Origin of the sequence: Lachnospira sp. CLA-JM-H23 (genome assembly GCF_040096425.1) — a bacterium.
Classification (GTDB): domain Bacteria; phylum Bacillota; class Clostridia; order Lachnospirales; family Lachnospiraceae; genus Lachnospira; species Lachnospira rogosae.
The window spans coordinates 346,029-403,699 of record NZ_JBBMET010000001.1 but is presented as its reverse complement, the minus strand read 5'-3'; the positions used below and the strand labels follow the sequence as shown (position 1 = coordinate 403,699).

Sequence of the window (57,671 nt, the reverse complement as noted above, 5' to 3'; positions counted from 1 at the left end):
TTGTACATCACCTGATTCCTTTTTATTTCATACTTATACAATACAAAGTCAATCTCAATTTAACCTCAACAAAATTTATTTTTCATAAAAAAATATGACAGGCTTCTTTTTAAAGAAACAGTCATATTTTTGTTCTAATATATGAAGGAGCTTTTCTTACTCCGTTTTATTAATCACTATTTTATTTCTTCCATAAGCTGTCGGATTTTTCTCAATGTACACCGTGTAACTGCCAGGTCATCTTCTTGTATATTCGATATGATTTTTTCATAAGCTTCTATCATTTTTTCTTTCTGACAATTACTTAATTCAATTGCCTTGTTCGTCAAAACAAGGTACGTTCTTTCTTTTTTTTCATCTAATTTCCAGATAATATATCCTTTATTTTCAAGACTTTTTACCATCTTAGATGTTTCTGGAATCGATAATTTCATGTATTCTGCCACTTCTGAAAGATATACTCCTTCATGACAGTCTGATTTTTCAACACATTCCTTTATACTATAAAGGAACAAATAATCTGTTCTTTCGACAAATTCAAATATGCTTTCAACATTGATGCTCTTTAAAAAAACTCCTCTGCACTGGTTCCTGCTCCCATATTATCGTTCCTCTCTTTCTATATATTCTTTTTTGCTGACTAGACTCTTATATGCCGGGCGAATGATCTTATCTGTAGTTATCAATTCTTCCAGGCGATGTGCACTCCAACCAGCAATTCTTGCTATCGCAAATAATGGCGTGTACAATTCTCTTGGAATATTCAACATGTCATACACAAAACCACTATAGAAATCTATATTAGGACTTACTCCTTTGAATATCTGACGCTGCTTTGCAATCAACTTAGGTGCAATCTTCTCAATATTGTTATAAAGGGTCATATCTTTCTCACGTCCTTTATCCCTTGCGAGTTGTTCTACAAAGCCTTTGAACACCATTTCTCTCGGATCGGAAATAGAATATACAGCATGTCCCATTCCATAAATAAGTCCTTTCTGATCAAACGCCTCTTTCTTCAAAATCTTACTCAGATATGATGCAATTTCCTCTTCGTCTTCATAATCTTTCACATGACTTTTAATATCATCCATCATATTCATTACCATCAGATTTGCACCGCCATGTTTTTTTCCTTTTAAGGATGACATTGCTGCTGAAATAACAGAATAAGTATCTGAACCTGAAGATGTTACTACCCGTGTAGTGAATGTAGAATTGTTACCACCACCATGTTCCATATATAACAATAATGCTATATCCAGTACTCTTGCTTCCAGTTCTGTGAATTTTGTATCTGGTCTTAATAGGCGCAGGAAATTTTCAGCAATAGATAAATCTTTTTCAGGTCTATGAATATACATACTTTCGTTTTTTTCATAATAACAATAAGCATGGTATGCATATACTGCTAACATAGGAAATACTGCGATCAACTGCATACTCTGCCTTAGCACATTCGGAATTTCAAGACTTTCTTTCTCCTTATCGTAAGAGCCCAATGTAAGAATACTTCGAGTCATAGAACCCATAATATCTGATGTAGGTGCTTTCATAATGACATCTCTGGTAAAGTTAGTCGGTAGTTCCATACAATCAGATAGTCTTCCCTGAAATTCCATTAACTGTGTATCAGTTGGCAATTCTCCGAATAAAAGAAGATATGCTCCTTCTTCAAAGACAAACCTTTTTCCTTTACTTCCTGTTACTAAATCTTTTATATTATAACCACGATAAGATAACTCGCCATCACATGGACTCTTTACTCCATCATGATATTCAAAAGCTTTTATATCAGAAATATTTGTAAGCCCCGTCAACACACCTTGGCCTTTTTCATCTCGTAAGCCTCTTTTTACACCATACTCTGAATACAGATTCTTACTAATGCTATCATTTTGTTCACAAAAAATTGCTTGCCGTTTCATATAATTTTCCAAATTGCTCATTTGAATCGCTCCTTTCATTCTGTTACGAACTTACATACTATACTCAGATATTCTTGTTTCCAGAGCATTCAGCATTGTCTGTTCTTATTCTTATTCATTAGCAATACAATACAATGGAAAACTCAATTTAACCTCAACAAGGTTTGTTTTTTCATCCATGCAAAATCTTCTTTGTACAACAGACTGTTAGATATAGCAAAAACGGCCTTTCAAAAACAGTTAACTTCTAAATCAACTGTTTTTTGAAAGGTCGTTTCATCAGATTCTTATAGCAATCCAGCAAATAATCTCATAAATAATTGTCCCAGTCGCAAATATGCACTTCGTCCGGTTTGATATTGGTCTGTCACATCACGACATTCTCCCATCGTTCTTATCAGATCATTTTTTATATCCACAACTGCCTGACAATCTGCCATAAAACAGCCGTTTTCAAAATGGTGATATAAACTTCGATAATCCAGATTAATTGTTCCACAAGTTGCCATACAGTCATCTGCCACACTCATTTTTGCATGACAGAAACCAGGAGTCCACTCATAAACACGAACACCATGTTTAACTAATCCATGATAAAAAGAACGAGTTATATTATAAATGAATTTTTTATCAGGGATACCAGGTGTGATAATTCTTACGTCTACCCCTCGCTTAGCAGCCAGACATAACGCATGCGTCATTTCATCTGTTATGATTAGATACGGAGTCATAAACCAACAATATTTTTCAGCTTTATTTATCATACTGATATAAACTTCTTCTCCTACTTGTTCATTATCCACAGGGCTGTCTGCATAAGGTTGAACAAACCCAGTTTGCTGTGCCGCATAATCATAGTGGAAAAGGTATTTACTAAAATCAGGATCATTAGCATCCTTAGCACTTACTGCATTCCACATTTCCAAAAATGTCACCGTAAGCGACTGAACAGCATCTCCTTCTAAACGAATACCTGTATCTTTCCACTGTCCATACGGGTGTGTGTAATTAAAATATTCGTTTGCTAGATTATATCCACCTGTAAATCCGACTTTTCCATCAATAACTGTTATTTTTCTATGATCACGATTGTTCAAAAACAGATTTAAACCTGGCATAAACGGATTGAATACACGGCAATGAATTCCTATTGCCTCCATCTTTTTCACAAAATCTGTGTTAATAAAGCCTATAGAACCCATATCATCGTAGAGTACTCTAACTTCCACACCTGCTTTTACTCGCTCTTCCAGAACATCTTGAATCTTATGCCATGCTTCAGCGTCTTCTATCGCATGATATTCCATAAAGATAAACTTCTGTGCTTTCTCCAAATCCTTAAGCTGTGCCTCTAATCCTTTCACTGCTTCATCAAAATACACAATATCCGTATTCTGATAGATTGGATACTGCGAATTTCTTTGTATGTAACTTGCTATATTTCCTGCTTTCGGAATTGTTTCTTTTATTCTGCTCAAACACTCCTGACTGTCCGGAAGCATTGGTAACAATTTGCTATCAATTTCTGCATATCGCTCACGCATTTTATGTGTGCCACCATTCAAACCAATCAGCAAATACAGGCCTACACCCATAATTGGGAAAATTAGAATTAAGATGACCCAAGGCATTTTCATAGAGGATGTCTTATTTGATGCGTACAATCCCAAAACCAAGATCCCACTCAAAATCCTTGTAAATAAATTTATGATTTCTGCATATTCATTCAAGCGTGTTACGATAGTAATAATAAAAATCACTTCCAGAAGAATGCAGATTATGGAAAAACACAGCCGTTTTACCCCATTTTTTGTTTTTGCTTTGCCCTCTAAAGTATCTTGTTTCATATATATTCCACCTTCCTACTTGCTCAGTTTTCTCCCTAAATTTCGTAGAACATACCAATTTTGTCTTTTATTCTCTGCATTTCATTATCTGCTTCAATGATAGCTCTTGCAGAATGAAGTAATTCTTCACTTATCTCATCATAGCCAGGCATTTCTTCAATTCCTTTTTTATAGCGAAGTTGATGTTCCAATGTTGCCCAGAAATCCATACCATTGGTTCGAATCTGTAATTCTACACGCATAGGTGTTTTACCCTTAGCAAAAAATACTGGTATTTCAACAATCATATGATAGCTTCGATAACCATTCGATTTTGGATTTTTTATATAATCTTTTATTTCAATAACTTTAATATCATCCTGTTGGGTAATCAAATCTGATATCATATAAATATCGTCAATAAACGCACAAACTATTCTAACGCCTGCTACATCATTGAGATATGTCTGTATATTTTCTGTTGTAAACTCATATCCCATCTTCTGCAGTTTATCGTAAATACTATTGGGCTGCTTAATTCTTGTTTTTATAAAAGAAATAGGATTTCGATTGTTCTCAACTGAAAATTCATCATCCAAAACCTCAAGTTTAGTTTGTATCTCCCGAATAGCACAACGATACATCATCATTAAATTATAAAATTTTGTAGCATTATTTAAAAACTGTAGTGATTCCGGACTGTTCATCCTGAGTTTTTTTACTTCATCTTTTGTCATGGAACTTTCCTTTCTACCTCATCCCTGATTTCAAAACATTATTTATTTTGATAGTTGATTCGTTCTCCTTGAATTACTGGATAACAAATCATTTTATCACTATCCAGATTTTCTATATGCATATCTACTGCACTGATCTGATGTTTTTCATAAGTATTGTAATAATACCATCCTTATGGCAGACAGTGGTTACGAAAGTTTTAATACCTTTGCACACCTGATCCGGAAGGGAATGTATTTCGTTATCCGCATGAAGGATATCAACAGTAATGGTATCCTTTCCTCTTATGATTTGCCTGACAGCGAATTTGATACTCATATAAGGACAACACTTACCAGACGCCATACGAAAGAAACACTGGGGAATCCTAACACCTATACCATACTTCAGCCTTCTACCGATTTTGATTTTCTTGATGAAAACTGCATGTATTACGATATTGAATTCCGTATTGTACGTGTTCGCCTTGATAATGGAACCTATATCTGTATTGCCACCAATCTTTCAGAAGAACTTCCTCTGGAAGAAATCAATAAACTTTACCGGATGCGCTGGAGCGAGGAAACAAGCTTCCGTGAACTCAAATACACCATCGGTCTGATCAACTGGCACAGCAGCAAATATGATGGAATCCTTCAGGAAATCAATGCCCATATGATTCTGTATAATTTCTGTGAATTAGTGACTTCTCACGCTATGGTAAAAAAATCTAAAAATACCAAACACATCTATAAAATTAATTTCGCCATCGCAGTAAACATATGCAGGGCGTATCTCAAACACGGTGGTAACGAAACAGAGACCATGCTTCTCATACAAAAGTATCTGACACCTGTCAGGTACAATCGAAAATATCCTATCCCCCTCCGTCCAAAGAGAAATAGGGATTTCATGTATCGGGTTGCATAAATCTCGTTACCATTATACTGCATTATGAGGCAGATATGCAATCTGTCTTTTTGTCATACACAAAAAAATGATTTGAACTCATCATACACCTGCTTTCTACGCATTAGTGCACCAAAAAAATACAGCATTTCTTAACTGAACAGTATTTTCAATGCATGAACGCATATGATATACTGTTTTCATCATAAAAAACCTTATCTAAATACAGTTCATCACTCTCTGCCTTAACTTTCATAAGACAGTAGAGAACCACTGTACTAATAATGATTACGAACCAAATTAACACTTTGCCCATTCGACCACTCCTCTCAAATAAATAGAGGACCAAACCAGCTGATGGAATATTCCATCTCAAGTGCTAATTTAGTCCTCACTAAATGTTTTAATATAAAATTGTACCTAATCTAAGCACACAGATTCACTCTCAGACTGATTGCGGACATCTGTGATACTGACTTGGATTTTCGGTTTTGATATAACAGCGCTGCCTTATCTACCGCTAAATTGGTATAAAAATAAGGACTAAATTAGGCATAACCCCTTGATTTTACTGGGTTTCATCTAACTTGGTCCTATTATAACTCAAACACCTGTTTCCCATCTAGAAACCGTTCGGCCTGAAACTTTTATCTTTTCGGCAAGCTGTTCCTGTGTAATAACCTTTTCTTTCCTAAGTTCTTTTAAGAAACGTCCAATCTTTTTCTGATCCATACTGTTTCCTCCTTTCATTGACAGAGTAATATTATTCTACTAAACATAACACGACACAAAGCGAGAAAATGCCGTATTTACGCTATTGGACAAACCTGTCTAGTATTATTTATATTGGCTTTAGCCCTAAAAACTTCGATTGATCTAAGTATTCTCAGTTACACCTTCTTGCCCTTCGGACAAGAAGTATCCCTCGCTCAAAGAGCTCGGTCAATACCGATTTTCCCATACATATACTGCCTTTATAGTATAAGAACTGTTATCATGTCTTTTTAAGCACTAAATTTTTAATCCTTCTCTTAAAGTAACCCCATACTTATCCAAAAGAAGTGCTTCAAGCTCTGCCCTTCCTTTTTTACCTAAATTTCTTACCCTCAATAAATCACATCTGGAACAGAGAACCAATTATTTTAACGAATTTATTCCGGAACGCCTGAGTGCATTCTCGACTCTGACACTAAATCCTATCTCATGTAAGGGTACATCTTTCACCTTGAATAATTCATCGGATATCCCGCTAGTTAAAAATGCTTCCTGAATTTTAATAATTATATTCTTCTTTGCATTAATTATTTCCTCATTAACAATATCCTCTATCAGTGTATTAATATCCCGCTGCATTCATCTCTCCTTTTCTACTCTGCATATCTGTCTATCCAGTTTTCACCATCATAGGTTTCAATCTGATTCTCAAGCCTGTCAAGAAAATCAGATAAATACTTATTATCATCTTCTCCTCTTGCAAACCATACATTTGACTGTCCAAATCCGAATGCCACACCCTTTTTCTTTCTTGGCACTCTCCAGAATGTCTTTCGCCTTTGCGACCTTGGAAGCAAAACACAATCTTCCTTTAATGCAATTGCATTGTATAACTGGATATATTTTTCATCTGCTGCTGACTCATTATCTGACCTTTCATTATCTGAAGCTTCAGTATCAAACTCCAGCTTTTCGTATCGTCTGTAAACTGTCGCATGTTTATACCAGCCTACAACATATGTTTCCTTATCAAAAGAGTCCGGATATAATGCACAGTACACAACCAGCACATCATCAACTTCTGTATCATTTTTAAGATCACTGCAGCCCTCTATCTTTTCAATATTTAGCTGGTTCCTTTTCCCGGCGCTGGTACTTTTCGTCTCCACAAATCCAAGACAATACTCACCTTCCGGGAATCCCTTTAGTTTTAAGAGTTCCGGCTTAAAATTATACTTTTCATGTGCATCTTTCGTATCCTTTACATATGAACCTCCGTTTTTTGGCTCATCTTTTCCCGGAACAATTCCCTTATAATAATCCATCCATGCAATGTTACAAAACAGTATTCTCAAAAAATAGCCCCCGTTTCCTATCCGTTTAGTTTATACATTATTGCTTCTGAAATATTATACCACATAAACAAATATTTTTTTCTTTTTTGTCGTAATTTGTCAATTAATGTCATTTCAAGTTCTGCTCTTCCTATTTTCATATTAACATAAAAAATAATAACAGTAATTCAAATAGAAACCTCCTGACATAAAAAATCAGCCATTTGATCCTTTTCAAATCCAAACGGCTGACACTCATTTTCTTTTTTATTTCATATATTTTTTAAATACACTTATAAACTTAACCGCCTTGTCTATCATCTCATTCATTAATTCACCATAATTTGAATGATCATCAAAATTAAGTCCATAAATCTTATGCATTATTCTTGAAGCCTTCTTATCATCCAGTCTGCGCCACTCCAATGGAAGATTAAGCTTTGCTTCTATTTCTTCCTTTTGCGATTCCAGAGAATCATATAATTCCTTATCATCATTTATGTACAATTCAACAACAACACAGCCTTCTTTATTTACCAGATTAAGAGCAACATGTCCAACACTAGTTCCAATGGCAATATCATACCAGTGATCCGTAGAAGCCTTTCTAATCTTAAATGGCTTTCCCCGCTCCACTATAACATCATTAAACTGCGTCCAGAATTCAAGTCTTTCAGACTGCGATTTATTAAGATCCGAAGAACCCGACTGATTTTTGGCATTTTTAATAAAGCCGTTAGGCTTTTCGACTACCTCAAACATAGGAGCCGGATTAGAATCGCCAATTTTGTATGCATGAACCTCAATAAGAAAGAAGTTAATATTTGTAGATGTATTATTATTAAGCCATTCTACAGCACTTCTGTGTTCTTCTCTCGCTTCCTTTACAATCCATACAATTACATTGGCATCAAGTCCTGACGCATATGTAATAATTTTCCCCAAATGGTCATGGTTTGAAGCTTCCAGCTGGTTTTCAATAATAACCTTTTCACCAGTAACCTCATCTTTTCCCACCAAGTCACATCTGTAAGCACCGACATATACTTCTGTCTCAACCTCTGTTAATGAAAGCCCAATGGCATCATTAAGTAGTTCCAGATTTTCTTTATCTGAAAGCCATTTAGAAAAATCATACTGCTCATGCTCCCAGAGCTTTCTTATATCAACTTCAACAAGTTTTCCCATTTTAGCAATTGCCATGGTTTTTATGCCTGTATCTCACCATCAAATATCATATTCCAGCTCATACGGATATCATACATCAGCCTTGTAAGTGCAATACTATCTTCCGGTGTATAAATAGCACTGGCACTATTTCCTGATGCTATGCATCTGCCTGCTTCACGAATCTCATATTCAAATCCATTTATATCAACCGGGCACTCGATTGTTTCCGGTTCTTTACCCTCCACCTCAAGTATCAAGGTCTTTGCATGTTGGAAATCCGGCAAATATATACTTCCCTTTGTTCCCTCAATTCTGGCATTACGTTTCAATTCCTGTCCTATTGTCTGGACTGATTCTGCAATACATCCATCATTATATGTCAGTTTGAGACAACTGTAATCATCTGTTCCATTCTCATTAATATGTACTTTTGTGGTTTCTACATTCTGCGGATCACACCCTGTAACAATACGCAAAAATCCCAGATTGTAAATTCCTATATCCAACAGAGCACCTCCACCAAGTGCAGAGTTAAATTTACGCTCTTTTCTGGCACCCGTTGCAACAAATCCATACTGACAGGAAATATGTTTAATTTCTCCTATTGTTCCCTGAAGCAGGATATTACGCAGACGATTATACAATGGCAGAAACCATATCCATAATCCCTCCATAATAAAAAGATGCTTATCCTTTGCCAACCTGTACAGCTCCTGTGCCTGTTTCTCATTTATTGTAAATGGCTTTTCACAAAGTACATGCTTACCATGCTCAAGACAAAGTCTGCAATTCTCATAATGCAAGCTATTCGGTGTTGCTACATAAACAGCCTCAACATCCGGATCATTTACTAATGCTTCATAAGAATCATAATATCGTGGAATATCATACTCCCTGGCAAAAGCTTTTGCACTATCCATGTTCCGTGAGCCTACTGCTGCAAGCTGTTCATTTTCATTACTCATCTGATTTATAGTTGATGCAAATTTTTTTGCAATATTACCTGTAGCCAGAATTCCCCACTTCATATCATTTTCCTCCTAATAACATAATTGCATTTCACATTCATATCTTGTTAATAATTATACACTATTTTACTACATACACCAACACAAAATAGCAAGTCAAATTCCCAATACTTGATAAAATAAATATGACATAAAATGTCGCTTATCCATTGTCAGACGGATAGGCGACATTTTTGTGTTTATATGAAACTTTTTATTATTTTTATAAGGAGGGCTTACTATGCCAAAAACAAAATTTCAGGAATTCATTTTTACCCTTATCACATCCGGCTGTTAAAACTACATAACCTCCAGACTATTATCACCATTTTCCAAACCTAGTATTCCCTTAATTGAATTCTCAACCATATCGGACACCGCCTGCTCTGTATAGAATGCCATATGAGGTGAGAGTATTACATTAGGAAAGCTCTTTAAAACTGCCATATTGTCATTATCAAGCTTTTCAGTTTCCTTATTAAGATAGTACAAGCCTGCCTCTCCCTCGAAAGTATCAAGTGCGGCAAATCCTACCTTTCCACTCTTTAATGCAGCTATAAGTGTTTGTGTATCCACTATAAGTCCTCTGGCTGTATTAACTATTATTACTCCATCCTTCATTTTCTTAAATGCTGCCTCATCAATAAGATGTGTATTTTCAGCATTTCCAGGAACGTGTAAGGTTATAATATCTGAATTCGTAAGAAGCTCATCAAAGCTTACATACTCTGCATACTTTTTCACTTCTTCATCCTCATAACATGAATATGCTAATATACGGCATCTAAAGCCAGATAAATGCTTAACCACCGTCTTACCTATATTACCCGTTCCTATTACTCCGACTGTTGATGTTGATAATTCTTTTCCGACTTTTCCTTTTAATGAGTAGTCCTGACAATCCGCTTTTTTCATTATCCAAGGCATATTGCGGCAGGCCATAAGCATAAGCATAATCGCATAATTCGCAACACTATTTGGTGAATACACTACGTGGGCTGCTCTCATACCTATTGAATGTGCATACTTAATATCAATATGCTCATAACCTATGCTTCTTGTTGATATGTACTTAATGCCCTTCTTATGAAATGCATCAAGTATTTCCGGGTACATGGGATTGTTTATTATTGATATTGCATCATAACCTTCAGCCAGGTCTACATTATACATTGAAGGATAATCTGATGTAAAACCATACTCAAATGAATACTGCTCTGCGAATTTCTCAACATATTTCTTCTCATCATATTCCCTAAGGGCATAAAAAAATATTTTCATAATAGTTTCCATTCTTGCGCTGCTTCTCAGCGCATCTCAAGTTTGTGCAAAGCACAAATCTTGCGTGTGAAAAATCTTATTTTTCACACTAGTCTCCATTTCTGTGTGTATTTTACGCATATCGAGTCTGTGTCAGGTGTGCGCATATTTTTGTTGTAAGTAAGTATAGCACCCGTCATTACGAAATGCACTATATTGAAGATAAAAAACATAAAAAAGCTAATAAATAAAGCAAAACTGTACAAATCTAAAACTGCATTTACGCTCTTTACTTATCAATATAAACGTGTTATAATACTTCAAATTTGAACTATTCATTTTTGTAATTTATATTTAACTACAAGGAGGCTGGCTCTCTTATGAACTCAGGAATTGAATTCGCACAAAAAATCAATCTTGCATATAACTCAGTATGCAAACCTCTTTTACATAAGTTTAATCTTCCACAGACAGCTTTCGATATTCTTATGTTTCTTGCAAATAATCCAGAATATACAACTGCAAGAGATATTGTGGAGGTAAGAAAAATCAAAGCTAATCTTGTTTCTGTCAATGTTGACAGGCTTGTGTGTGATGGTTATATCATACGAAAAGAAACCAAAGGTGACAGAAGGAAAACACAGCTCATATGCACACCTGCGGCAGAGGAAATAATTAAAGAAGGTCAGGTTTTACAGAAAGATTTTCTTGAACATCTTTTTGATAATATGGACACTGCCACTAAAGAGGCTTTTTTTTCGGGTATGAAACAGATAGAAGCTAATCTTGATAAGATACTTGAAGACAACTAGGGTCGGTGTGCACCTGACACGAAACTATTTTTATTAGAATTGTGCACAGAAAAGAGGTAAATACCTCTGCTCCTGTGTGGGCAGTCGCATTTTACTTCGCAAAACAAGGAGGTAAATACCTCTGCTCCTGCATGGGCAGTCGCATTTTGCTTCGCAAAACAAGGAGGTATATAAATTATGTCATCATTATTTTTAACTATTATTGTAACTTTTTTTGCAGGTATGGGTGCCGGTCTTGGAACTGGATTTGCCGGCATGAGTGCCGCTGCCGTAATCAGCCCTATGCTTATCACATTTTTAGGAATGGACCCATATATGGCTGTCGGCATCGCACTCTCTTCTGATGTGCTTGCCAGTGCCATATCAGCATATACATATGGAAAAAACAAGAATCTAGATATTAAAAATGGACTTATTATGATGGTCAGTGTTCTTATATTCACTGTTGTAGGAAGTTATGTATCAAGCCTTGTTCCATCAGCTACAATGGGAAACTTCTCTGTATTTATGACTTTCCTTCTTGGAATCAAATTCATCATAAGACCTGTTATGACTACAAAGGAAGCCATGGAGGGTGTATCTGCTAAGAAACGTGCCATTCAGTCAGTTGTGTGCGGCATATTAATTGGCTTTATATGTGGCTTCATCGGTGCCGGCGGCGGTATGATGATGCTGCTTATCCTTACCTCCGTACTTGGATATGAACTTAAAACTGCTGTCGGAACTAGTGTATTTATTATGACATTTACTGCCCTTACTGGTGCTGTATCACACTTCGCGATTGGTGGAATACCTGATATAACTGTGTGGATATTATGTATCGTATTTACACTTATATGGGCAAGAATAGCAGCTATCTTTGCAAACAAAGCTACTCCTGAAACACTTAACCGTGCAACAGGAGTCATACTTGTTATACTAGGCATAGTGGTTATGCTTTTCTCATACCTTGGATAATATCACAAGATTAAATATCACAATAAATGCTGTACTAACGCAGCAGGAATTATGCTTCTATGGCTTCTTTCTGCCTGCTGTCTTTTCTTTCAAATATTGCTCTGAAGATAAGACGTACAAATGGTCCACAGTAAAACATCTGATAAAGTATTGCCATAGGGAAATTCATAGCCCATGTCTTAACCCACATACCAAAAGATGGTTCCTTAAAAAGTATTGTTGCAACAAGACTCATAACAGGACACATGATACAGCATATACATATAGATATTGCATATGTGATAAACTGTGGTCTGTCTGTTGGCTTCATAACAGTAAATGCCAGCAGCCTTGCCAGCCTTCCAACTATAAAGAACTCAAGAATGAAAGCAACTGGCACCATTATTGGTAACTCGTGTAATGCTGCAATAAAAGTTGTTCCATCAACTATTCCTGTGTTAAGAGCTATATTATAAACAACCATCCCGTACACCATAATAGCTGCCATAATAATTGTGAATACTACGTCCTGAAATTTGTTTTTGGGCATAAAAAAAATCCTCCTTAATGATAACTTAACTCAATGTGTTGTTCGTTATCATCCAGGAGGATGTTTCGTTTCCAATAAAACCATTTAAAGCCTGCATATTCTATCATATAAAAAGCTGTACAGTCAAGTGTTTTTACTCTATTGTAATAATGTCGTAATAATGTACTATTGTAATAATGCGTAATAATGTATTTTTACTCTATCGTAATAATGTCCTTTAATATATAGTTAAACGATGGTGCTGAGCTGTCTTTATTTTCCACAAAGCCTTCACTAAGGTCTATGATATCATTTGGATTGTCAGTATTTACGCCTATGTAGTCACCTTTAAACACAGTAAGCCTATCCTTCTTAAACTGCTCGATAACATCTGCTACCATTTCCTTAGTGCCATCTGCCACAACAATATCATTAAACTCAAGCATTGAAACCCAGCCTTCATCAAAGCCGGCTCCCACATCATTACCATGTATATTACCTCTGATGTTCTTTTCTACCACCTTTCCATTAAGAACTGCATCAACGGCAGCCTTCATATATGGCTTCCAGTTAATCTTACACCCCGTAAGATATGTAGTTGGTGCTACATCAAACATACTCTGGTTATAGCTCACATTAAAAACAGGTACATCTGAGGATGTTTCCTCACAGGCAGTCGCTGGTCCTGCTGTATCTGAATGCTGTGATATAATAACACACTTCTCATTTATGAGTTCTCTTGCATACTTCTTTTCAGTACGATAATCATTCCACTTATATGTGTACTTTACCGTCATGGTAGTATTCCCCACAACTGATCTTGCTCCAAGCAAAAAAGCTGTATATCCTGATATAACCTCCGCATTAGGATACGCTGCAACATATCCTATCTTAGCCTCATTTTCTGTTATTATCCCTTCTGATATAAGCTCCTTCAGTTTTATGCCTGCCGCGACTCCTGCTGCATATCTTCCTTCATATATGGCACCCATAAATGTATGATAATTAGCATAGTATGGCTCCTCATTAGCATTAGAGCAGGTTGCCATGCAAAACTGCACATCTGGATACCTGCCAGCCAGCTCCTTAGTTGTTTCACCATAGTTATAGCTTGTAGAAAATATCAGATTACAGCCTGCATTTACAAGTCTTTCAAGATATTCTCTTTCTGTTCCCTCGGCAACATTATACATATGCATAACTTCTACCTTATCGCCATACTCTTCCTTAATGTCAGCAAGTGCCTCTATGAAATTGTCTGTATATGCAGTACTTGCATCACCTACATATATTATCCCTACCTTGATGCTCTTATCTTCATCTTTTCTTGAATAAACCATACAGGCACCTATGATGATGCTTACTGCAACACATGTTATAAGAGTTATGATACTCTCCCTGCTTACTATATAAGACAATACCCTGCCGGATATTTTCTTAATATTACTTATCTTCATCTGCTTCACCATCCTTATACAGATTATCAATGTCTATCCTGCCACTATCAATAAGTCTAAGCATAATATCCACAAGCTTTGGGTCAAACTGTGTGCCGCTGCCTCTTCGTATTTCCCCTAAAACATAGTCCTTATTAAGCTTCTTTCTATACACTCTGTTAGCTGTCATGGCATCAAATGTATCTGCTATTCCGATAATTCTTGCATTAAGCGGTATCTCTTCCCCCTTAAGACCATGCATATATCCTTTTCCATCATATCTCTCATGATGATAAAGTGCTCCTTCCTCAACATGGTTAACAAGGGTAAAGCTTTTAAGTATTTCCGCTCCTTTTTCAACATGTGATTTCATAATGGCATATTCTTCATCTGTAAGTCTTTCAGGTTTGTTAAGTATTCTGTCTGGAATACCTATCTTTCCTATATCGTGAAGCAGTGCCGCTTTTCTAAGGTTTTCACATTCTTCATCACTATATCCAAGCTCCTTTGCTATCATAACTGAATACTCAGATACTCTTAGTGAATGTTGGCTTGTATTAACATCCTTTGCATCAACAGTCCTTGCAATAGTAAGAACTGTTTCATTTCCCATCTCAAGCTGTTTCTTTACGAATTCGAGCTCTTTCTTCTGAAAATCAAGGGTTCTTTTAATCTGTGTATGGAATATTATCCACGTAAGATATGCAACTGTAAGTGCAAATATTCCGACCATATACACCTTAAACCACCAATAGTCATATATCTTTGCTTCCTTAATAATTGTATATGTGTTTTCAGATATTGGCACCCTGCCATTTTCATCAAGAACTGACAAATGAAATGTATATGTGCCTACAGGTATGTTCATATATATTATATTAGTTAGATCACTTTGCAATATTATCCTCGGTTCGGCATCATACCCTTCCAGATATATGCTTACATAAGGTGTATTAACAGAATAGTTTATAATCTCTGGGAACATCTCTATCATCTGTGCTTTGCTGTCAATATAAAGCTCTTCCCCTCTTTTTACCCTGAGACTTTCTCCATCTACCTTTACGGACTTCATCTGTATACGATATGATCTTATTCTGGCACTATAATCATTGAGATTGACTATCATTACACCATCATCTGTTGACATGTACAGATTATTATTCACATCAATATAATCCCATGCATTTGGTGTTAATGCATTTTCAAGTCCGCAATCCCCATTAAGCAGCTTATAATCAAGTTCTTTTCCAGAAAGTAAGGCACTCTTATCAACAACATATATTCCGGCTGAGCCCAGCACAAAAAGATTATCATTGTTCCCATTAACTACATTGTAATTATTATAGTAAGGAAAATTATCCAATATTCTTATAATGCCTGTCTTATCCATATAACACAGACTGTTACTTGTTACTATGAATACACCCTCGCCAGAAGCATCCTTTACCATTCTTAATATAACCGCTGAGCTAAGACCATCATCCTTATCATAATTATCTATTACTCTTCCATCACTAATAACTTCTATTCCATTGCCATCTGTTCCTGCAAGTATAACTCTTCCATAATCTTGTATATCTGTTTCAAGTGTACATAAAACCTTACTGTTTTTCATAGAATAACCTATATTGCCAATGACAGCTTCATCTACAATATAACTAAGTCCTGTATCACCTGCTGCAAGCATTGTATTATCACTTAACTCTGTTATAGTCCTGTATCTGTTTCCACTTAGTCCGTTATTCTCATCATATCTTATAATTTCACCACTATATGTAACCTCATATATTCCTTTGCCTGTTGTGCATATCCACATATTATTTTTACTGTCCGTTGTTATGCACCTTATTCTTACGTTATCAAGCTCTTTTACAAGTTTATTCACAAGCTCCTTTAAATCGCTGTCCAGCTTTTGAATATAATCACTATCAGCTGTAATACTGCCTGCAGCTGCATATGAAACGGCAATTCCACTATCTGTACCTATATAATAATTTCCATTCCACATTGTAACTGTATTTACAACCAGCTTTTCATCACTATGTTCATAATTAAGCTGTGTAAACGCTGATCTGCTTAATCTTAACAGCCCAAGTCTTGATGATGTAAACCAGAGATTTCCCTGATAATCTGCTGTCATATGATCTATTGAATTATTAAAGCTGCCTGTATCAATGTTTATAAATTGATTCTGACTGTCATAATATCCTGTACCATTATCTGCACATACAAAAAGTGTGCCATTTTCTGTTAATGTGTTATCTACAAAATATATTTCTTTAATATTATTAAGCTCATTACAGCTTACACTTTCCTTAAGTACATAAGCGTTATTATATAAATCATATTCATATTTATCTATATTTCCTTTTGATGTTCCCACATAAAGCATACCCGCATCATCAAATGAACACGTTGTATATCTTCCACCATCTGATGCACTATATTCTGAAATAACTGCTGCATTTTTTACAATACTTAGCTGTCCATTATCGCTGACAACTGCTATGTTACCATTCTTATCAGAGTCTGCACTTACAGCATATTTTATATCATCTATATAGCTTTTAACTGTTAATCCATCTGCAAGAGAAACTATTGACATAGCACCTGTCGTACCAATATAGTAATCACCATCAGAACCCTGTGTTATACACTTTACGGAATCAGCTGATAATCCCTCCTTTTCTGATACAACATTTATGATTGTTTCATCAATCATTATCGATACGCCGCCATCATTGGTTCCTATCCATAATCTGCCCTCTTCATCTTTATACAGACAGTTTACAGTCTTAACAGAGGCATATTCATCCACCCATTTAAACTCTGTACCATTATACCTGTATAAACCACCATAGGTTCCTATCCATAGTATTCCATCATTAGTCTGTGCTATATCATTGGCACAGCCGCCTGGTATTCCGTTTTCTCTTCCGTAAACTGTCTGCAGATAAGTATTATAATCCGGTGTTTCTTCTATATTATTCTGGTTATTCCTACTGTTATCAAAAGCTGCATACACGCACTTAGGTGTATTAACTTCTATAAGCTGTACTGCTGCCATAGCAGCTATCCCGATATATATACAGGCTGTCATTATCCTTTTATCAAATCTGTTCTTTCCCTTGTCATACCTTACAAATATATAGAGTGCAAGCACAGTTATGATCTTATCAGGAAAATCAATATAAAATTGTCCTGCAACGTGACTTAATAAATCATTAAATCCTATTCCTAAAAGCGACTCAATAACTCCATCACCCCATATATTATTGGTATAACCATTAAAAAACATATAATTAAAAATCACGGAAATAGAACACGAAACAAGTGCAATATAAAAGCTTGATGTCAGTGCACCAAGCAGTGTTTTCATATAATCCTTACTTATGCAAATTCCAGCAACAACTGCTATAGAAACACTTACTATGGCATAACAGGCATATGTCCACGAATATATTATAGAATAAAGAATATTGAGAGTAACTCCAACGATAACACCGCATACCGGTCCGCATACATAAGTGGCCGCAACTGTACCTAGTGAATCAAGCCATAATGGAAGCCTGAAATACCCAGCAATACACTTTCCTGCCAGATTCAGCAATACACATATTATTATAAACACGCTTATTGTATACCACTTATTTTTCTTCATAGGCTTTTCTCCGTTCAGTATGCTGTATTATCCGTTGGCTGTTATGTTTAATCCATCCTGACTGCTATGCATATTTTCAATACATAATCTAAGCATATCAGTAATGATTTAACTTTTACACTCTACCATAATAAAATTATAATTATTATATCAAAAAAATATATAACTGACAATGTATAAACGATTATTCTTTTGTATTGTAAGTTGCTATAATTTCATCCAGAATAATGTGGAAAAAGAATATTATTAAGGTTGTTGATAAAGAAGAAAATGCCGATTAATATATATATAAATATATAAATGGAGGCTGCTATGTGGGCTTACGAAAGTGTTTTTTATCAAATATATCCTCTTGGGTTTTCAGGAGCACCCTTTGAGAATGATGGTGTGCTTAACCACCGCATTTTAAAGATTAATGACTGGATACCACATATTAAAAGATTAGGTGCTGATGCTATATATTTTTCTCCTGTGTTTGAATCTGACACTCACGGATATAATACAAGAGATTATACAAAGATAGACACAAGGCTTGGTACTAATAAAGATTTTGCCAACGTGTGCTATAATCTTCATAATGAAGGAATAAAGGTTGTTCTTGACGGCGTATTTAATCATGTTGGCAGAGGTTTCTGGGCTTTTCAGGATGTGTTAAAGAACAGGGAAAGTTCCCCTTATATCAACTGGTTTGCAAGAATAGATTTTAATGGTAATTCTAATTATAATGACGGGCTCTGGTATGAGGGCTGGGAAGGCTGTTATGACCTTGTAAAGCTTAACCTGTATAATGAAGATGTTATACAGCATATTTTTAATGCTATCAAAGGCTGGGTTACGGAATTTGATATTGACGGCTTAAGACTTGATGTTGCTTACTGCCTCAATCACGATTTTCTTAAAAGATTAAGAAGCTTCTGTGACAGCTTAAAACCAGACTTTTTCCTGTTAGGAGAAACACTGCACGGCGATTATAACCAGATTATGAACGACGAAATGCTTCATTCAGTTACTAATTATGAGTGCTACAAGGGTCTTTATTCAAGCTTTAATTCAATGAATATGTTTGAAATTAACCATTCACTTTTAAGGCAGTTCGGACCTGAGAACTGGACACTATACAAAGGTAAGCATTTACTATCTTTTGTTGACAATCACGATGTCACAAGAGTTGCAAGCATACTGAATAACATCCGTCACCTTCCTTTAATATATGCTCTTGCTTTTGGTATGCCAGGAATACCTTGTGTATATTATGGAAGTGAATGGGGTGCAACTGGGCGTAAAGAAGATGGTGACCCTGCCTTAAGAGCCTGCTTTGACACACCTGTCTTTAATGAATTATCTGACTGGATTGCAAAGCTTGCCAATGCTAAAAAGATGTCACCAGCATTACAATATGGTAACTTCTCATCTATAATCCTCACTAATGAACAATGCGTATTCTTAAGAGAGTGGCAGGGTGAGCGTGTACTTGTTGCAATAAATGCCGCTGACTACAATTATTCTGCCTCATTTAATATGGGCTGTGACAAAGCATATGACCTTATAACCGATAGAGAAATACAGTTAAATAATGGATTGGAATTACCGGGATATAGTGCATTTTTCTTAAAATTATAACTACCCTGTCACACCACGCAATATCTTTTAATATGTTGCGTAATAATAAAATCAAAACAGAGAATAGAAAGTATAATCGGAGCTTCTCCTCCAATATACAACTTTCTATTCTCTGTTTTTATAATAATATTCTCTATAAGAATATCCTATACATCTATATTTTCTTATGTCTTATGACATCCGCAATTCTTAGTACTATAACAGCTACGATAGCAACGGCTGCGGCAATCCATACCCAGACTGGTACATTATGAATATTAAAACATCTTACATTTATCCACATCTGATTAATTCTCGCTGTTTCGTCATTATCAAAATACTGCATAATAGCACTTCTATGCATTACTTCTTCCGTTGGATACTGTGCTGACAACATTCCTTCTGTCTGCGCCTTAGATGTTCTTAATATATATCTTGAATCATTAGATACTCCTGAGAAGAAATATCCTAAAGAATAATCTATTGCATCAGCCTCACTTATTGTATCATCCTCTTCCATAAGTGACTCAAGACCATAATTCCATTTTAAATAATCATATATAACAGGACTCTGACCACCTGATATAACTGATGTATAGCCAATATAGTACATATTTCTTACTGCATTTTCTGGCATAGATACGAAATTAACAAATGCTTCTGCTACCTTCTTCTTTTCTGAATTGCCATTAATTCCTGATTTTAACATTGCCCAGCCATCAAAATACATATTAGTACATTCTTCTGGAATAGCAAAATTAAGATCGACATCATTAGCTTCTGCCTGCTGCATTATGTATACAGCATCACCTGACCACTGATAGCCAGCACTGATCTTACCTGTAATAGCATCAATCTTACCACTGTCAGTTTCAAATGAATATACATTATCTTTAACCTGCTGAAGATATTCTAATACTTCATCAACTGTATCCTTTGATGTGTCATTCATCTCCTCTGCCAGCTTATCAGTATAATCTGCCTGCCTGATAAAATCCTGTGACCTTAACTTATCAGACTTGATTGCACCAATTGCCGCAAACATAGTATCTCTTACATTATCCTTAACAGTAATCATACGTCTGAACTTATCATTATTAATAATCTTCCATGTCGATGCCTCTTGTTTTGTAACATCTTCTGGATTATATATAATACCTGTAACACCCCACATATATCCAGCAGCATATTTACTCCAAGGTTCACCATTGATTGTATTATTATCAAAAGTCTGCTTTATAAATGGTGAAACACCTTTTGCATAATAATTCTCTTTGATTCCTGTGTCGTAGAATTCATCAGAAAATGGTTCAAGCCAGCCCTCAGTCATAAGCTTCATAAACATATATTCTGAAGGACATATTAAATCGTACTCATCACCTAATGTAAGCATATTGTAAAGTTCTTCATTAGTTCCAAGACAGCTATATTCGACATTAACCTTCTTGCCATATGTCTTATAATACCATTGAACAAAATCATCAACCATAGAATTATCGCCCCTGATATCTGTGCTCTCAAGATCTATTGTTTCATCAGCGTTCCAGCCGCCTTCATCTATATACTCTTCCCAGTTACATATTCTAAGTGTAATTGTATCGTTATCTGCCGCCTCTGTTTTAGTAGAATTAAATCCTTTCCACACTCCTGTTATACTTCCAGACAGCATTTCAACAACCAAAATCATAGCAAGCGAAACTTTTATAACCTTTTTAGTCAAATGTCTGATATAAGATGTAATATCTATAATCACATTTTTATTCATTAATGTTTCTCCTTCTGGGCTTCATTCTTTATAGGTGCAAAATTCATAACAACTTCAACTATAACTACAATCAGGAATATAATTGTCGATAATGCCCATAATGCAGTCTTAATATTAGTCTGCGAACCCTTTGTTGCATTAACAACATATGTACTTATTGTATCAAATGTTGCCGGTTTCGTATAAGTTGCCACAAAATAATCATCAAGTGATAAAGTAACTGCCATAACGAATCCTGAAACAATACCTGATGCAATCTGAGGTATAATAATATGAATTAACGTATATCCCGGTGTTGCTCCAAGGTCAAGTGCAGCCTCATAAAGACTTGGGTCCATCTGCTTTAACTTGGGAACAACCGCAAGATATACAAATGGTGCACTAAGCACTGTATGTCCTATTACAAGTGGAATATAAGTATTCTTGCTTACCCCGAATACAACAACCAGAAGAATACATAATGAAAAACCTGTCACGACATCGGCATTAACAACTGGTATCTGGTTAAGAACTGACATTGTACCATTAACATTTTTCTTAGAATAAAATGCTCCAATTGCACCTGTTGTTCCAAGTATTGTAGCAAGCACCGCACTTCCAATTGCAAGTGCAATTGAACCTATAATCATATCTATAAGCTCTGGTGTTGTAAATAATGTCACATAATTATGGAACGAAAATGAATGAATAGCCCCAATATTAGGTGAATCTGTAAAACTATATACTGCTAATATAAGAATCGGAACATACATAAATATAAGTACAAGACCGATAATTGCATATTTAACACATTTTTTAAACATACCTGTCCTCTTTCCCGTCACATATATCTACAGCCTGCGTCCTGAACCTTCATTATCGCTGTCTGCTGATATAAGACTGATTATACATATAATTATAAGAAGTATAAGTGCTATCATTGAACCATTGTTCCAGTCGTATGCACTAAAATAGCTTCCTATAAGACTACCCATAATATATGTACTGTTATAAAGCATATCAAGCACTACATAATTAGTCATCGCTGGCAGGAACACCATTGATATTCCACTTATAATTCCCGGTACAGATAATGGCAATATAATCCTTATAAATGTCTGAAAATTATTAGCCCCCAGATCATTTGCTGCTTCTATAATGCTGTTATCCATTTTCGATAATGTTGTATATAATGGGAGTATCATAAATGGAAGAAAATCGTAAGTCATTCCAATAACTGTATTAATAAATGGATAAAATGCAAGATTACCTTCTATTAATGAAAGAACTTCCTTAAGTGCTGTAATTCTAAGTGTAAAGTTAATCCACATTGGAAGCACAAAAAGCATAAGAATAACTGCTTTTCTTTTAATCTCGCTCTGTGCAAGTATGTATGCAACTGGATACGCTATTAAAAGACACACTATAGTTACAACAAATGCCAGTGCAAAACTGTAACACAATGTTCCAAGTGTGTTAGGATCTGTAAAGAAATTACAGAGATTACTTACTGTAAACTGTCCCTGTCCATTGGTAAATGCATAATATATCAATACAAGCAAAGGGGCTGCAACAAATAATAAAAGGAATATCCCATAAGGAATTCCAAGCTGCTTACGCGATAATACATTATTCATCTTTATTAATTCCTTTCCCTTTACTTACTTTTTTAACTGGAACTTCATCTTGTCTTCTAGCATAACAAGCCCTACAGCATCGTCCATATTCCACAGGTACTCATCATCTACAATAAGGTCGTGTCCATATTCTGTTCTTATAACGTAACTGTAATGGTCACCCTTATAGATAAGGTTGATAATATGTCCAGATACAAGACCTTCCTCCACATTATCACTCATTCTTATATCATATGGCTGGATTGAAACCATAACCTTTAACTTATCTGTATCAACAGCCTCGTTATTCTCATCAACTAAAACATTGTCCTTCATACTTGATTTAGGAATAACCTTTGTTAAATCGCAATTAATAACCTTGCCATTAAAATCAAGTGTATAATCGCTATTAATATTAGTAACAAAGCTTGTTGTATGATCCTCAGCAAGCATAATATGAATTCCGTCCGGCTCAAGCTTCATACCAATTCTTTCACCGACAGAATAACATTTTGTCGTTCTTATAACCATCTCGTACTTGCCCGATTCAACAGTAACCTCATAGTGCATACCCTTGAATATAACCGACACAACTTCACCCTCAACAACTCCGTCCTCCGGCTTAGTTATAATTACATCTTCCGGTCTTACAACAACATCAACGAGAGTACCCTCTGCAACATCGTCCATTCCTATGAATTCACCGCCGCAAAATCTTACTTTCATATGTCCTGTCATAATACCTTTGAAAATGTTACTTTCACCGACAAAGTCAGCTACAAACGCATTCTGTGGCTCATTATATATATCCTCAGGCGTACCAATCTGCTGTATCCTGCCTTCTGAAAGAACAACAATCTTATCAGACATTGTAAGTGCTTCTTCCTGATCGTGTGTTACATATATAAATGTAATTCCAAGTTCATCGTGCATATGCTTCAATTCAAGCTGCATTTCCTGACGCATTTTCAAATCAAGTGCACCTAGGGGCTCATCAAGCATGAGAATTTCCGGCTCATTAACTAAGGCTCTTGCAATTGCAATTCTTTGCTGCTGTCCACCTGATAAGGTAGATATCTTTCTATTCTCAAACCCCTCAAGGTCAACCATATCAAGAACTTTCTTTACTTTCTTTCTAATCTCCTCTTTTGGCAGCTTTTTGAGTTTAAGTCCAAATGCTATATTGTCATATATATTCATATGTGGAAATAAAGCATATCGCTGGAATACTGTATTAATAGGCCTTTTGTTTGCTGGAAGCTGTGATATATCTTCTCCATTAAGAAGTATCTCTCCACTTGTTGGCATCTCAAATCCTGCTATCATTCTTAATGTAGTAGTCTTACCACATCCGGATGGTCCAAGAAAAGTGACGAACTCTCCTCTTTTTACCTCAAGATTAAAATCGTCAACAGCCTTAAATCCATTATCACTATATACTTTACTAATATGTCTTAATTCTATTATATTATCTGCCATCGTTCTCCTTTTGCACCTCGTGGTTAATTTATTAATTCAGCATATATGCCTTATTACTTCTATCTGTTATTTTAATAATTATACATAGATTTATCAATAATAATCTTCAATATCTCATTATATTGTTACTTTATTGCCTTATTATTCTATTACTTTATTATTTAGTCTGCCTGTCAGGTACGTTGACTATACTATCTATCTTCTGCTTTAATATTGACAGGCTTCCCATTCTCTTTAATGCCATATCAGACTGCTCCTCCATCTGCTTTAGCTTCTGCGTATTTCCCATTGTCTTATATACATTTTTATAAAATTCCGCATTATAATACTCTGCAACCGCTATGCTTTCATCCAGTTCATTGTCCTGAATATTATCTATCACAATCTTATCCCTGCTGGCATAATCTACTGCCCTGCCATATTCATCATTCTTATACAGGTTCATAAACCAGCGTGTATTATATGTCCTGTTCTCATCATTATAATTCTCTGCTACCGCTATTATCATCGCAGCATTAAGAACAACAAGAATTACAATAATTATATCCATAATAATTAATCTGCTTTTCTTCATAATAATCCTCATTCCTGCGCACATTTTGCGCATATCGGCTTTGTGTCAAATGTATACAAACATAAATCCTGCGTATAAAAAATCCATTTTCACATCTATCCTCTTTGTATAAGGCACTGCTCAATTCGTGCGCTTGAAAATGTATCAATAGCCTCTAAATCCTCATCTGTAATGTGATAATATTTCTTAAGCAGTACTCCCATATCTTCCCGCATTTTGTTAAGATACTTTTCATTGTCTGATGTCATAGTTACTTCTTTATCTTTATATGCCGATAACTGTGTATAGTAGTAAAACTGCGAAAGATAATATGCCAGATTAGACACATCTGACTGTGTAAGATTATAATTATCACTATCGTTAGTATTCATAAATCCCACTGACCACACATAATATCTTACACCCATAAGAACCGAATATTCTTTATCAAATGCTTTATTATCAAGAGCATCTATCTCATCACTATAATCCGATAATTCCTTATAACTACTGCTATCAAGATATGAATATATTTTATTACTTATTTCTGTATAATTATTCGTTATTGCTGATTTCTTTACAGCCTTTTTTACAGAGCCAGTTAATGCAATACCAATAAATGCTATAAGAAGCAGTGCAATAACAACTGCGGGTATTGCAAATGCGTAAGCTTTCTTTGAATTACTGTCCGCCTTATTATGTACATTCTTTTCTGTATTATTGAAATCTTTATCATACCTGTCTATGGCTTTTTTATGACTTTCTGTATAATACTTATCTTCCATCTATTATCTCTTTTCTTATATTATTAACGGCAATGCTTTCGTTGTGTCTGTCAATTGCTTTTACAGAAAATATAGCTGCCACCAGTATGATTACAACCGCCAGTACAAGGACAAGCACTTTTACAGCCTCTTCTACAATTATTTTTTTATTAATATCAGCAAGTTCTGCCAGCCTTTGCCTAAGTCCTGCCAGTCCTTTCATATATGATTTTTCCTGTCCATAATAATTGGAATTGCCACAATATGGACACTGGCTGAGATTTTTATTAAATTCTGCGCCACACGAAGGACATATCACATTCATTTTATTATTCATACTTATTTTTCACACTTTCTTCTATAATAAGTTGGATTTGCGTACTATCCGCCGTCCTTATAGCCTGCACCTGTTCATCACTCACATAAAAATATGTCTTTAATATTGCATCCATATTCTTATAAATCTGTTCTACCTTCTCATCAGACGTATCTCCAACCGCAAGCTTTCCATATATATAATGAAGGTTATCCAAATCATAAAATTCATCCAGCAGACCACAAATATCTGTCAGTGCCTTATTCTTATAAAATATATTATCCGCGGCAAGATATTCACTTATATAATTATTCACAAATATGTATATCTGTGCAGCCTCTATCTGTGGGTGATAATCAAGATACGGACCATCTGACCAGCCTGATATATTAATGCTGTCACTATAATTAAAGAAATCATAGTAATCTTCATTCTCCCAATATCTGTCTAACGTGGCTGTCACCGTATCATATTCACTAACAGCATTTTTCTGCTTAATAAAATACCAGTCGTGTGTAAGCATATACACCACCAGACCAATAAACATTGCAAGAAGCACCGCTATAGCCACTCCACGCACAAGCACTTTTACTGTATACAGCTGCTGTGCGCTTATTGATTTTTCCGCCGTATTAACTTTTGACTGATATTTGTCATAATCTTTTTTATAGGCTTCCCCTGCCCTATTCTTCCTGCCACAATGCGGACACACCTCATCGGTCAGATTAAGCACTGCCCCACAATACTGACATTTCATATTAAATGTACTGCCTTTATAAATATTCTCCCTTTCCACGCTTTCCCTCACTTTTTCTCTCTTTTATGCTATTTATAGATAATTATTTATTGTATATACGAATAAAATGTATTATTTTATACTATACTTTAATATAATATATATTTTTCATATTAACTAAGCGTAATATGCTAAAATCTTCTTTGATGAAATATTCTTTAATGAAACATACGTTATTATAATATATAATCAGTCTTATTGCATTAGTTTATATTTTGTTTTTATAATTCACATTTTACTCACATCTTTTACATATCACGTTCACATTTTCCCTCTAATATAATCATTGTTGAAAGACATATGACATTGCTTTCAATAAACTTTTTCATAAACAGATAACTACCTACTCCCTTAAATTTGTAGTTATCACTCTCCCAAAAAGAACCTGAATGATAATCATATCAATTGCCACTTGGTATCATTATCATTCAGGTTCTTTTAGTTTATTTATTAAATATTGTAACCACTTTAATTACTTTGCTGTTTCTATCAACACATTTTGTCCTATAAGTCCTACTTTGCATTAACTCCTGCGATATCCTTAATCACCTCTCCAGCAATTATAAGCCCTACAACAGATGGCACAAACGCCACACTTCCTGGAATATCACGTCTTTCTGTACATTTGTGTTCTGCTCCTGGAGGGCATATGCAGTTAGTACGACAGCTTATCGACATATCCTCGATTGGTCTTGTTGGCTGTTCCTCTGAATATACAACCTTAAGCTTCTTAACGCCACGTTTCTTAAGTTCACGGCGCATAACCTTCGCAAGAGGACACACCCTTGTCTTATATATATCTGCAACCCTGAATGCTGTCGGATCCAGCTTATTACCAGCTCCCATACTGCTTATAACCGGGATTCCAAGTTCATTTGCTTTCATAATAATTGAAATCTTAGCTGTCACAGTATCTACCGCATCAATTATATAATCATACTCATCAAATGGAAATTTATCAGCATTTTCTGGAAGAAAGAAACAATTATGAATTCTTACATCAACATTGGGATTAATCTCCAGCATTCTCTCTTTCATAACCTCTGTCTTATACTTTCCAACAGTTTTTCTTGTTGCTATAATCTGTCTGTTAAGATTAGTAAGACATACTTTATCATCATCTATAAGGTCAAATGCACCTATGCCACTTCTTACAAGTGCTTCACAGGCATAACCGCCTACTCCACCTATTCCGAATACAGCAACTCTCTTATTAGCTAGTTCCTGCATTGCACTTTCACCTAGTAATAATTGTGTTCTTGAAAACTGATTTAACATCTTTATCTCCATTCCGAATTATTAATTACTAAACCTACCATTATGGTAGTATTTCAATAAGAGATTATATTATAATCAGCGGTTTCTGTCAAAGTAATACTTTTATTACTCTTTCATACATCTTCTATATATTGACATCTATATATTCACATCTATATATTTTCTTCTATATATTCACGTCTACATATTTTTATTTATATATCTGCATTTTATATTTACATCTATATATTTTTATTTATATATTCTCATTTCTTATTGTTTCTATAATATTCTGCTTTCTTATCTGGACTAATGAATATTTCATAATTCCAAGAAGCAGTATAATCACAACAACAACCGCAATAACTATAGCCGGCAATGGAAAAACATATCTTAACTGTGACTCTCCTGCTGATATATATATGACATAAGAAAGCAGGGTTCCTGACACTACACCAATTATAAGGGCTTTACTTCCATAAAATACACTTTCCATCCTTATCATTTTATCAAATTCTCTCTTTGTCATACCTATCGACTGAAGCATTGCAAACTCTTTGCCTCTTAATTCCATTCCGGTTGTAACAGTATTAAATATATTTGTAATTCCAATCAATGAAACAACAGCAATAAATCCATATAAGAATATCTTGATTGTCAGAATTAGATTTTCATTGTTTCTTCTTTCCTGTGCCGCATTAACTATGTTATTCTTCCCAATATCAAATTCATTCACAAGTATATCCTGTGCTTTATCAGGGTCGTCACAGTTAATATTAAGAAGTACACTGCAATCAATATCCCCGGGATTAAACTGATTCATATAATCATCACTTACAATAAGATAGCCATAAGAAGTATAAGCATTTTCATATCCGAATGGCCTTTCATTGCTAAGTGCCACAATCTTTATATCGTAAAATGTTGTATCATCTGACGATTTACTATTATCCAATGATTTACTGCTGTTTGAAGTATCAATTCTATAAGTTAATACATCACCAGCTTTATAACCATCATATACATTAAAATATTTTACGTTATTTCCATTATTAATGTACTGATATGTATTATCTACAAGTATTCCTCCGCTCTGTGCAGTTTCCTTGCTTATACCAAGCTTTTTAATATACTTTTCATATTCTTCATTACCTAATGAAATAATACTTATATAGTAACCAGTATTTTCTGATAAACCTGCCTCATATTTATTTACTTTCTTATAATCACTACTATACTTTGGTTCATCTTTTAATGAAGCATAAAAGCCTCTTGCAAATGTAAAATCTGTTATATTTGTTTCATTATTTATCCTGTTCACAATATCACTTACTTTTTTATCAGCCTCATCTACAGACATACTTTTATATGAAGACATATACACCCTTAAATCTATATTGCCATTAGCGTATCTGTTGGCTGAATCTGTTAATAAACTCATAAATCCATATAAAGCAATAAATGTCATTACACTAAGCGCAATAGAAATAGTGATTACCCTGTATTTTCTCTTGTTACGCTTCATATTCTTATAGGCAATGACGCCTCCTTCACCCCATACTTTACTGACTAATTCAGGTGTCCTTAATGACTTAGATTTTATCTTGATATCTTCACTATGATTGATAGCCATTATTGGTGACATTCGCGAAGCCCTTATTGCTGGTACTAATGCCGACAATACAATCGTAACTATCGCAAGTACAATTGATAAAAGTACTCCTAATAAAGATGGTGCATACACAATGCTCATTTCTAATGTATCAATAAGCATTTTGTTACTCAATATGACAAGAATATAACTTGCTGACAGACCCCCGACTATGCCTGCTGCAACACCTATTACACCCATAAACGCAGCTTCAAAAAATACATTTTTTCTAATCTGGCGTGGAGTAGCACCGATTGAAGCTAACATTCCGTACTGTTTAGTTTTCTGGTTAATAGATATAGCAAAGCTGTTACTTATACATACCGCTGAAGTTATAATAATTATAACCATAACAACAGCCGCCATATTATATACAAATGCAACACTTGAATCATAAAACACTTCATACTTTATAATACTGTTATTAATGTAATATGAATGTGCCTTATCAAGCTGATTCTTTAATATCCCTGCCTCTTCATCTGTTGGACTGCCTGAATACTGCTTGTTAAATAAAATTCTATCGACACCTAATATATCCGCAATTATATTATATCTGTCTTTAAGTACCTTTTTATGAAACCTGATATATATGTCCGATTTATTCAAAGATGTATCTGACTTATTTGCAAATGTAATGACCGAATAACCCGGTGCAGTTCTTGGTTCTTCACCATATGGAAGCCTGTCACATATTCCCACAACCTTATACGTCTTAGTCTTCTTTACATCAAGCAGCTCATCTTCTCTATAATCATCATTCTGATAAAGTTTTTTACCATTATATGTCCTGTCGCCTACATCAAATGTAATCTCATCTCCAATATTATATTTAACACCACCATTGGTCTTAATATGACTTGATATAACTATTTCGCTGTCATCTTCTGGAAGTCTTCCTGATGTTACATTTATTTCTGCCTTTTCAAATGTATCACTATCAAGTGCTTCAATATAAACATAAGGTTTACTGTCATTAACACAGCCGTCAAGCACTGCATAACCAACTTCGTGCATTTCGTAATAACTTTCCACCTGCCTGTTATTAATAATTGACTCCTTTTCCTTATCAGTCATATCATATAAGAGAAGATGAAAATCTCCATCTACCTTCTTTGCTCTTAACGTTATGCTTTCTTTTAAACTTACCGCCATAGCTGCAACCGCAGTCAGAAGTGACGTTGCAAGTATAATACCAATAATTGTAACAATTGTTCTTTTTTTATTAAGCTTTAGATTCCTTATTGTCAACCTGTTAAGTATCTGCATATAAACTCTCCTTTCCAGCCCGTTTCATGAATTTACATAATTCTATATCTTATAAAATCCTATAAAATTATGAAACTATTTATATAAGGCTTGTGCCTGTTCATAATCTTTATACAAGCCTGCCATCTTCAATTCGTAATATTCTGTCTGCAATCTTTGCAATTTCAAGATTGTGGGTAATCATTACAATTGTCTGATTATATTTCTGATTAGAGAGTTTTAATAATTCTACGATTTCATCACTTGAGCGTGAGTCAAGATTTCCTGTCGGCTCATCCGCAAGAAGTATTGCCGGGTGATTAATAAGTGCCCTGCCAATTGATACCCTCTGCTGTTGTCCACCTGATAACTGATTAGGCAGATGTGACACCCTATCCTTTAAACCAAGAGTGTTGATAAGCTCATCAAGTTCGCTTTTGTCAGGTGTCCTGCCGTCAAGCTCACAAGGTAAAGTAATATTTTCCTTAACATTAAGAATTGGTATAAGGTTGTAGAACTGATATATAAGTCCGACCTGTCTTCTTCTAAATATTGCTATCTTGTCACTATTTAGGGAATATATATCCTCACCCTGTATATATACCTTTCCACTTGTAGGTCTGTCCACACCACCAAGCAAGTGAAGAAGTGTTGATTTACCACTTCCTGAACTTCCCACTATAGCTACGAACTCGCCTTGTTCCACGCTGAATGAAATGTCATTTACTGCAAGTACAGCATTGTCACCTTTGCCATACTGTTTAACAAGATGTTCTACCTTTAATATCTCCATAAAATGTCTTCCTTTCCGTCACAAATATAGATGTGCTATAAATATTAATTACTTTATTACATAGCTCAATATACACTGGCAAAATGACATTTCAGTGACATTTATTTTATATATTTAACTATAAATGTTGTCTTTTCATCATCGGACTCCACACTTATATAGCCTCCCTGCTTCTCAATTACTGCCTTAGCAAGAGGAAGTCCTATTCCCATACTGTTATCTTCGTATTTAGCTTCACTGTAATAGCGTTCAAATATCTGCTTCTGTCGTTGGTCACTCAGTTTATCACCTCTGTTAGTTATATACACTGCTGTATACACATCATTATCTGTTATATTTATCTTTACAGTACCTTTATGTCTACTATGTTCAATTGCATTTTTAATAATATTCTGTAATGCTTCCCTGTTCCAGTTGTAATCGCCATTTATATAGATGTCCGATTTGTTCAATTTATTCACTTTATTATCTGACCCTTTATGAATATTATCTGTATTTGAATTATGAACATATATGTCTATACTAACAGCTTTAATTTCTGCTATAACCTCAAGATTACCTACCGCTTCTTCTATAATCTTATTAATAGAAATGTTCTCATTATTGAACTCAACTACACCTGCATCAATTCTTGACAGCTTAAGCATAGACACAATCATCCAGCTCATTCCATTAACCTGATTTAAAGCTTCATATATGAATTTCTTCCTTGTAGCATATTCCATATCAGGATTATCATTAAGATTATCCAATAGAATCTGAGTTGAGGTAAGTGGTGTCTTTAACTGGTGTGATATGTCAGATACCGACTGTGCTAACATAACCTTTTTTATTCTGGCTGAGTCTGCCTGTTCCTTCATATATACCATAATTTTATATAACGAATTCTTAAGACTGCTAAGCTCATCTTCTGAATTATCATTTATTTCCAGCTCATAATTACCGCGTGATATTTTATCCATATAATCCTGCAATTGGACGATGGCATTCTTTCTTCTCCTCAAATATATGTAAAAACATATAATAAACAATACCGACATTACACCAATAATTAAAGTGCTGACTATTATATTGACATTTCTTATGTCACTCATATCTTTAATATAAAATGTATTATCTGTTATTCCATTTTTTCTTAATATGTTGTAAAATTCTTCTGATGTTGTACTGCTTTCAAGTTCACCGTAGGACTTATTTAATATAATCGCAATTTCTTCCATATCAAAGTCCGGATACTGGCTGATTACATTTTCAATAATACATCTTATATATGTATTCTCCATATTCTTGTACTTATTAGTATACCAGCCTATCCATGACATATATACCACTACGCCGACAACCAGCACTACACCTGTTAATAACAGACTTTTAACAGCCTGCTTATTCTTATATGCACCCATATTTTCTCCAATCTGTTATTATATTCATTCTAATCTGTTATTATATTTTCATATTCTTTCTAACACATTATAATATTCTGTCCATTCTGCTGATATAATATATTGCAGATTGCTCTAATCTGACAATCTGTAACCTACACCCCTCACCGTCACAATAATATTTCCTTCTTTATCGCCTATCTTCTCACGAAGCCTTTTGATTGTAACTGTAAGTGTATTATCATTTACAAAGTTACCTGCTGAATCCCATATATGTGATAGTATTTCTTCCCTTGTAAATACTTTTTTAGGATTTTGTAACAAAATTTTTAATATCTCAAATTCAAGCTTTGTAAGCTTAATTTCATTGTCTTCCTTGTACAATTTTCTTATATCAACATTCATCTTTAAATTAGCATATGTAAGCTCATTGCCGCTCCGGTTTCTTCTTAGCACATTCTTAATTCTCGATAGAAGTTCCATATTGCGGAATGGCTTTATAACATAATCATCTGCACCTAACTCCAACCCCATTACAACATCTTTCTCCTCATCTTTAGCTGTAAGAAATATGACAGGGGCTATATCATCAGCTTTAATCTTTCTGCAAAGCGAAAAGCCATCCCCATCAGGAAGCATTACATCAAGTATGACAATATCTATATTCCATACATCACCAGCTCCAATTAAAGTTCTATATTTTTCAGTGTCCTTTGCATTATCTAATATCTCCTTTGCCTGATATGCACTTCTTGCAACCCTGACATTATAACCATTATTGGTAAAAAGGTATTCCAGCCCCATAATTATTGCTTCGTTATCCTCTATTAATAAAATATTACTCATATCTTTTCTCCAATCTTAATTCTTAATTACACAGTTATCATAATACTACTGTTTAATACACTTTATTATTTAATCAGCTATTTTTCTTATTTTTCTTAAGTTCACATTATTATATAATATATAAAATAAAATATTTTAATTGTATACCCTGTTTAATATATCCATACAAATATAGTTTCATTATTAAATAATATTTATCGATTTTGTCTTGGATTGAATTATTTTGATTGTATTTGAATTATTTTACGAATTGTATAAACAATAATTTTCGTGTATAATACATACCTGTAGTTTATACTATCAGGGGGAAACTTATATGTTTATAGGGAATTGTAACGTAACTGCTGAACTTGTCAGCTTAATTGTGGCCGGATTTTTGACATTTCTTATGTTATACTCCAATCCAAGAAAGACGAGTTCATACCAAATCATTCATTATGGAATACTTTTATCGATGATATCTATTGCCACGCAGCTTGCATTTTTTTATAGTCAGGCTCACACCGATATGTTTAACAGAGAATTAAGATTATTCCTGTCGTTAGCATTTTTAGCAGAATACCTTGCATTACTAATGATGCTCTATGTGTATATATGTCTTCTTTCAACAAGGACATTACATCACACGAAAAATCTGCAATCAAAAGTATTATCATTCGGATGTACTTATGCTATTGCTGTTTTTGCATTTGCAGTATCTGGTAAATTACCGGATATAATTGATGGTTTACTGCCATTAGAATATTATATTAATTTTTATGCTATCTTTGGCATAATAACCTGTTTAATATGCCTTTTATCCATATTATTAAATAAACATTCAATTCCAAAGGTAGTCAATAAATATGCTTTAATATTTATTCCAGTAGATTTCATAATGCTTTCAGTTCAATTTATGACAAGCAATATAATATTTTCAAGTCTCACATATGTATTACCATTTTTAATATATTATATATTATTTCACAGCAATCCATATGATGAACTTATTGGCTGTCAGAATATGCACTCCTTTGAAGCAAGATTTACAGACAGTGTATCAATGAAACGTAAATTTCTCGTTGTATACCTTAACTTTCCTCAGCTTAAAAATGTAAATTATGCTATTCATAATGAAAAAGTTGAAGAAACAGCCGCTAATGTATGCAGACGAATTGAAAAGCTTCATCATATGGTTCATATTTACCGATTTACCAATGATGAATTTGCTATGATTTTATATATCAAGGATGAAAACAAAATAAAGCAGTTTCTCAATAATGTGGAGATGGCAATAATTGATTATATGACTGCTTCATCTTACACAATTAACTACAGAATAGCTGCTATCCAGAGCAATCCTGTTGTATCATCAACACATAAGTTAAGCTCAATGTCAGCCTACCTTTTTAATAAAATTGCCAATGAACCTGGCAATCAGTGTTATCTTGCTACAGATAAGGATTACAAGGAATTTCACGAGGCATACAAGATTGAACAGCTTCTTCTTGATATCCGCAATAAGAATGACCTTGATGACGAACGTGTATTATGCTATGCACAGCCTATATTCAGTGTTAATAACAATAGCTTTAGAACAGCCGAGGCACTTATGCGCCTCTCACTTGATGGAACAATCATATATCCGGATAAGTTCATACCTATTGCTGAGAAGAATAACTGTATTCATACTTTAACGCGAATAATTCTTAACAAGGTATGTAAGATTGTAGCTGAATTTGAGAAGAAATATGACTTTGATGCAATAACTATCAATTGTTCATCATCAGAATTATCTAATCGTAATCTTTTTGATGAACTTATGGCTATAATTAATTCCAATAATATTATGCCAGAACATATCCGTCTTGAACTTACAGAAAGTGCTATGTTTGATGATTTCAATATGGTTATTCACAATATGGAAAAGCTTAATGAGTCAGGTATCAAGTTCTATCTTGATGACTTCGGAACTGGATACTCTAACCTTGAAAGAATTATTGGCTGTCCATTTAACACAATCAAGTTCGATAAAACACTGCTTTACAAATCTCTTGATAACTCCGCTGTATCGGATATCGTATCTCACCTTACAAGCGTATTCAAGGAACAGGGATTTGTATTATTAATTGAAGGCGTTGAAAATGAAGAGCAGGCATCTTACAGCATAGATAAAGGCTTTGATTATATTCAGGGTTACAAATATGCTAAGCCACAGCCTGTTATTAATTTGAAAGACTACTTTGATAAGCTGGAAAGGGCTATATCTTAATATTTTGCTTATTAATTGCATACTTATATAGTATTATAATCAGTGCCAGATTCCAATAAAATGGTTTGTAATGAAATACCGACCTATAATTGTTATGATTGATAATCTAACTATTATAGGTTGGTATTTTTTATATATGTAAATTGATGTTTTCCATAAATAAATATTTTTAATAATTACTTTTTCTTCTAATTATTAATATATTAATCCGCAATTCCTTATAAGCTAAATATAAAAAATGACCATTATACTTACCAATAATAAGTATAATGGTCATTATATATATGGGGATTTTAAATATAATCGTATAATAATACTACCACTAATTATTTAATCACCCCATTAATTCTATTCTTAATCAACATCCCACCAATTGTTGGCAGTGGTCTTTTCCTGTCACCCTTAGGTGCTGATTCTTTCTCAGCCTCAACAATTCGTTTCTTAATCTGTTCCATTTTATCATCTAACTGTGCAAGCTGGTTAGCACAATCTGATAATTCCAATGCAAGTATTTCAGCTTCGCTGTCTGGAATATTCTTCTTATATCTTAGCTTATGCTCAACACTTGCCCAAAAATCCATAGCAATAGTCCTAAGCTGAACTTCAACCTTCATTCTTCGTTTCTCATTCTGTAAGAATATCGGTATCTCAATGATAAGATGAAGACTTCTATAACCACTCTCTTTAGGATTCTTGATATAGTCCTTTTTCTCGATAAGTATTATATCGTCCTGCTGTAAAAGACAATCAGCAAGCATATATATGTCCTCTGTAAATGAGCATATTACTCTTATTCCTGCAATATCCCTTATATTCTGCTCAATAGATTCCATTGTAAATGGAATATTCTTCTTGTTAGCTTTCTTGATAATTCCTTCTGTTGACTTTATTCTTGTCTTAATAGTCTCTATAGGATTACGGTCATACTGTAAAGAAAACTGCTCATTAAGAACCTTGAACTTAGTCTCAACTTCCATAATTGCACATCTGTAATAAGCCATAAGTTCATTAAATGGCATTGTATTCTCTCTTATAAAATCAAAAACTTCATCTGACATAAGATTTTCTCGTATAAATCTCTGTTCTTCCTGTTTTAAAAAATCTTCAATACCCATTAGTTATTATAAGTTCCTTCCTGCTATTCGCTTGTAAAATGCTTTATCAACAGCACAATTATCCATTATGCAGTATATTCCTTCTAATATAAGCAAATGTATAATCTTCACCTTTCTCTGACAACATAACAAGTAATGAATACAATAATTTCTTAGTATTAGGATTAATTATATAATGATCCATTCCTCTCTTAAAATAATTCAAAGAATCTGCATCTGTATACTTATCTTTATTATATATCTTACTTGCAGCTACCCTGTCACAAAACATTTCAATAACATAATTAACAGGCATTTCCATTCCTATAAGACTTCCATCACCACTTTTAGCTGGATAATCTATCCAGTATTCATAGTGGTGCTTATTTCTTCCTTTATGATGAAGCCACGCTGTTGAACAGCCCTCTGCTTCCCTCTGTGCATTATTCGGACTTCTGTTACCATCCTGATAATACTTTACACCTGGAATAAACTCTGAAAAGCTATATTTGGATAAGTCGTGCAATAGTCCCTGCTTATACAGACCCACACGAAAACAATTCTTCATAACCTCTAACTTATGCGTATTAATAGTATGCAAATGTCCAAAAAAATTATGAAAAAACTTACCCGGCTTCATTACTGTCAATCCTCCATGCCTGATTTTATCCTAACAGTCCGTTTGTTAGAAATTGTTAATTATTAAACTATCTTACCACGCACATTATACAGTATTCATATAAGCAAATTCAAGCATTACAGCAAGTCTTAATACGAAAAATCGAAAAACTTAATAACTTTATATATTCTTTATTGATTAATCTCACATATTACCTTGATGCCTTTATCGCTTCATCATAAAAGTATTCCTGTGAGTTAATCGACTCTTCACCTTCTTTAATACCTTTATGGTAATAGTTGCCGTCACTTCCCATAATTCTTGCTTTAACATTATCTTTAAGCATTATATTAAACATATGTAATATACGCTCTTTAATACTTTCATCATATACCGGTCCAGCAACTTCGACCCTCTTAAGAGTATTACGTGTCATAAAATCTGCTGAGGAAATATACATCTTCATATCTGCACCCTTTCCGAATATATATATTCTTGAGTGCTCAAGAAATCTACCAACAATACTTGTGATTGTAATGTTATCTGTATATCCGGTTATTCCTGCAACCATACAGCTAATCCCTCTTATAATCATATCAATCTTTACCCCGCTCATAGATGCCTCAACAAGCTTCTCTATTATAACCTTATCTGTGAGCGAATTAATCTTTATTCCTATATAAGCTTCCTTTCCTTCTTTTGCAATAGCAATCTGCTCATCAATTAATGAAAGGATTTTATTCTGTAAGCACTTAGGTGCAACGAGCAAATGCTCTGTATTGTCAACAACATCTCCAAGTCCGAGATTATTGAATACATCTGCTGTCTCCTTGGCAATAGCTTCACTTGAAGTAAATAAAGCAAGATCTGTATATAATTTGGCAGTTTTTTCGTTAAAATTACCTGTTCCAATATGTGTTATATAACGAAAATCTTCTCCGTCTTTATATGTTATAAGACAAAGCTTTGAATGAACCTTGATATGGTCTATTCCGTATATAATCTTACATCCTGCTTCTTCAAGCCTGCGTGACCATTCAATATTATTCTCCTCATCAAATCTTGCCCTCAGTTCAACAAGTACAACAACCTCCTTGCCATTCTCAGCCGCATCAATAAGTGCCTCTACTATCTGCGAATTCTTGGCAACACGGTATAATGTCATCTTAATTGACAGAACCCTGTCATCACCTCCTGCTTCATTAAGAAGCCTTATTAATGGATGCATACTCTCATATGGATAACTGAGCAATAAATCCTTCTTTGCAAGCTGGTCTATAAGCGGCTGCTTAATATCAATATTACTTGAATTCTGTGGTACGCGTCTTTCATAGAACAACTCTCTCCTGCTTCTTAAGTCATCCTGTATCTTTGATATAAATGACATCTCAAGAGGTGACTCAGAATAAAATACCTGCTTCTTATCAAGCTTAAGTTCCTTACATAAAGCAGATATTACTTTATCATCAAGCACTCTTGAATATTCAAGCTTTACAGGACACAGCTTCCTTCTTTCCTTAATAAGCTGTTCCATAGTATCCCTGTAATCCATCTCTTCATCATAGAATGCTTCGTCCATATCTATATCTGCATTTCTTATAATTCTAATCAAAGACTTACTCTTAACACTATATTTCTTAAATATCTTTGGAAGAAAATGCAGTATAAGTTCTTCAATAAGCATATACTTATGACTGTCTGATGGTATTGGAATAAGTCTGTCAAATACACCATTACTGCACGGAACAACGCCTATCTTGTCATTGTTCTTTGAACCAAGAAGTGCCACTGCATATATTTCTTTATTCTTAAGAAATGGAAATGGATTCTTCTTGCTTATAACCTGTGGTGATAATATAGGAAGAATTGAATTATTAAAATATTCCTCTAAATATACAGCATCAGAATATTCAACATCATTAAAACTTATAAGCTTTACTCCCTGCTCCTCAAATCTATACATAAGCTGCTGATATATCTTATCTTTCTTATGCAGTAATTCCCTTGTCTCACTAAAGACAGCATCAAGCTGCTCTCTTGCTGTCATAAGTGTCTTATTATCAAATCCTGCATTCTTATCGTGCTTATTTCCCTTAGCAAGCAACATCTGGTCATATAATGAACCAACTCTTACCATATAGAATTCATCAAGATTACTATTAAATATAGATACAAATGTTAATCTCTCACATAAAGGCACTTTTAAATCCGCAGCCTCATCAATTACTCTCTCATTGAACTTAAGCCAAGACAACTCTCGGTTAGCAAAATATGGCTTTGGTACATCAGCACCTGAAGCGTTGCTCTTAATATCTCCGAATAAAGCACTGCCATTTATCTCACCAACTAAAACATTACTCTTAACCTCATCGGCTGAAGTATTATTCTTAACCTCTGCCTGATATACATCTTTATTAATATATGCGTTATCTGAATTAATCTCTTTAAACTCTGGTTGATTCATCTCTTTATTATCACTGATATTCTTCTTATTATTAACTTCTTTATTGTTATCATTATTAATAGTCATATGAGCCTCTTTATCTTTCTTCCAAAATCCTAGTCTCCAAAACATATTCCCATCGCCTTTGCTTCTGTAATTATTCCCGCCTGTGGATCTACAGTCTTTAATCTGCCCGCAACTTTATTTAATTCAATCTTATCTATCTGATTATTGCGGACACATACCATATATCCATATTCTTTATTTATTATAAGTTCTGCTGCTTTAGCTCCTAACCTTGAAGCTAATACCCTGTCATAAGCACAAGGGCTTCCACCTCTTTGTACATGACCTGGTACAGTAACCCTTACTTCCTGACCTGTTCTATCCATAATACCTGCACCAATTCTGTATGCTGCTGATGGATAATGCTCCTTCTTTCTTACTTCTTTAAGTTCTTTCTTACTATATAACATTTCCTCTTTGGATATTATACCTTCTGCAACTGCAAGAATTGTAAAATGCTTTTTATCATTAATTCTTTTATTAATTGCTTCTACAACCTTATCTAAATCGTATGGTATCTCTGGTATAAGTATTACATCAGATCCACCTGCTATGCCCGCATGCAGCGTAAGCCAGCCTGTCTTATGTCCCATAAGTTCAACTATAAATACCCGGCTGTGTGATGCCGCAGTTGTATGTATACAATCTATGGTATTCGTTGCTATATCAACTGCTGACTGGAAACCAAAGCTTACATCTGTCCCAACCAGATCATTATCAATCGTCTTAGGAAGTGTTACAACATTAAGTCCTTCTTTATATAAAAGATTGGCTGTCTTATGTGTACCATTACCTCCCAATATTACAAGACAATCAAGCCCTAACTCCTTATATGTGTGCTTCATTGCCTCAACCTTGTCCTTACCATTCTCATCAGGTTCATTAATCTTCTTAAATGGTGTTCTTGATGTTCCAAGTATGGTTCCACCTATAGTTAATATCCCTGAAAAATCATTAATATCCATAAGCTTATATGTATTATTAATAAGTCCTCTGTACCCGTCAAGAAAACCATATATCTGAACATCATCCACTTTATTGTAAAGACTTTTAGCTACACCTCTCATAGCGGCATTAAGTGCCTGACAGTCACCACCGCTTGTCAACATTCCTATTCTCATATTAATCTCCATTCCTGCACACATTTTTGTACATATCAAGCTTATGTCTAGTGTGCACAGACACAACCTCGCGTGTAAAAATTTTTTTTACACTTATATCTTTATCTTTGTTACTTATTATTTTCTATTGTACATTAAACAACTATCTAATATCTTCATTCTTGATATATTTCAATAAATTGCTTCATAGTTTTGCAATTTCTGACATTATATTATAGTAGTTATGTAAAGTTTAACGAACTTATATGTAAAATCTATGTAAATTAAATATACTATACAATGTATTCACATCTATACCAAATTAATATATTTATAGTATATCACACTATATTTTTACTGTACATATATATTTTAAAACTTATATACTTTTTATATATTCAATTAGATAAATTTCAACTAATACTAATTACATTTTTCAATGCATTATGATACAATAAGAAGCACTGAATTAGTATGCCGTTATCTATACACCGGCATTTATGGAGGATTAATATGACAAGAAAAGAGATTAATGAAATCAAATCACAATTCAATATAGAAGACTGTGGAATTCTTAAATTATGCGGATGTTATGTTGATGGTGAGAAGAATAAAGTCACAACTATTAATGAAACATTCCTCAATCTTCCTGAGGAAGAACGCCATAAATATATAGATATATTTAAAAAATGTCTTTCTGGCACACCAGGACGTAACCTTATTGATATGCAGTTTACTCTTGATGCCTACGGCGATAAACAGCCTCACGATTTTCTGCTTGAGCTAAGAGACAGCGAATTAAAAGACGAGAATAAACTCAATGAATTATATGATAAAATAATCGCCAACTATTATTATCCTGGCAACTACTTAATTCTTGTAATCAATCAGGCATATGATGTTCCGGGTATGACTGCAGATAATATTGCTATGGAAGACGCTTCTGATGAAGTGTATAACTACATTTTATGCTGTATCTGTCCGGTTACTCTCTCTAAACCTGGGCTTGGATATTTTGAAAATGATAAGACTTTCCACAATCAGGTTCAAAGCCATATGGTTGACAATCCTGACATAGCATTTCTTTTCCCAGCCTTTAATAATCGGAGTTCTGATGATGAAAAAATTCTGTATCACTGTAAAGATATAGATGATTTCCAACAGAATTTTCTTACATATGTACTTAGCTGTGAAATTCCACTTCCAGCCAATGTACAGAAAGAAACCTTCAATACATTAGTAACTGAAACACTTGGTGATGATTGTAACTATGAAACTGTTAAAAATATTCACGACAACCTCAATGAAATAATTGATGAACACAAAGCTGTTTCAAGCGCTCCTGTAATGCTTGATAAGACTGAAGTTAAGGAAATTCTTGAAAAAAGCGGCGTAAAAGAAGAAAAGCTTGCTGACTTTGAAGAACATTTTGAGATGGCTGCTGGAGAAAATGGAAAACTTGCCGCTAACAATATCACACCTTCAAGAAAATTTGAAGTAAAGACACCCGATGTTGTAATCAAAATCAATCCTGATAAAACCGACCTTGTAGAAACCCGTGTAATTGACGGAAAGCAGTGCCTCGTTATCCAGATTGATGAACATCTTGAAGTAAATGGAATTTCTGTTAATCCTGATACCGGCGAAGTAATTGACCGCAATGAAAATACTAATAACAATATATACTAGATTAATTATGCAATAAAATAAGCATTATTGTATACAATAATACTTATAATAAAAAATACCGCATTAATGTGTAACATATTCCAAGTTATGGAATATCCACATTAATGCGGTATTTTTTATTATTTATGCACTAAACAGATGATTATAATTCACATATCTGCTTATGTACTATATCTTAAAGAACTTCATTTCTGAGTTAAGCTTCTCTGATATCTTCATCAAATCATTAGCAGTTGTTGAAAGCATACTAATTGTAGCTGTAAGCTCCTGCATTGAAGCTGTTGTTTCCTCAGCTGATGCAGCATTCTGTTCAGAAATAGCGGAAAGATTAGCTATTACGTCATTAACCTGTTGTCTTGCGTCATCACAGGAACCTACATTAACCTCAATTGCTGCTGTCTCCTGTCTTGATACATTAATGCCATCACTAACATCAACAAAACTGTCCCTTGTCGCATTAAGCTTAACGACCTGCTCATTAATAAGAAGCTTTGTAGAATTCATCTCTTCAACAGTCTTTTCTGATTCCTGCTTAAGATTTTCAATTATCTGCTTAATCTCACCAGCCGCTTCATCTGACTGTGATGCAAGCTTCTGTATCTCAGATGCAACAACTGCAAATCCTTTTCCCGCTTCACCAGCCCTTGCTGATTCGATTGAAGCATTTAGTGCTAAAAGACTTGTCTGGTCTGCTATATTAGTAATGAATGCAGCTGCTTCTCCAATCTTGCCAACCGATTCATTAGTAAGCTCAATCTGATCTGCAATCTTATTAACTGCTTCTGTAGTATGGTCATTAGACTCAGATAACTCAACCATAGTATTCATTGAAGTATCACCTGCGTTACCCATAACATTAGCCGCCTGTGTAAGATTAGATACCTTCTCAACAATATCCTCAATAAGCTTGCCCATATTAGCAATATATGATGAAGCATTCTGGATTTCCTCTGCCTGCGACACAGCTCCTTTTGATATATCTTCAACTGCACTTGATATTTCTTCTGTAGCCTTACTTGACTGGCTCGCTGTAGCCGCCATCTCATCTCCAGACTTATATAACTGATCTGCTGATTCTGTAAGTCCTGTCACAATACCATTAAGTTTGCTGATAAGTGCCTGTACAGAACCCGCCATCTCTCCAATCTCATCATTACGCTTTAACATATTAGGATCAACCTTCATAGTTAAATCACCATTAGACAGGGAAACAAATAATCTGTTGACTGTCACTAAAGCATTAGCAATTTTTCTGGAAAGCATCAATGATATCACTGCTATTACTAAAAGAACAATAATTGTTACTCCCACAAGTGCTATAACCTTCTGTATAATAAATGATGTTATAGCTGTTCTTGGTTCTCCAGCAAATAACATACCCACAATATTGCCGTTATAATTCTTTAATGGAAGATATACACCTGTATAATCAACTCCATCAATATCGATATGATCTGCTTTATATGTCTCTCCTGTCTTAACCTTTTCCCATACTGAATCTGGTGCTTTAAGGCTCAACATTCTCTTATTATTAGAATCTCTTAATGATGTTACCTTGGAATCAACACCATAAAAGATTGCAATATCTGCATCATTATCATCTGTAAACTTATCAATTCCGTCCTGCTTCTGTGAAAGATTAGTATCACCTTTAAAAATGTTACCATTATTATCGACACGCCAATCACCAGAATATGTATTATCATAACTTGACTTTGTTGCCTCTGCTAGAAGCACAAGTCCATTAGATGCCTCTGCATTCATACCAGCTGACATATTAACAATTGCAATAATAAGCACTACTGTAATACCCACAACTGTAGGAAGAACAGAACTAGCTATAAGTCTTGCTTTAATACTCATCTTAAGTCCCGGCTGTCTATACTCATTCGATGTGTTATTATCATTAGAAATATCCTTATTCTTAACTGACTTCTTAGACTTACTCTTAACAACCTTAGGCTTGTCAGCTTTCAATTTATCTTTTACAGGCTGCTTAGCTGATTCCTTCTTTCCAAATCTTTTAGACTTTGGAACTTTTACCTTCTTATCCACTTCTGATACAGCTTCCTCGCTATCTGCTTCAGGCATCGTAGATTCAGCATCAACCTTTGTTGTATCTTCCATACCATAACCTCCTAGTTTCTTATATAACATAGAATATATCATTTCATATCGTTGAAGTATTATAACATAAATAAATATAAATGTTCTACATTTTTCTACTCTTTTTGCACATATTTTCCTGTATTATTAGATATAAATTAATCCCATTCAGCAAGTGTTCTATAAATAAAAAAGTTCCCCGGTCTGGGGTGACCGGGGATGAGTAGAGGGGATAGAAATATAGTCAAGTATATTGGCTTTGGAGATTGTCCAATATACTTTCGTCCAAATTAAACTTAGTATCAGGTTCTCAAAAATATAACCAAACAAACATCATCTAACTTTCAAATATCATAACCTGACACAATCTATTATAATATCTTATTAAATATTGTCAATTAATAATTAACCTAAATTAACATTAAATAATAAAATCTTTCTCATCAGTTAAATATCAATATGCAAAACAATTATTAATATCTACCTGACACTTTTACATATTATAATAGGTTACTTTTAATATAGCAACTGAAAAATTGTATTTTTTATACTTTTTTAATGATTTATTGTCCTGTGTTATTATTATAATAATTAATCTGTCACTTTGTCAAGCTCTCTTTTAATTAATTCTGCCGTTGGTGTTATAGCAAGACCTTCTCTGGCTGTTTCTTTTAAACTTGATGGCATTGCCGCACCAATTCTCTGCATTGAATCAATAACTTCATCTGGTGATATTACACTTTTAATACCTGCCATAGACATCTGTGCAGCCGTTATTGCATTCATAGCTCCCGCAACATTTCTTTTAATACAAGGAACTTCTACAAGTCCACATACCGGATCACATGCAAGACCTAACATACTCTTTAATGCCAATGCACTCGAATTAACTATCTGCAGGCTATCTCCTCCCTGAAGAAATGTCAACCCTGCCGCCGCCATTGCACTTGCACTTCCAATCTCTGCCTGACAGCCTCCTGATGCCCCGGCTATAGAAGCATTTTCTGCTATAACTGCTCCAATTCCTGAAGCAATCAGCAACGCCTTAACCATATCATCTTCAAGTGCCTTAAAATATGTTTCATATGATATAAATACCGCTGGAATTACTCCACAAGACCCCGCTGTAGGTGCAGCTACTATTCTACGCATACACGCATTAGACTCTCCCATTTTAAGAGCTTTTTCCATAACCATTCCTACAAAATCTCCACATATATTCCTGCCTGATTTGTTATATTGATACATCAGCTCTCCGTCACCACCTGCCATCCGGCTTGGTGACTTAAGAGATTTATCATAATTATTATCTGCAGTTTTCATAGCTTTATACATCAGACGCATATTTTCAAAAATCTTATCTTCGGAAACCATACGCTCGTGTGCATTATCCATCATAATAACCTGCCATATCTGTGCATTGTTCTTATGACATAATTCCACCAAATCATTTATAGAATGATAATTCATTATTTAATCTCCCTTTTGCGATAAATATGTTACTTTAGTTATTCCTTCAACCTTTTTGAGCCATTCTATGCCTTCGCGTGGTATCTCCTGATCACATTCCAGAACCATTACTGCATTACCGCCCCTGTTAGAACGATACAACTGCATACTTGCAATATTCACGGATTTGTGTGCAAGCATTGATGTCACTTCACTAACGTGACCCGGCTGATCCTGATTATGCACAACTAAAGTTGGATAATCTCCCGAAAAATTCGTTGTTATTCCATCAATCTGTGCGATATTTATTCTTGAACCACCAAGTGACTCACCTACAACCTCAAGCTGCTTTCCAGAAATACCTGTTAATATAATCTGTGCACTATTAGGATGTGCTTCTTTCAGCGTTGATTTTCCAAATGTCACCTTTATTCCTTTTTTTTCGGCAATCTCCATACTATGTGGTATTCTCATATCATCAGGCTGCATTCCAAGTAGTCCTGCAACTATAGCCTTATTAGTTCCGTGTCCCTTTCCTGTATCAAGAAAAGAACCATACAGCAAAATATTTGCTTCCTTTATCTGTTCTCCCATCAACTTCTGGGATATATATCCAATCCTTACCGCACCCGCTGTATGTGAACTTGATGGTCCAACCATAACCGGACCAATTATATCAAATATATCCATTAAATCCTCCGTGAATCCAGATGCTTAAAATATATTTAATAATATTTACTCTGAATTATTGTGAACTTGGTATTAATAATTTTGTCTATCATTCTATTTGCATTGTTTTATTTGAAATATTTACTTCTTTCCTACTATATTAGAAAATGTATCTTCTAAGCTCTTTCCTACTGATTTCATTGCATCACCAAATTCATCAGCCATACTTTTAGCCTTCTTATCCAGTTCATTTTCTTTTACATAATCTGTAACCTTATCCGCCGCATTATTAGTGACGTCAACAGCTTTACCAACACCTCTTAAGACCTTTTCTTTATTAATAAATCCCATTATTATCAGCTCCTCTTTTATTTATTAATCTATCAATCTGTTAGCTTTTAAATTATAAATCCATTAATCAATTTCTAACTATATTTAAGTTTATATATCAATAACTGGTCTAATCGTAAACTACTCTATTCAATCAATTTCTAACTGTATTTAAGCTTATATTGTTATTATACATTTATTTTATAATTTATATTATATCATAATTTCTACGTTGCTTTTCCACGCATATGAAGTTTCGAAGAAACTTCTAAGTGACTACGAAGTAGTCATATTATATCATATTTTTTGTGCAGCTTTTCAGCACATATAAAGTTCCGTAAGGAACTTTTAAGATGAGCACTCTTGTGCTCATTATATCATAATTTCTGCGTTGCTTTTCCACGCATATGAAGTTTCGAATAAACTTCTAAGTGACTACGAAGTAGTCATATTATATCATTTTTTTGTGCAGCTTTTCAGCACATATAAAGTTCCGTAAGGAACTTTTAAGATGAGCACTCTTGTGCTCATTATATCATCTATTTTATCATTTAAAGATAATATTTATATTACAATATATTCTTTAATACAATATTGGATTTATGTCACATAATATAGTTTTATATTACAAGTACAGCTATATACTGTGATTTCAACATAATTATACTTTTTAATTTCAACAGTATTACTTTTTCTATATAGTTACCTATAATAATTTCAATTCAACTACTGCATTCATTTTATTATCTGTTTCAAATATGACAAGGCAGTTATAATTATTATCTGTAAGACATTTTATTTTTATGTTATCATTCTGCATAATTTCTTTTTTATATTCAATTCTTATATAGTTAAAATCTACATTTTTATAAATATCTTCTGGAACAGCTTCTAATGCTGCTTCCAAATAGCTGACATTATGTAAATGTCCATTAATATCAATATCTCTTCTCTGTATTAAATATGGCTTTTCTGTAACCATAATGTTATCTGGCAGATTATCCAAATCAGGAAGCTCTATCTTCTTTATCTCCTCATCGAATACATTTTTTTCTGTTTCAGTACCGTATATATCGTTCATTTTGTTGTCTAAAATAATAGGTCTGCGTCTTACCAAATCCATATATAGCCATCTTGAAGTACCTATTGCACATAACTCACCATTCTGGTCGTATAATTCAAAATCCCTAAATGCACATAGTCTATCAGACTTTCTAGACCATGTGCTTGCATCTATATATTCATTGTAAGCTGGTCTTTTAAGGATTTTTATCTTCCAATCCAGCAATACCCACGCCTTTTTATTAATAGCAGATGCCGATACCCCCAATCCAACCTTATCTGAATGAGAACCAGCAATATCCTCCATAATCGTAACGATTCTTTTGTTGTCTATCTTATTCTCTCTTCCAATATCCTCTAACTCTACTTTATATCTTTCTTTATATATCATTATCTATATTCCTCAATATATTCATTATATGTTAACTATGTGTATGTTTAAATAAAAGCATATCAGCTGATTAGTATTAGTTAATTTATATTAATATTTTAGTGATTATCACTTGTTACACCTGTAAATACAAGCTTTAACTATTAGAATTTTTTAGTATTTATTCTAATTATCAACGCCTAATCTATATGTATTAATGCTCATATTATACATTTAATAATACTTTATTGTTTTACAGTACGGCCGTCTGATGTGTGCTTTATCTAATAATTATTATTGTTCATCATCCAATATCTGTTAGTGTTCTTATATTATAAATGTTATGAGTTGAAATATCCATAAAAAATCAATTAAATGTGTGTGGTAGTTACATAATTGCAAATATAATCTGCAACTATATATGATTATTTAATAATCTAAAAGCAATATAAATGTTTCACGTGGAACTTAAAACATTTGTTTGTAATATCGTTACTAATTACTATAATTGCATAGATTATATAAGTTTCATTAGTTATAATATTTTAGATTTAATTATATTGTTTTAGATTTATTATAATTAAATATATTATTGGTATTATGTATTATTAATCACTTTTCAATAATAGTACTCAAATAAAGTGAACTCAGTTCACTTTATTATATTCCTTATAATATAGGTCTTATCAATATGTATAATACCACTTTATGAATTAATTCAATTATATTTAATAATATATTTGCTGTAATTTTTTATTTATAATTATATATAGATATTAAAGCATTATCCAATAATCATATATAACAAGTAAACTAGATTATTAATATTGATAAACAAATTCAAATTGATAACTTAATATTATGTATGTGCATAATGCTTTGTTTATATAGAATTATAATTGAATATCAAATATATAATTTGGACATAGAATCCCGCCATATAATTCATATAAATAATTTTATTTATTGAACTCAGTTCACTTTTAGCTGTGTATGATATTATAAATACTCATTTATATCATTATAATTTTGAACTCAGTTCATAATTTTTTATAAATCATTTTATTATTTTTGTATTCTTTCTATTTTATTTATGCGTAAATACTCACTTAATCCATCAATTATATTATGCATATCTATATATGCTTTCTATGTCAGAGTTTTATTATATAGAATCTAAAAATCCTTAAAATTCTTTATAGCACTATCATTACAATCTATTATTACAATCATTACAATTTGATATTAATGTAAATCATAAAGGAAATGACTATATATTAATTATAATAATGAATTTATTATTAATTTCATATCTTTCGGCAAAATTGAATTAAGAAATAATTATATAAGAAATAATCTAAGCATATATAATAGATTACTACAAAATAATATATATCAAAAATATTAAGTAATTTATTCTTATTTATTATATAAATATACCTTATTATATTTTAAATTTATCTATCAATATTTAGAAACCTGTTTACTTATTACATAAGATTATTGGATAATGTTTTAATATCTATATATAAATGTGAATAAACAAATAACAGTAAAAATATTTTAAAATATTTTTCTACATTTATAAAAATTGAACTGAGTTCACAAAAAAACTTAACATAAATATCATAAAATAATATAACTTTTATATTGATAAAACGTAATTTTGTTGTATAATAAAATTAGATTTTAATGAAAGAAGGACAATAATGAGCGAAGTAATAAGTTTAATTAACGAAAAGGGGGGTGTAGGAAAATCATCCTCAGCCATAACAATTGCTCAGATTTTATCTATTTCTGGCTATTCTATATTATTGATAGACTTAGACCCACAGATGAATACAAGTAAAATGTTTGGCAAAAGTGAAGAAGGTAAGGATATTGACTATGAACAGCTGTTTTGTAGTAAATTTGATGATAAAGCTACTGTTATGAATTACATTTCTACAACAGACTATGAAAATATATCTATACTTTGTGCATCAAGAGAATTAAATAATCTTATATATAAAATATATGATGAAAGTAAAGAATCTAATGTAGAATTATGTTTTAAACATAATCTTAGTCTATTAAAAGATGATTTTGACTATATTATAATAGACAACTCGCCTTTTAAATCATACCTTACGACATGTGCTATGTGTGCCAGCAATAAAATCATCACACCTATATGTGTTGATAACTTTTCATATGATGGTTTAATGTCACTTTTTGATACAATTGAAGATCTCAATGCCAAATATGCACTTTCTATTGAGTTTGCAGGTATGTTTATGACCAGAGTGGCAGGAAGAACAACCTTATATAAACAAATGTTTGAAAGTTATGAGAATATGTTTGGTGACAAATTCCTTCCTGTGTCAATAAGAAATTGCATTGCCGTCAATGAATCTAATACATTGTTTGAACCATTACTCACATATGATAAGAGAAGCACCGCAGCTCAAGATTACATAGAATTAGTTAATTATCTTGGACTTATGGATAATAAACATTACAGAGAATTAGCAAAATATCTTAAAGGAGAGAAGAAATAATGGCTAAGAAATCATTTACTGCTGGTGGTACTAAGACAGGTATCCTTAATTCTGACGGTGGAGAAAAACTTAAAGAAATTCAGGCAAAGACACAATACAATTTTAAATATATTCCTAAAGATAAAATTGTATCTAACCCTAAAAATGAAATGTATGCGCAGGATGGCATTAATGCACTCAAAGAAAGTATACTTGTTAACGGTCTAAGACACAATTTATCTGTATTATATGATTCTGACAAAGATATATATCGTCTTATCTCTGGTGAAAGAAGATATCACGCCATATCAGAAATGGATGAAAAGGATTACCAGACACTTTTTCCTGCTGGAATTCCCTGCAAAGTTGAAAAGTCTGATATTACTGAAATTGACGAAGAAATTATGCTTATCTCAGCCAACCACGATGTAAGAGAATCTTCAATGGAAGTTAAAAGATGGGAAGTAAGCCGTTTAAAAGAACTTTATGAAGCTAAAAAGTTAAACGGCGAAATAAAAAATATCAATGCAGAGATTGCCAAACAGCTTAATATATCAGAAAGACAAGCCCGCAAATATACAACAGCAGAAAAGCTTATTCCTGAATTAAGTGAATTACTCAATAACAATGGCATAGATCTTAACCAGGCTGATAAGTTTGGTAAGCTTGATGAGGATGCACAGAAGAGTATATTAAATATTCTTCAGAAAAATGGCAACATTGAAAATGCAGAATTTCAATCTATCAAGAAGATATCTGAAGAACGTGCTAAAGAAGCTGCCAAATATAAGCAGGAACTAGAAGAAGTAACCAGAGAGCTTAACAAAAAGAATGAAACTTTAGAAATTCTTGAAAATAAAATAAATGAAATTTCTACAAATACTGATAAATCCAATTCCAAAATAGATATTGAAGAGGAACTTCGATATATGACTGAGGCTAAAAACAAAGCTGAAAAGGAAAAGGCACGTCTTGAAAGTAATATGGAAAAGATGAAACAGCAGCAACGTGAGAAAGAACAACGCAAGACAACAATTTCAGATAACGAATTAAAAAGAATATCTTCAATTGCTAAAACAGAACAGGCACTTGCATTATTTGAATCAAACTTTGATATCATTAAGAATAACAAGTCTATTATAAAAAATGATACAGATTTAAAAATAAGAGTAGAAATTTTAAATCAGAGATTAACTGATTTTATTAATTCACTAACCAATAATTAATATATTATGTCCCCAATTCTAATAATATTAACATTGGAGTTGGGGATATATTATTATTAATCGTAATCATATAAATATCTATACATCTATCTATCTATTTATTTATCTATTTATTTATCTATCTATCTATATCCATATTAATATATATAACAATACATTTATTTAACATATATTGATAAATTAAATTAACGTAGACACAGTATTTATAAGGCTTTCAACAATTTTTTATAGTTCATTAGTTACTAATTCAAAGTCGGATATTTTTTTTTGAAGAATAATTTTTTTATAAACAAGTCTATTAATTATTATTCTGGTCTATTATTTTCATGAAATGTCTTTTTAATAATTATTATAGTCGAAAAGGATAAAAAAATGGTTGAAAAGTTTCCATATGTTAATAAATCTTCAATATAAATGTTATCAAAATTTGTTAAATTAGTATTTTAATTATATATTAAATAAATTATAAAAGGAATCATTCATAAAAATTGAAAAAAAGAAAATAAAAAAAAATGAGCAGCCTGCTTTTTTTATTAAAATTAATTAAGAATATCACATATATTGATATAAAAATCGAATACAAGACACGAAAATAAGACTGCTTTTTAAGCAGCCTTTTTTAATTTACTAACATTAGCACGAATTATCGTTGATACAAGACCAGGAATATTTTTTATAGATCGTTCATACACTATATATTGTCTATAGATATCTGCTAACGCATACATCAATAAATCGAAAGAGTAGTGAACGGCTATATTTGCTAAATCCTCCAAATCAAGTTTACTGATTTTAATTAATTTATAATTTGATATATTAGTGTCTATATTAATAAATTCTCTAAAACGTACAGGTGGAATATCACCTGAGTTAATATTTGGAATTACTGTATTAAAATCATTAATAAATGACTTTAACCGGTCAATATTTTCTTCTAATAGAATTTGTTTTTGCTTCTTAGCAATATATCTTGAAGAAATTTCAAATCTTATGATATTATCATTAATAGTGACATTAAAAATATCAGCATCTGAATTAGACATATGTTGTTTTATAATGCAAGGCTTGCAATACTTAGGAAGCATATGTCTTATTTCAGATATTGATTTGTGATCCACGCTTGCCTGACCCTTAAGATTAGAACTATCAAGGTTGATAAGCTCACGCAAGTAAATTCTTAATGTTACAATTGAATTAATATCAAAAAGTTTAGTAATTAATTCCTTAGAAAGCACTAAAAATCCCCTGCCGTTTTTGTTAGCAGGAAGGTAATAATTCTCATAATCATTGATAAGCAATGAAATAATAGATGATGAAGTTTTGGAATATGATATATAAGTATAAGATGATAATATGTCAAGATTATTCCAAATCGTCTTTATGTTGCATTTAAGAATAGATGACAATTCTTTGATATTAATTTCTTTTATAATCCCAAAACGATCCGGATGATAAAAATGTAATAACATAAATAGCTTAAGTGCATTTGATTTTAACATAGGTCTATAGCCATAACGATTTTTTTCATTATGATATATCTTTTTAGTTACGTTCTTAGTTGTGAGAATTCTATGTGGACAATTGTTACAATTATCAATAGCCATTTTGTAGATATCATTATCGCTGGAGAAGGATTCGATAATTGCTTTATATTTACAAGTAGAGCAGTTATCATTTGAGTAATCGGTAACTTCAACAGAAGAATCAATAATTGTTGTGTAATTTTGCTGAATACCAAGAGCCTGAATTAATACAGCTTTGCCTATATTTGTAAAATTATCCAAAATTCCCACCTCCTTTTTATGGATAATTTAACAATATTATCAAATAAAATCAAATTCTTGTTTTTACTCAAAATTTATCCACATAATTGTATTTTTTAACTTGTTTTACTCTAAAATTGTCTACTTATCCACAAAATCAAAGTGTTTTACTCTAAAATTATCTACTTAATTTAATAAAATTTTTTTTGTAGAAGTCAAAATAAATATTTTGTGGATTTTACTACTTTTTTATCTACATATAGTTAACAGCTATCCACATATGGGAGTGGTATTTTAAGGAAAATCAGTATTTAAGCCAAAAATGTAGACATTGTGGATAAAATTTCAAAAAAAAAATGTAGAAAAAGTATTTATATACAATATATAAATATATAAATAGAATAGAAAATTGGAGAAAAATCAATAAAAAAATGATATTTTACTCCAAAAATATCTACTTTTTAAAAATTTACTCTAAAAATATCTACATTGAAAAATAAAAACTAAGTTTTTTACTCTAAAAATATCTACATAAAATTAACATATTATTTAAAAAATGCTGCTGGAAACAGTAAAATTGTAATAAAAAAATAACAAATGCCTATTTTAAGGGATATATAAAAGATTTATCTGATAAAAATAAAAAAAACACGACAAAACTTAAAGAAATACAGATAATTAAGTAAATAAAAAAAGTACAATAAAATTTTCTTAGTTATCAATTAATTATCTACACTTTAATTATGATGATAAAAATGTAGACATTTATAGTTTCTGATTTGATTAAAATAGAGTGGCAGGCAAGTAATTATTCTATCTATCCACTACACCATCTGGCATACGGTTTCAGACAAAGGCAGTTCTTTGCATTGCACATATTTTCAAAAGGAACTAGGAGAATGTATGCTATAAAATTTACGGAGCTTCTTATGTGAGCCTTACAGTGTACAAAAGGAACTTCATAGGGCATACATAAGAGCTCTCTGTAAGGCTCACATAAAAAAGCCGTATGTAAAAACATACGGCAAATAATTATAATAAAAAATCCCTATTTCGTCTATTAATGAGCATTGTCTATCATCTTAGTTTTATCAAAATTCAAATCCTGAATTTCAGCTTCCGATAATGGAAGGAAGTTAATAATAAATACACCATTTTTTAATTCAAAGCTATCGATTACAATATTGTTATCTACAAATTCCTGTAAAGATTCCTGAATTAATTGTAAGTTCTTCTTTTTATTTTTTAATTTAAATCGAACAATCTTCTGGAAGTAAGTATAACTATACTCACTCATCAATGTTTCCTGATTAGCAATCTGTTCACATTTCATTGCATAGCATATAATTCTTGAAAGGTTATTATCAAGAACATCATAAGAAGCAGAAGTTATAGAGATTAACTTTTTCTTTATAATAGCGTTACTTAGTACCTCACCAAATTGAGCTATGGCATAAGGTCTTTCAGCATCTTCTTTGATGACAATATTATCGAATAAGTTGAAATAGATTTTACTGCCAGCTTCTTCATAATAGAAATTGTACTCTACAAGCTTTCTACAAGAATTAGAAATTTTCTTGAGCACATTTTTACCAACGTGATAATCGACAATTTCTTTACCAAGAGTATTAAGATCGACTACTACAGATTTCTCTTTAGAGAATTCCTGCATATTAATATTAGATATAAAAGCATTAACTAATTTCAGGTCATTAGAATCCATAGCCTTTGGTGGAGTAAGTTTGCCGCTGTTGACAGTCACTTCCAAAAGTTCACGGCCTTCTTCATCTCTGATAATTTCTTTTAGCAGATTATCAGATGCTGTTTCCATCATTAATGTAAAAGATGAAGGACTGAAGAGTGGTTTGTCAACTAAGTCAACAGGGAATAATCGAAGGTATGAGTCAATATTACCAGCAAGTTCACTTTCTATGTATTTCCAAGCACTAATAATCAAATCATTCTTTAAAGAATTATATATTGAGTTATAAGTAAAAGATGAGATACCTGGGAAATCAATTAAAAGAGTATTGGAATCATTTTTCCATTCTGTTGCAGCTCTTTTCTTATCTTCGATAATTTCCTGTAAATCTTTATCTCCAAACATTTTAGTATAATCTTCAACAGGAAGAGTCTTTGCCATAGCAACAACAGTAGCTAAAGGGTGTTTGGCATCGTCAATGCTGATTGTATCAATATCATTAATGTATGATTTGTACCAACGTGATCTTTTTTGTAAACGTGATTTCTTTACCTTATTAATTATAGGTACTAAATCTTCACGGCTAGTCTTTCCATCAAGATATTCCATAAGAGTTTCATCAATTAACTCAGCTACATTTTCAGCAGAGAAGTTTAACAAATTTCTTTTCTTATTGAAATAATCAATAATAACTGGATCAATGTGATTAGCTAATTCTTCAATAAATCGGCGAGAGTATTGTTCCATAATATATCTCCTTATATAACAACAAATATAATTTTCATTTTATTCTATATATTAATTGGCAGATAGTGGAAGAGTAGAATATGGATAGATGATTATAATATAGTCTGTCCAGTGTGTTATTGCTCTTTATGTAAATAGCATAATCTTCGATTAATTATATCTAACAATTTATATAGTAATTGT

46 protein-coding genes and 1 pseudogene (1 of these 47 only partly in view) are annotated in these 57,671 nt (G+C 33.1%); 8 read left to right on the top strand and 39 right to left on the bottom strand.

The annotated features are described in order from the left end of the window. From WMO42_RS01800 to WMO42_RS01775, 6 genes and pseudogenes are all read right to left on the bottom strand, one after another. Window position 1, bottom strand: a 1-nt sliver of a protein-coding gene (locus WMO42_RS01800) for a phospholipase D family protein (protein WP_090140696.1). 1,433 nt of this gene lie to the left of the window's left edge; a 1-nt sliver of its 1,434-nt coding sequence is all that appears in the window; its start codon straddles the left edge of the window (only 1 of its three bases is visible, at window position 1); the stop codon falls past the left edge of the window. 175 nt (window positions 2–176) lie between these two features. Continuing rightward, window positions 177–434 carry a hypothetical protein gene (locus tag WMO42_RS01795; protein ID WP_242950202.1) on the bottom strand — a complete coding sequence of 86 codons (258 nt, stop codon included), beginning with the start codon at window positions 432–434 and terminating at the stop codon, window positions 177–179. Between the two features lie 168 nt (window positions 435–602). Then, entirely contained in the window at window positions 603–1,967 is a 1,365-nt protein-coding gene (locus WMO42_RS01790; protein ID WP_349191410.1) for a citrate/2-methylcitrate synthase, read from the bottom strand. A gap of 248 nt (window positions 1,968–2,215) precedes the next feature. Continuing rightward, entirely contained in the window at window positions 2,216–3,775 is a 1,560-nt protein-coding gene (gene cls, locus WMO42_RS01785) for a cardiolipin synthase (protein ID WP_055306506.1), read from the bottom strand. Window positions 3,776–3,810: 35 nt separating this feature from the next. Next, window positions 3,811–4,491, bottom strand: coding sequence for a GTP pyrophosphokinase family protein (locus WMO42_RS01780; RefSeq protein ID WP_012740929.1), 681 nt, complete (start codon window positions 4,489–4,491; stop codon window positions 3,811–3,813). A 38-nt stretch (window positions 4,492–4,529) separates the two neighbouring features. Continuing rightward, window positions 4,530–4,664 (bottom strand): annotated as a pseudogene (locus WMO42_RS01775) (linear amide C-N hydrolase); the annotation flags it as partial. Window positions 4,665–4,666: 2 nt separating this feature from the next. Here WMO42_RS01775 and WMO42_RS01770 point away from each other — a divergent pair. Beyond that, window positions 4,667–5,401 (top strand): transposase, encoded by a 735-nt coding sequence (locus WMO42_RS01770; protein ID WP_055175221.1) that lies wholly within the window; start codon window positions 4,667–4,669, stop codon window positions 5,399–5,401. Window positions 5,402–5,983: 582 nt separating this feature from the next. Here WMO42_RS01770 and WMO42_RS01765 read toward each other — a convergent pair. The 6 genes from WMO42_RS01765 to WMO42_RS01740 all read right to left on the bottom strand — a co-directional run bounded on the left by WMO42_RS01765 (window position 5,984) and on the right by WMO42_RS01740 (window position 10,886). Then, entirely contained in the window at window positions 5,984–6,112 is a 129-nt protein-coding gene (locus WMO42_RS01765; protein WP_055175224.1) for a helix-turn-helix transcriptional regulator, read from the bottom strand. 405 nt (window positions 6,113–6,517) lie between these two features. Further along, on the bottom strand, window positions 6,518–6,733 hold the full coding sequence (locus tag WMO42_RS01760) for a hypothetical protein (RefSeq protein ID WP_055175226.1): 216 nt from the start codon (window positions 6,731–6,733) through the stop codon (window positions 6,518–6,520). Between the two features lie 14 nt (window positions 6,734–6,747). Next, a complete protein-coding gene (locus WMO42_RS01755) occupies window positions 6,748–7,449 on the bottom strand; it encodes a hypothetical protein (RefSeq protein WP_176935399.1) in 702 nt (233 codons plus the stop codon). 246 nt (window positions 7,450–7,695) lie between these two features. After that, complete coding sequence (locus WMO42_RS01750; protein ID WP_055306504.1) at window positions 7,696–8,631, bottom strand: DUF4268 domain-containing protein; 936 nt, start codon at window positions 8,629–8,631, stop codon at window positions 7,696–7,698. Between the two features lie 5 nt (window positions 8,632–8,636). Beyond that, the gene (locus tag WMO42_RS01745; RefSeq protein WP_022501683.1) at window positions 8,637–9,626 is read right to left on the bottom strand and encodes a Gfo/Idh/MocA family oxidoreductase; all 990 of its coding nucleotides are present in this window, start codon (window positions 9,624–9,626) and stop codon (window positions 8,637–8,639) included. A 279-nt stretch (window positions 9,627–9,905) separates the two neighbouring features. Beyond that, window positions 9,906–10,886: a D-isomer specific 2-hydroxyacid dehydrogenase family protein gene (locus WMO42_RS01740; RefSeq protein ID WP_349191409.1), complete on the bottom strand. Its 981-nt coding sequence runs from the start codon at window positions 10,884–10,886 to the stop codon at window positions 9,906–9,908. A gap of 359 nt (window positions 10,887–11,245) precedes the next feature. Here WMO42_RS01740 and WMO42_RS01735 point away from each other — a divergent pair, with 359 nt between their 5' ends. Both WMO42_RS01735 and WMO42_RS01730 read left to right on the top strand, forming a co-directional pair. Further along, on the top strand, window positions 11,246–11,677 hold the full coding sequence (locus WMO42_RS01735) for a MarR family winged helix-turn-helix transcriptional regulator (protein ID WP_022501685.1): 432 nt from the start codon (window positions 11,246–11,248) through the stop codon (window positions 11,675–11,677). Window positions 11,678–11,854: 177 nt separating this feature from the next. Further along, window positions 11,855–12,634, top strand: coding sequence for a sulfite exporter TauE/SafE family protein (locus tag WMO42_RS01730; protein ID WP_349191408.1), 780 nt, complete (start codon window positions 11,855–11,857; stop codon window positions 12,632–12,634). Window positions 12,635–12,683: 49 nt separating this feature from the next. Here the strand turns inward: WMO42_RS01730 and WMO42_RS01725 are convergent, their stop codons facing one another. The 3 genes from WMO42_RS01725 to WMO42_RS01715 all read right to left on the bottom strand — a co-directional run bounded on the left by WMO42_RS01725 (window position 12,684) and on the right by WMO42_RS01715 (window position 18,239). Next, the gene (locus WMO42_RS01725; protein ID WP_349191407.1) at window positions 12,684–13,163 is read right to left on the bottom strand and encodes a DUF2798 domain-containing protein; all 480 of its coding nucleotides are present in this window, start codon (window positions 13,161–13,163) and stop codon (window positions 12,684–12,686) included. Window positions 13,164–13,357: 194 nt separating this feature from the next. Next, a complete protein-coding gene (locus tag WMO42_RS01720) occupies window positions 13,358–14,599 on the bottom strand; it encodes a BMP family ABC transporter substrate-binding protein (RefSeq protein WP_318295558.1) in 1,242 nt (413 codons plus the stop codon). Beyond that, window positions 14,586–18,239, bottom strand: coding sequence for an HD domain-containing phosphohydrolase (locus WMO42_RS01715; RefSeq protein WP_349191406.1), 3,654 nt, complete (start codon window positions 18,237–18,239; stop codon window positions 14,586–14,588). Before WMO42_RS01715 ends, WMO42_RS01720 begins: the two co-directional genes overlap by 14 nt. A gap of 312 nt (window positions 18,240–18,551) precedes the next feature. Between WMO42_RS01715 and WMO42_RS01710 the strand changes: the two genes are divergently transcribed. Next, the gene (locus WMO42_RS01710; protein ID WP_349191405.1) at window positions 18,552–19,859 is read left to right on the top strand and encodes an alpha-amylase family glycosyl hydrolase; all 1,308 of its coding nucleotides are present in this window, start codon (window positions 18,552–18,554) and stop codon (window positions 19,857–19,859) included. Between the two features lie 154 nt (window positions 19,860–20,013). On the opposite strand, the gene WMO42_RS01705 is transcribed toward WMO42_RS01710, so the two are convergent. The 13 genes from WMO42_RS01705 to WMO42_RS01645 all read right to left on the bottom strand — a co-directional run bounded on the left by WMO42_RS01705 (window position 20,014) and on the right by WMO42_RS01645 (window position 34,283). Continuing rightward, the gene (locus WMO42_RS01705) at window positions 20,014–21,603 is read right to left on the bottom strand and encodes an extracellular solute-binding protein (RefSeq protein ID WP_349191404.1); all 1,590 of its coding nucleotides are present in this window, start codon (window positions 21,601–21,603) and stop codon (window positions 20,014–20,016) included. Then, window positions 21,603–22,406 carry an ABC transporter permease gene (locus WMO42_RS01700; protein WP_055175303.1) on the bottom strand — a complete coding sequence of 268 codons (804 nt, stop codon included), beginning with the start codon at window positions 22,404–22,406 and terminating at the stop codon, window positions 21,603–21,605. Before WMO42_RS01700 ends, WMO42_RS01705 begins: the two co-directional genes overlap by 1 nt. Before the next feature lie 27 nt (window positions 22,407–22,433). Then, complete coding sequence (locus WMO42_RS01695; protein ID WP_022501693.1) at window positions 22,434–23,219, bottom strand: ABC transporter permease; 786 nt, start codon at window positions 23,217–23,219, stop codon at window positions 22,434–22,436. Between the two features lie 24 nt (window positions 23,220–23,243). Next, the gene (potA, locus tag WMO42_RS01690; RefSeq protein WP_349191403.1) at window positions 23,244–24,677 is read right to left on the bottom strand and encodes a polyamine ABC transporter ATP-binding protein; all 1,434 of its coding nucleotides are present in this window, start codon (window positions 24,675–24,677) and stop codon (window positions 23,244–23,246) included. Between the two features lie 157 nt (window positions 24,678–24,834). Then, window positions 24,835–25,251 carry a hypothetical protein gene (locus WMO42_RS01685; protein ID WP_022501695.1) on the bottom strand — a complete coding sequence of 139 codons (417 nt, stop codon included), beginning with the start codon at window positions 25,249–25,251 and terminating at the stop codon, window positions 24,835–24,837. A gap of 95 nt (window positions 25,252–25,346) precedes the next feature. Continuing rightward, window positions 25,347–26,015 (bottom strand): hypothetical protein, encoded by a 669-nt coding sequence (locus WMO42_RS01680; RefSeq protein WP_022501696.1) that lies wholly within the window; start codon window positions 26,013–26,015, stop codon window positions 25,347–25,349. After that, window positions 26,005–26,331, bottom strand: coding sequence for a hypothetical protein (locus WMO42_RS01675; protein ID WP_022501697.1), 327 nt, complete (start codon window positions 26,329–26,331; stop codon window positions 26,005–26,007). The genes WMO42_RS01680 and WMO42_RS01675 overlap by 11 nt, the downstream gene beginning before the upstream one ends. Beyond that, the gene (locus WMO42_RS01670) at window positions 26,324–27,106 is read right to left on the bottom strand and encodes a zinc ribbon domain-containing protein (protein ID WP_022501698.1); all 783 of its coding nucleotides are present in this window, start codon (window positions 27,104–27,106) and stop codon (window positions 26,324–26,326) included. The genes WMO42_RS01675 and WMO42_RS01670 overlap by 8 nt, the downstream gene beginning before the upstream one ends. Before the next feature lie 513 nt (window positions 27,107–27,619). Beyond that, complete coding sequence (locus WMO42_RS01665) at window positions 27,620–28,384, bottom strand: tRNA threonylcarbamoyladenosine dehydratase (protein WP_349191402.1); 765 nt, start codon at window positions 28,382–28,384, stop codon at window positions 27,620–27,622. A 235-nt stretch (window positions 28,385–28,619) separates the two neighbouring features. Continuing rightward, window positions 28,620–31,283 carry an ABC transporter permease gene (locus tag WMO42_RS01660; RefSeq protein ID WP_349191401.1) on the bottom strand — a complete coding sequence of 888 codons (2,664 nt, stop codon included), beginning with the start codon at window positions 31,281–31,283 and terminating at the stop codon, window positions 28,620–28,622. Between the two features lie 109 nt (window positions 31,284–31,392). After that, window positions 31,393–32,055 (bottom strand): ABC transporter ATP-binding protein, encoded by a 663-nt coding sequence (locus WMO42_RS01655; protein ID WP_349191400.1) that lies wholly within the window; start codon window positions 32,053–32,055, stop codon window positions 31,393–31,395. A 101-nt stretch (window positions 32,056–32,156) separates the two neighbouring features. Further along, window positions 32,157–33,458: a HAMP domain-containing sensor histidine kinase gene (locus WMO42_RS01650; RefSeq protein ID WP_349191399.1), complete on the bottom strand. Its 1,302-nt coding sequence runs from the start codon at window positions 33,456–33,458 to the stop codon at window positions 32,157–32,159. 114 nt (window positions 33,459–33,572) lie between these two features. Next, window positions 33,573–34,283: a response regulator transcription factor gene (locus tag WMO42_RS01645; RefSeq protein ID WP_349172771.1), complete on the bottom strand. Its 711-nt coding sequence runs from the start codon at window positions 34,281–34,283 to the stop codon at window positions 33,573–33,575. 316 nt (window positions 34,284–34,599) lie between these two features. Here WMO42_RS01645 and WMO42_RS01640 point away from each other — a divergent pair, with 316 nt between their 5' ends. Continuing rightward, window positions 34,600–36,534 (top strand): EAL domain-containing protein, encoded by a 1,935-nt coding sequence (locus tag WMO42_RS01640; RefSeq protein ID WP_055306488.1) that lies wholly within the window; start codon window positions 34,600–34,602, stop codon window positions 36,532–36,534. A 326-nt stretch (window positions 36,535–36,860) separates the two neighbouring features. Here WMO42_RS01640 and WMO42_RS01635 read toward each other — a convergent pair whose 3' ends face one another. The 4 genes from WMO42_RS01635 to WMO42_RS01620 all read right to left on the bottom strand — a co-directional run bounded on the left by WMO42_RS01635 (window position 36,861) and on the right by WMO42_RS01620 (window position 41,877). Continuing rightward, complete coding sequence (locus WMO42_RS01635; RefSeq protein WP_349172783.1) at window positions 36,861–37,649, bottom strand: GTP pyrophosphokinase family protein; 789 nt, start codon at window positions 37,647–37,649, stop codon at window positions 36,861–36,863. Window positions 37,650–37,707: 58 nt separating this feature from the next. Further along, a complete protein-coding gene (locus WMO42_RS01630; RefSeq protein ID WP_349191398.1) occupies window positions 37,708–38,268 on the bottom strand; it encodes a DUF5662 family protein in 561 nt (186 codons plus the stop codon). A gap of 190 nt (window positions 38,269–38,458) precedes the next feature. Further along, window positions 38,459–40,777, bottom strand: a complete 2,319-nt coding sequence (ppk1, locus tag WMO42_RS01625) for a polyphosphate kinase 1 (protein ID WP_022501290.1) — start codon at window positions 40,775–40,777, stop codon at window positions 38,459–38,461. Between the two features lie 29 nt (window positions 40,778–40,806). Next, on the bottom strand, window positions 40,807–41,877 hold the full coding sequence (locus tag WMO42_RS01620; RefSeq protein ID WP_022501289.1) for a 6-phosphofructokinase: 1,071 nt from the start codon (window positions 41,875–41,877) through the stop codon (window positions 40,807–40,809). 492 nt (window positions 41,878–42,369) lie between these two features. On the opposite strand from WMO42_RS01620, the gene WMO42_RS01615 reads away from it, so the two are divergent. Continuing rightward, entirely contained in the window at window positions 42,370–43,545 is a 1,176-nt protein-coding gene (locus WMO42_RS01615; RefSeq protein WP_055175335.1) for a DUF4317 domain-containing protein, read from the top strand. Window positions 43,546–43,713: 168 nt separating this feature from the next. Here the strand turns inward: WMO42_RS01615 and WMO42_RS01610 are convergent, their stop codons facing one another. From WMO42_RS01610 to WMO42_RS01590, 5 genes are all read right to left on the bottom strand, one after another. Further along, complete coding sequence (locus WMO42_RS01610; RefSeq protein ID WP_318255880.1) at window positions 43,714–45,672, bottom strand: methyl-accepting chemotaxis protein; 1,959 nt, start codon at window positions 45,670–45,672, stop codon at window positions 43,714–43,716. A gap of 570 nt (window positions 45,673–46,242) precedes the next feature. Beyond that, window positions 46,243–47,121: an L-serine ammonia-lyase, iron-sulfur-dependent, subunit alpha gene (gene sdaAA, locus WMO42_RS01605; RefSeq protein WP_022501286.1), complete on the bottom strand. Its 879-nt coding sequence runs from the start codon at window positions 47,119–47,121 to the stop codon at window positions 46,243–46,245. 3 nt (window positions 47,122–47,124) lie between these two features. Then, window positions 47,125–47,790, bottom strand: coding sequence for an L-serine ammonia-lyase, iron-sulfur-dependent subunit beta (gene sdaAB, locus WMO42_RS01600; protein WP_055306482.1), 666 nt, complete (start codon window positions 47,788–47,790; stop codon window positions 47,125–47,127). Between the two features lie 120 nt (window positions 47,791–47,910). Further along, window positions 47,911–48,120, bottom strand: a complete 210-nt coding sequence (locus WMO42_RS01595; protein ID WP_022501284.1) for a hypothetical protein — start codon at window positions 48,118–48,120, stop codon at window positions 47,911–47,913. A 685-nt stretch (window positions 48,121–48,805) separates the two neighbouring features. Continuing rightward, complete coding sequence (locus WMO42_RS01590; protein ID WP_022501283.1) at window positions 48,806–49,552, bottom strand: acyl-ACP thioesterase domain-containing protein; 747 nt, start codon at window positions 49,550–49,552, stop codon at window positions 48,806–48,808. A 1,688-nt stretch (window positions 49,553–51,240) separates the two neighbouring features. Between WMO42_RS01590 and WMO42_RS01585 the strand changes: the two genes are divergently transcribed. Beyond that, complete coding sequence (locus tag WMO42_RS01585) at window positions 51,241–52,071, top strand: ParA family protein (RefSeq protein WP_349191397.1); 831 nt, start codon at window positions 51,241–51,243, stop codon at window positions 52,069–52,071. Continuing rightward, the gene (locus tag WMO42_RS01580; RefSeq protein WP_022501638.1) at window positions 52,071–53,276 is read left to right on the top strand and encodes a ParB N-terminal domain-containing protein; all 1,206 of its coding nucleotides are present in this window, start codon (window positions 52,071–52,073) and stop codon (window positions 53,274–53,276) included. The genes WMO42_RS01585 and WMO42_RS01580 overlap by 1 nt, the downstream gene beginning before the upstream one ends. A 605-nt stretch (window positions 53,277–53,881) precedes the next feature. Here WMO42_RS01580 and WMO42_RS01575 read toward each other — a convergent pair. Together WMO42_RS01575 and WMO42_RS01570 are read right to left on the bottom strand one after the other, a co-directional pair. Beyond that, window positions 53,882–55,069 (bottom strand): hypothetical protein, encoded by a 1,188-nt coding sequence (locus WMO42_RS01575; RefSeq protein WP_349191396.1) that lies wholly within the window; start codon window positions 55,067–55,069, stop codon window positions 53,882–53,884. 1,030 nt (window positions 55,070–56,099) lie between these two features. Beyond that, window positions 56,100–57,488 carry a hypothetical protein gene (locus tag WMO42_RS01570; protein WP_022502176.1) on the bottom strand — a complete coding sequence of 463 codons (1,389 nt, stop codon included), beginning with the start codon at window positions 57,486–57,488 and terminating at the stop codon, window positions 56,100–56,102. Window positions 57,489–57,671: the final 183 nt, after the last annotated feature.

Bases quoted from the DNA above. Each gene is read 5' to 3' on its own strand.
- WMO42_RS01795 (WP_242950202.1), bottom strand. From the start codon at position 434: ATGAAATTATCGATTCCAGAAACATCTAAGATGGTAAAAAGTCTTGAA.
- WMO42_RS01790 (WP_349191410.1), bottom strand. From the start codon at position 1,967: ATGAAAGGAGCGATTCAAATGAGCAATTTGGAAAATTATATGAAACGG.
- cls (WP_055306506.1), bottom strand. From the start codon at position 3,775: ATGAAACAAGATACTTTAGAGGGCAAAGCAAAAACAAAAAATGGGGTA.
- WMO42_RS01780 (WP_012740929.1), bottom strand. From the start codon at position 4,491: ATGACAAAAGATGAAGTAAAAAAACTCAGGATGAACAGTCCGGAATCA.
- WMO42_RS01770 (WP_055175221.1), top strand. From the start codon at position 4,667: ATGGCAGACAGTGGTTACGAAAGTTTTAATACCTTTGCACACCTGATC.
- WMO42_RS01765 (WP_055175224.1), bottom strand. From the start codon at position 6,112: ATGGATCAGAAAAAGATTGGACGTTTCTTAAAAGAACTTAGGAAAGAA.
- WMO42_RS01760 (WP_055175226.1), bottom strand. From the start codon at position 6,733: ATGCAGCGGGATATTAATACACTGATAGAGGATATTGTTAATGAGGAA.
- WMO42_RS01750 (WP_055306504.1), bottom strand. From the start codon at position 8,631: ATGGCAATTGCTAAAATGGGAAAACTTGTTGAAGTTGATATAAGAAAG.
- WMO42_RS01745 (WP_022501683.1), bottom strand. From the start codon at position 9,626: ATGAAGTGGGGAATTCTGGCTACAGGTAATATTGCAAAAAAATTTGCA.
- WMO42_RS01740 (WP_349191409.1), bottom strand. From the start codon at position 10,886: ATGAAAATATTTTTTTATGCCCTTAGGGAATATGATGAGAAGAAATAT.
- WMO42_RS01735 (WP_022501685.1), top strand. From the start codon at position 11,246: ATGAACTCAGGAATTGAATTCGCACAAAAAATCAATCTTGCATATAAC.
- WMO42_RS01730 (WP_349191408.1), top strand. From the start codon at position 11,855: ATGTCATCATTATTTTTAACTATTATTGTAACTTTTTTTGCAGGTATG.
- WMO42_RS01725 (WP_349191407.1), bottom strand. From the start codon at position 13,163: ATGCCCAAAAACAAATTTCAGGACGTAGTATTCACAATTATTATGGCA.
- WMO42_RS01720 (WP_318295558.1), bottom strand. From the start codon at position 14,599: ATGAAGATAAGTAATATTAAGAAAATATCCGGCAGGGTATTGTCTTAT.
- WMO42_RS01715 (WP_349191406.1), bottom strand. From the start codon at position 18,239: ATGAAGAAAAATAAGTGGTATACAATAAGCGTGTTTATAATAATATGT.
- WMO42_RS01710 (WP_349191405.1), top strand. From the start codon at position 18,552: ATGTGGGCTTACGAAAGTGTTTTTTATCAAATATATCCTCTTGGGTTT.
- WMO42_RS01705 (WP_349191404.1), bottom strand. From the start codon at position 21,603: ATGAATAAAAATGTGATTATAGATATTACATCTTATATCAGACATTTG.
- WMO42_RS01700 (WP_055175303.1), bottom strand. From the start codon at position 22,406: ATGTTTAAAAAATGTGTTAAATATGCAATTATCGGTCTTGTACTTATA.
- WMO42_RS01695 (WP_022501693.1), bottom strand. From the start codon at position 23,219: ATGAATAATGTATTATCGCGTAAGCAGCTTGGAATTCCTTATGGGATA.
- potA (WP_349191403.1), bottom strand. From the start codon at position 24,677: ATGGCAGATAATATAATAGAATTAAGACATATTAGTAAAGTATATAGT.
- WMO42_RS01685 (WP_022501695.1), bottom strand. From the start codon at position 25,251: ATGAAGAAAAGCAGATTAATTATTATGGATATAATTATTGTAATTCTT.
- WMO42_RS01680 (WP_022501696.1), bottom strand. From the start codon at position 26,015: ATGGAAGATAAGTATTATACAGAAAGTCATAAAAAAGCCATAGACAGG.
- WMO42_RS01675 (WP_022501697.1), bottom strand. From the start codon at position 26,331: ATGAATAATAAAATGAATGTGATATGTCCTTCGTGTGGCGCAGAATTT.
- WMO42_RS01665 (WP_349191402.1), bottom strand. From the start codon at position 28,384: ATGTTAAATCAGTTTTCAAGAACACAATTATTACTAGGTGAAAGTGCA.
- WMO42_RS01660 (WP_349191401.1), bottom strand. From the start codon at position 31,283: ATGCAGATACTTAACAGGTTGACAATAAGGAATCTAAAGCTTAATAAA.
- WMO42_RS01655 (WP_349191400.1), bottom strand. From the start codon at position 32,055: ATGGAGATATTAAAGGTAGAACATCTTGTTAAACAGTATGGCAAAGGT.
- WMO42_RS01650 (WP_349191399.1), bottom strand. From the start codon at position 33,458: ATGGGTGCATATAAGAATAAGCAGGCTGTTAAAAGTCTGTTATTAACA.
- WMO42_RS01645 (WP_349172771.1), bottom strand. From the start codon at position 34,283: ATGAGTAATATTTTATTAATAGAGGATAACGAAGCAATAATTATGGGG.
- WMO42_RS01640 (WP_055306488.1), top strand. From the start codon at position 34,600: ATGTTTATAGGGAATTGTAACGTAACTGCTGAACTTGTCAGCTTAATT.
- WMO42_RS01635 (WP_349172783.1), bottom strand. From the start codon at position 37,649: ATGGGTATTGAAGATTTTTTAAAACAGGAAGAACAGAGATTTATACGA.
- WMO42_RS01630 (WP_349191398.1), bottom strand. From the start codon at position 38,268: ATGAAGCCGGGTAAGTTTTTTCATAATTTTTTTGGACATTTGCATACT.
- ppk1 (WP_022501290.1), bottom strand. From the start codon at position 40,777: ATGACTATTAATAATGATAACAATAAAGAAGTTAATAATAAGAAGAAT.
- WMO42_RS01620 (WP_022501289.1), bottom strand. From the start codon at position 41,877: ATGAGAATAGGAATGTTGACAAGCGGTGGTGACTGTCAGGCACTTAAT.
- WMO42_RS01615 (WP_055175335.1), top strand. From the start codon at position 42,370: ATGACAAGAAAAGAGATTAATGAAATCAAATCACAATTCAATATAGAA.
- WMO42_RS01610 (WP_318255880.1), bottom strand. From the start codon at position 45,672: ATGGAAGATACAACAAAGGTTGATGCTGAATCTACGATGCCTGAAGCA.
- sdaAA (WP_022501286.1), bottom strand. From the start codon at position 47,121: ATGAATTATCATTCTATAAATGATTTGGTGGAATTATGTCATAAGAAC.
- sdaAB (WP_055306482.1), bottom strand. From the start codon at position 47,790: ATGGATATATTTGATATAATTGGTCCGGTTATGGTTGGACCATCAAGT.
- WMO42_RS01595 (WP_022501284.1), bottom strand. From the start codon at position 48,120: ATGGGATTTATTAATAAAGAAAAGGTCTTAAGAGGTGTTGGTAAAGCT.
- WMO42_RS01590 (WP_022501283.1), bottom strand. From the start codon at position 49,552: ATGATATATAAAGAAAGATATAAAGTAGAGTTAGAGGATATTGGAAGA.
- WMO42_RS01585 (WP_349191397.1), top strand. From the start codon at position 51,241: ATGAGCGAAGTAATAAGTTTAATTAACGAAAAGGGGGGTGTAGGAAAA.
- WMO42_RS01580 (WP_022501638.1), top strand. From the start codon at position 52,071: ATGGCTAAGAAATCATTTACTGCTGGTGGTACTAAGACAGGTATCCTT.
- WMO42_RS01570 (WP_022502176.1), bottom strand. From the start codon at position 57,488: ATGGAACAATACTCTCGCCGATTTATTGAAGAATTAGCTAATCACATT.